We start from the raw sequence: 56,814 nt of genomic DNA, 5'->3' as shown, positions 1-56,814 counted from the left end.
AACGAGCGCAGCGAACGAAGGCCCGAGAAAGCCCCCCGGAGCGTTCTTGCGATGGGCAGCGTGGTCGAAGACACCGGCGTCAGGCTTCAGAGCACGCGATGCGAGAGGGCCGGCAACTGCGTGCGCGCTTGCTCGACCTGGCGGGCGTCGAGTTCGAAGCTCACGACGCCCTCCTCGACCGCGCGCTGCGCGACCACCGCACCCCAGGGGTCCACCACCATCGACTGGCCCCAGGTCCGGCGGCCGTTCTCGTGCGTGCCGCCCTGGGCCGGTGCGACGACCCAGCAGAGGTTCTCGATGGCGCGCGCGCGCAGGAGCACCTCCCAGTGGGCCGAGCCGGTGGTGTGGGTGAAGGCGCTGGGCGCCAGCAGCAGCTCGGCGCCCCGCGCCGCGAGCGCGCGGTAGAGCTCGGGAAAGCGCAGGTCGTAGCACACGCTCATGCCGATGCGCCAGCGGTGGCCATCGCGCGAGGGCAGATCGAAGCAGACCGGCTCGGTGCCGGGCGCGATCACGCGGCGCTCGTCGTAGCGCTCGCGCCCGTTGTCGTAGAAAAAGAGGTGGATCTTGTCGTAGCGCGCCACGCGCTCGCCATCGGGCGAATAGGCCAGGGAGCTGTTGAACACGTGGTGCTCGTCGCCGGTCTCCAGCGGCAGCGTGCCGCCTACGATCCACAGCCCGAACTCGCGGGCGGCGTCGGCCAGGAAGCCCTGCACCGTGCCGGCGCCGGCGGTCTCGCGCAGGCCCAGCTTGTCGGTGTCGCGTGCGCCCATCATGCAGAAGTACTCGGGCAGCACGGCCAGCTCTGCGCCGGCGGCGGCGGCTTCTCCCAGCAATGCATGGGCGCGGGCGAGGTTGGCCTCGCGTGCGATGGCCGAGACCATCTGGATGGCGGCGACTTTCATGGGCGCTCCGTTTTCTCTTTGTGCAAGTTTCGGCGTGGTCAGCGTAGCGGCGGCGCCGCTGGCGCGCCCGCCGCTTCGGGCAGCAGGCGCCTCGGTATCTTGGTGATCTTGGGATCGGCCCAGGTGCCGTCGATCTGGAACTGCTGCGTGGTGGCGGCGATGAGCGGACGGCTCAACACCATCTGGGCCAGGAAGGTTCCGAGCCCGATCGCGGGGTTGATCGCGGTCGCGACCAGCGCGGCGGTACCGGCGTTGATCTCGGGCACCACGACCACGCGCAGGCTCTGCGTCTCATGTGCAATGTCGGCCGAGCCGTCCATCAGCACCGCCGCATTCACGCCCTTCATCTGCAGGTTGTTGGTGCTGGCCACGCCCTGGTCGATGCGGGCGTCGCCGCGCAGGAAATCGAAGCTGAAGCCCTGGCTGAACACGTCGCGGAAATCGAGCGTGAGGCGCCGCGGCAGCGCCTGCAGGCTCAACACGCCGAGCAGCTTGGCGATGCCCGGTTCGGCCTTGAGGAACTGGCCGGACTCGACGTCGATCTTCAGCTGCCCGCCGAGGCTGGGGTAGTCGAGCGCGAAGGGCGAGCCGCTCCAGTGCACCTGGCCCTCGAGCCGGCCGCGGCCGGCGCGCACCACGTCCTTCATGCCGAAGCGGCCGAGCAGGCCGCCTGCGTCGGCGATGTCGAGCTTGAAGTCCATGGTGGTGCGGCGCGGCTCGCCAGGCCCGCGGGTGCCGCTTCCGGGCGGCGCTGCAGCCCATGCGCCCTGCGCGCTGAAGCTCGCTTCCGGTGTCGTGAATGCCAGCTTGTTGAGCCGCCACTCGCGCCCGGCACCGCCGCGGTTGACGGCATCGATCTCGGCACGGCCCAGGCGCCGGCCGAGCAGCTCGAAGTCGTCGACCACGATGTCCAGCGCGGGCAGCGTGCTTGGCTGCTCGTCCAGCAGCGACTCGACCGCGTTGGCAGAGCCGGGCGCGATCTTCATGCGCGCCAGCCGCGCGTAAAGGCGTCCCGCCTGCGCGCTGCGGTACTCGGCGTAGCCGCTGAGCTCGGTGGCATCGATGTTGGCGTGCCAGAGCGCGCCCACGCGGGTGCCGCCGAGCACCACGTTGTGCAGGGTGCGCCCGCCAACGGTTAGCTCCTGCGCGCGCAGCGCAAGGATGGTGGGCAGGTAGGCCGAGGCGTCTTCACCGCTGTCGGTGGCCTCGGCGGGCTTGCCGGTGGACTCGCCGAACAAGGCCTGCCAGGCCGGCACGTCGACGCGCGCGAGCTGGATGTTGGCGAGCACGCCGTGCTCCGGCGGGGTCGCGGATTCGCCCGGGGCGAGGCCAACTCCGATGCCGCCGCGCAGCACCCGGGCCTCGGTGCCGGAGATGTCGCGCACGTAAGACGCCGAGCCGACGCGGGCCAGCTCGACCGAGAACCGGTCCTGAAGCGGCGGGGTGCCGCCGGCGCGGGCCTCGCGCTGCACGATCTTCTTCTCGATCGTGAGCGGCATCGCGTCCTCCGGCGGCTTGGCCAGCGGTGCGGGCAGTTGCAGCCCCAGGCCCTGCAGGCTGCTGGCCAGCGAGAACTCGGAGGCGCCGTCGTGCATCGAGAACGTGGCCGCGTAGGGCGCGCTGCCGGTGGTTTGACGGGCCAGGCGCGCCAGCCAGTCCACCTCGCGCGCTGCACGCATGCCCTCGGCGCTCGCAGTGCCCTGGGCGCGCAGGTTCAGCTCCGGCGCGGTGCCCCAGCGGCCCGCGCCTTCGATGCGCAGGGCGCCGCCGAGTGCGCGCGCCTGCACGCCGGCCAGCGAGAAGCCGGCCTCGGTGAAGTTCAGCGTGCCGCGGACCTGGCCCAGGGTCGGGACTTCCGGCTGGATCTGGACGTCGTTGTCTGCGAGGGCGATGCTCGCCTGCACCTTGGTCTTGTCCATGGCACCGAGTGGCAGCTCCAGGCGCAGCCGGTAGTCGGCGCTCCCGGTGGCGCGGGCACGCGCGAGGGTCGGCGCGGCCTCGCCGGCCAGCGGCGATCCGGCGCGCAGCAGCTCCGCCAGCGGGCCCTTGGCCTGGGCATCGACCTTGAGCAGCACAGTGTGGTGGCCCATGTCGGGGATCTGAGCCTCGGCCTTGATCACTTCGATGCCCGGTGCGCCTGCGAGGCGCCCGCGGGCGTTGCGTACCTGCATGCCGGCGCGCTCGAACACGAGCTCGCCGCTCAAGCCCGTCAGGGCGGGCCAGTTCTTCGCCGAGCCGGCCACGGGCGGCGCGTAGGCGTATTGCACGTCCCCCACCCGCGCGGCGATGCGGAACTCGCCTTGCTTCGGGTCCTTGAAGGGCATGTCGTTCAAGTCGCCCTTCACTTTGAAGTCCACGATGCTGGCGGTGCCCTTCTGCACTGAGTCGCGCACGTAGTCCCGGGTTTCCTTCGGGATGTGCTGGGGCAGGTAGCGATAGACGCGGGTGCCGTCGGCGCGGGTGAGCTTGCCCTGAAGATCGAGCACGCCCGGGAAGCGCGATCGGCTGCTGGAGCTGGCGGGATCGCTGGTGCGCCAGCTGGCCTGCGCCTCGCCCTCTGCATCGGCGTTGGCGAACCTCAGGCCCGAGACCTGGAGCTGGGACTTGTCGCCGTCGAACCTCCACACGAGCTGGGCGGACAGCTGTTCGACTGCGATCACAGAGTCTTCGAATACACCCGGGAAGTCGAGCGCGCCGTTGGCGATGCTCAATGCGGCGCTGCCGCCGGCCTGGGTGGCATCGAAATCGATGGTGGCGCCGCGGATGCCGGGCGCACCAGCCGGCGGCGACGCTGCGGCGTTCGCCGCTGCAGGCTGGGGGGAGGCGCGCGGCGCGGGAACCGCCGCAGCCGCAGGCATGGTGCCGGTCTCGGCGGGCCGCGAGGCGACGCCGAAGCCGCTGACGCGGCCCCGCGCCTGGTACTTGTCCGGCGTGCCGAGCGGGCCTTGCCAGCTGGCATCGATGCGTTCGACGAGGCCGCGCGGCAGCAGGCCATCGATGATCCTGCGGCTGTTGTCGTCCAAGGGCAGCCGGTCGGCGATCATGGCCAGCGCCGCGAGGTCGAGCCGGTCCGCGCGCAGCGCGCCGCGCTCGGCGACCCGGCCCTTTTCGGGCAAGTGCTGGAACCAGAGGTTGCCGCCCGGCCAGCGCATGCCGTCGGATGTCTGGAACTGCAGGTCGGTGGTGGAGAACTCCTGGATCTCCTGTGTCATGCGCCCGGCCAGCCGGCCGGTGACGTCGCTCAGGATCAGCGGCTCGAGCGACTTGCCCAACGAGGCGTCCACGCGCAGCAGCGCCAGGTCGACCGTGCCGCCGGCGATCTGGCCGTCGTCGACATCGGCCCAGATCCGCAGTGCGCCATCGCCTTCGCGGATGCGTGCATCGAGCGTCACATACTGGCCGAGCTGCCGGATATCGATGCGCGGCAGCTCGGCGTAGGCCACGCCGTCCCAGCTCTGCCAGTTGCCGCTGCGCACCGACAGCAGGGGCTGGCGGAATGCGCCGCGCAGGGTGAAGCGCTCGCCCCAGCCGGGAGGTGGCGTGGCATCGAGCCGCAGGGTGTGGCTGCGTGGACCGTTGCGGGCGATGAACTGCACATCGGACAGCAGGAGCGACGGCGCGCCGCGGCTCTCGTCGGTCCAGCGCACGATGCCGCCCTGGATGATGAACTCGCGCTGCGCGAAGAACCAGTCGGCCCCGCGGCTCTCGCCGGTGGTGTCGGTGCCCATGCTGAGGCCGGCGACGTGCAGCTTGCCGGCCACGTCGCGGCGCACCTCCAGCTCGGGCCCTTCGATGTAAAGCTGCTCGAAGTTCAGGCGCCACAGCGAGCGCGGCGAAACGCTGGCCACCACGCGCGCCAGACGCAGGGCCTCCTGCTGTTGTGGATCGTGCAGCACGACCTCGCGCAACTCGAAGCTGGGGAACAGGGACCCGCCCTTGGCGGTGATCGAGCCGATGCGCACCGGTACTCCGATGGCCTTGCTGGCCTGGGCTTCCAGCGCGCCACGGTACTCGCCGATTCGCGGCACAATCCATGCGTGTAGGACTAGCACTGACAGCGCAATCAGCAGCCATGCAGCGACCAGCAAACCCAACAACCAGCGTGCCGCCACAGCGGTGATCTTGAGCAGACGTGAAGGGGAAGACGTCGTGTCGTTCATTGAGGGTTGCGCTGTGACAGGAATTATGACTGCGAGCCTCCCACCCGGTTCCGCCCAGACAGATGCCGAAGCCCGCGCTGCGGAAACGCCGCAGGCGCCGCTCGCGGCCTCGTCGCGCTTCGTGCAGCGCCTGCGCCGCCGGTACGCCGGCGAGCTGGCACTGCTGCCGGCCGGCGAACCGCGGCGTGCCGCGATGGCCCAGGCCTACGCCGCGCTGCGCGAGCGAGGAGACGGCGTGGCCGATGCCTTGCGCATCGTGCGGCAGCTCGTGATGGAGCGGCTCATCACCCTCGACTGCGAACATCATGCAGCGCTGGCGGTGGTCACGATCGCGGTCACCGAGCTCGCGGAGTTCGCCCTCGACATCGCCTGCCGCGAAGCCTGCACCGAGCTCGGGGCCACGCACGGCACACCGCTCGGCCCCGACGGCCAGCGCGCCCAGCTCTGGGTGGTGGGCATGGGCAAGCTCGGCGCGCGCGAGCTCAACGTGTCGAGCGACATCGACCTGATCTATCTCTACGACCACGACGGCGAAACCACGGGCGACGCGCAGGGGCGCGCGCGGCTGGCGAACCAGGAGTTCTTTGCGCGCGCCGTCAAGCGCATCTATGCGCTGGTGGGCGACACCACCGAGCACGGCTTCGTGTTCCGCGTCGACCTTGCGCTGCGGCCCAACGGCAACTCGGGACCGAGCGTGGTCTCGCTGGATGCGCTGGAGGAGTATTTCCAGGTCCAGGGGCGCGAATGGGAGCGCTTTGCCTGGCTCAAGAGCCGGGTGGTGGCGCCGCGCGGCGTGATCGAGGACGGTTCGGCCCAGGCCCTTCGGGGTGTGGTGTTGCCCTTCGTCTTCCGGCGCTACCTGGACTACAGCGTGTTCGATTCGCTGCGCACGCTGCACCGGCAGATCCGCGAGCAGGCCGCGCGCCGCAGCGCCGGGCGCCCCGAGCGCGCCAACGACGTCAAGCTCTCGCGCGGCGGCATTCGCGAGATCGAATTCATCGTGCAGCTGCTGCAGGTGGTGCGCGGGGGCCAGTTCCCCGAGCTGCGCACGCGGCCCACGCTCGATGCGCTGCAGCGCCTGGCGCGCGCCAACCTGATGCCGCAGGAAACGGCCGACGCGCTGGCCACGGCCTACGAGTTCCTGCGCCGCGTGGAGCACCGCATCCAGTACCTGGACGACCAGCAGACGCATGTACTGCCGGTGCAGGACGAAGACCTGCGCTGGATCGCGCGCACGCTGGGATACGAGGGCTGCTGCCCCTTCCTGGCGCAGCTCGATGCCCATCGCGAGTTCGTGGCACAGGAGTTCGACAAGCTGCTGGGCGGCAATAAGGAACCCTGCAAGCGGTGCAACGGCGGGTCGGCCGGCGCCGTGCCGGCCGACCTGGGCGACCTTGTCGACGAGTTGCCTGCGCCCTTTGCCGAGCGCATCCAGGCATGGCGCGACAGCCCGCGCGTGCAGGCGCTGCGCGACGAGACCCGCGCGCGCCTGCGCCAGCTGGTGCAGCGCACCGGGCAGTGGCTGCGGGAGCCGGACGGGGAGGGCTCGGGCCAGATCGCCCGTCACATCGACGGTGCATTGCGCTGGGCCGACTGGATCGAGCCGCTCATGCGCCGCGAGAACTACATCGCATTGCTGGTCGAGCGGCCGGCGGTGCAGGAGCGGCTGCTGCGTTTGCTGGGCTCGGCGCGCTGGCCGGCGCGCTACCTGATGCAGCACCCGGGCGTGATCGACGAGCTCGCGAGCCATGAAATGCTGGCGGGCCGCTTCTCGGCGGCCGAGTTCGAGCGCGAGCTGGAAGCGCGCCACCTGTCTCTGCGCCAGACCGGCGAGGCCGACGAGGAGCGACTGCTCAACCTCCTGCGCCATGCGCACCACGCCGAGCTGTTCCGCACGCTGGCGCGCGATGTCGAAGGCCGCATCACGGTGGAGCAGGTGGCAGACGACCTGAGCGCGCTGGCCGACACGGTGCTGCGCGTGACCGCCCGCTGGTGCTGGCCGCAGGTGCGCAACCCGCACCGCGAGACGCCGCGCTTCGCCATCATCGGCTACGGAAAACTGGGCGGCAAGGAGCTCGGCTACGGGAGCGACCTGGACATCGTCTTCGTCTACGACGACGACGACGAGCGCGCCGGCGAGGTCTATGCAGCCTACGTGCGCAAGCTGATCAACTGGTTGACCGTCCAGACCCGCGAGGGCGACCTGTTCGAGATCGACACCGCGCTGCGACCCAACGGCAACTCGGGCCTGCTCACCACCAGCTTCGACGCCTACGAGAAATACCAGCTGGGGCGCGGCAGCAACACCGCCTGGACCTGGGAGCACCAGGCCATGACGCGCGCGCGTTTCCTGGACATGGCTTCGGGGCCCGACGAATCCGACACCAACGGCGACTGCTCGCTTTGCGATCGCTTCGACCGCATCCGAGAGGCCGTGATCGCGGCGCCGCGCGACCGTGCAGCCCTCAAGGCCGAGATCGTCGCGATGCGCGAGAAGGTGCGCGCCGCGCGGCCGGTCAAGGCCGATCGCTTCGATGTCAAGCACAGCCCCGGCGGCATGGTGGATGCCGAGTTCGCGGTCCAGTTCCTGGTGCTTTCGGAATCGAAGGCACATCCCGAGCTGATCCCGAACGTGGGCAACATCGCGCTGCTGATCCGGGCCGAGGAGGCCGGGCTGCTGCCCGCGGGAATCGGCCGCAACGCCGCCGCGGCCTATCGCGAGCTGCGCCGCGTGCAGCACCGGGCGCGGCTCAACGAGGAGCCGACGCAGGTGCCGATGAGCGCGCTGGCGGCCGAGCGCGCAGCCATGCTTGCGCTATGGAAGGCGGTGTTTGGCTAGGCCCCCGAATGCACGCGCCGTCGCGCTGGCGGCAGGCGCGGCGCTGGTGCTGCTGCTGGCCGGTTGCGCCAGCGGGCCGCGCGGCGGCTCCGGCATCGGCCGCGACGGTCCCGACGCCAACCCGCCCTCCAGCCTCGGCCAGGTGCCCGACGCCGAGCCACGCGTGGAAGCGATCCGCGGCGGCGGCACCAGCAAGCCTTATGTCGTGCTGGGCCGCTCCTACGCGCCGATCACCGACGACCGGCCGTGGCGCGAGACCGGCCTTGCCTCCTGGTACGGCCGCAAGTTCCATGCGCAATCCACCGCCAGCGGCGAGCCATACGACATGTATGCGATGACGGCCGCTCACAAGACCTTGCCGCTGCCCAGCTACGTGCGGGTGCGCAACCCGGCCAACGGGCGCGAGGTGATCGTGCGGGTGAACGACCGCGGGCCCTTCCACGACGATCGCATCATCGACCTGAGCTACACCGCGGCCTACAAGCTCGACCTGTTGCGCGGGGTGGCGCCGGTGGAGATCGAGCGCATCACCAATGCGGACATCCGTGCCGGCACCTGGCGGCGCGGGGACACTGCGCTGGCGCAGGCGGTGCCGGCCCCGGCGCCGGGGGCGCCTGGCTCGGCTCCCACCACCGCGAGCGCTGCCGATGCGCTCGCCGTTCCCATTGCGTTGACCTCGCCGGTGGTCGCCAGGCCGCGCGCTGAAGTGCGCGAGCTGGACGCGCTTCCGCCCCTGCCTGAAACCTGGTCCGAGGCGGCTCCCGCTCCGGGCCGCTCCGAATCGCTGCCGATCGCGCCGAACTCGGGTTTCTGGGTTCAGCTGGGCGCCTTCAGCCAGCGCGACGGCGTGGAGCGCTTCCAGCAGCAAGTGGCGCATAGCCTGCCCGCATTGGCGGGCGCCCTCAACGTATTCGCGGAGCGCGGCACCTACCGGCTCCAGGCCGGGCCTTACGCCTCGCGCGACCAGGCGCTCGAGATGGCCGAGCAGGTGCGCAACGGGATGCAGCTGGCGCCGATGATCGTCGAGCGGCGCTGAGGCGCGCTCATGCGAGGTCTCCAGGCGGCGCGGCGGTCCGCAGTGCCTCGAGCTCGGCACGCGTGACGGGCCGCGCGGAGAAGCGCGCAGCGATGCGCGCCAGTTTCTCTGGATTGCGTTGCGTGCAGATGCGCAGGATCCGCTCGCCGTCCGTCTCGATGGTCTGTACCGACTCCAGGGCGCCGTTGTAGAAGCGCAGCAGGCCCGGCTCGCCGTTGATCTCGGCCAGCTTGAGCCGCAGCCCGCTGCCGAGCAGGCGCGGCACGGCGTAGAAGTACTGCGCAATGCGCTGGGCACCGCGCAATACCTTGCGGAAGGCCGGCACCTTGCCGCCGCTGTCGCCGATCAGCTCGGCATCCTCGGCCAGCAGTTCCTTGAGCCGGCGCATGTCGCCGCTGGCGGAGGCTTCGGCAAAGCCCTGCATCAACCGCCAGTGGGTATCGCGCTCCACCGCGAAGCGCGGGCGCTCCTCCTGGATCTGGTTCTTGGCGCGGTGCACCAGCTGTCGGCACGCCGCTTCGCTCTTGCCCAGCGTGCGCGCCACGTCCTCGTAGTCGGCATCGAAGACCTCGCGCAGCAGGAAAGCCGCGCGCGCCTCGGGGGCGAGGCGCTCCAGCACCGCGAGAAAGGCGACGGAAATGTCGTCGGCACGCTCCAGCATCTGCTCGGGCGAGGCCGGCGCGCCGGTCAGCAGCGGCTCGGGCAGCCAGGCCCCTTCATAGTGCTCGCGCTGGAGCTTGGCGGCGCGCAGGCGGTCGATGGACAGGCGCGTGACCACGGTGACCAGCCAGGCCTCGGGGTTGTGGAGTGCGTCGACAGTCGCGTCGTTCCAGCGCAGCCAGGCATCCTGCACCACGTCTTCGGCATCTGCGGCCGAGCCGAGCATGCGGTAGGCGATGCCCAGCAGGCGCTTGCGGTGGCAATCGAAGGTGCGGGTGGAGTCGTCCATACCGGCAAGACGGACGAGGCCCCTGCCTTGTGACAGGCGTGCGTCGGGGGCTCAGGCCCCCTGGTACGCGGACTTGGGGCCGAGGGTGGCCGTGACTTCCTTTCGGTAGCGATTGAGCTCCTGCACGGTCTTGAAGCTGCGGTTCATCAGCAGGCTCAGGTTGTGCAGGATGCGGTCGCCGACCTTGTTTTCCCAGGCGATGTCGAACTTGATCTGCTTGTCCAGCCAATGCTCCAGCCAGTCTGGATCGGGCACGCGGCTCTGGATCGTGTCGTTGGGGAACAGCGCCTTGTTGACATGCAGGTTCGTCGGGTGCAGCGCCTGGGCGGTGCGCCGGGCACTCGCCATCAGCACACCGACCTTGGTGAAGGCCGCACGCGCCTCGTCGCCGAACTTCTCGAGGGCGCGCTTCATGTAGCGCAGGTAGGCGCCGCCGTGCCGGGCCTCGTCCTGGCTCAGGGTGGTGTAGATGTGCTTGATGACGGGCTCGGTGTGCCACTCGGCCGCGCGCCGGTACCAGTGGTTGAGGCGGATCTCGCCGCAGAAGTGGAGCATCAGCGTCTCGAGCGGCGGCGCCGGGTCGAAATCGAAGCGCACCTCGTGCAGCTCCTGCTCGGTGGGCGCGTGCTGGGGGCTGAAGCGCTTGAGGTATTCCATCAGCACCAGCGAATGCTTCTGCTCCTCGAAGAACCAGATCGACATGAAGGCGGAGAAGTCGCTGTCGTGGCGATTGTCGCGAAGGAACATCTCGGTGGCGGGCAGGGCGGCCCATTCCGTGATGGCGTTCATCTTGATGGTCTGCGCCTGTTCGTCGGACAGGCGGCTCGCATCGAAGGACTGCCAGGGAATGTCTTTGTCCATGTCCCAGCGGACGGATTCGAGCTGTCTGAAAAGTTCCGGGTAGAGCATCAATGACTTTCTGAACCCGGCGATTTTAGACGCGGGGGTTGGCGCCCTCGTGACAAGCGCGCGATGATGCGGTATAGACGACCGCGCCGCCGTTCCGGCCAAGCCCCTACTTTTACTCTGGACACCGCCATGCGAATCCTCTTTCGACGGCCACTTGTTTCACCCCCTCTCGCTGCTTTCGCGGCTTTCGCCGCGATGGCCTGCCTGGCACCAGCCCTCGTCAGTGCCCAGGGGATTGCAGCGCCCGGTGCCGAGGTGGCCGCCCCCGCTGGCTGCCCGCCCATCCTGCAACACACCTTCCCCCGCCTGCAAGACGAGAAACCCCAGGCGCTGTGCCAATACACAGGCAAGGTGGTGCTGGTGGTCAACACAGCGAGCTTCTGCGGCTTCACCCCGCAGTACAAGGGGCTGGAGGCGCTGGACAGCAAGTACCGCTCGCGCGGGCTGGTGGTGCTGGGCTTCCCCTCGAACGACTTCTCGCAGGAGACCGGCACGAACAAGGAAATCGCGGACTTCTGCGAAAGCACTTTCGGCGTGAAATTTCCGATGTTCGCCAAATCCTCGGTGCGCGGGACCGAGGCGAACCCGCTGTTCAAGGAACTCGCGCAGGTCTCGGGGACGACGCCCAAGTGGAACTTCTACAAGTACCTGATCAGCCGCGAAGGCAAGGTGGTGGATTCGTATTCCAGCATGACCTCGCCGGATGACAAGGGTTTCGTCCGTCAGCTGGAAAAGCAGCTCGGCGCTCAGTGACGCCGCTGGACATTCGCGGGCCTCGTCACAAACGCTTACCACTGTCTTGGGAACCGCTCTGCGCGGGTCGGGCTCTTACCGGCTCGGGTGCGGAAAACCCGAAAATTTTCTTGTTGCGAGGCCTTTCGGACGCCTGACGTCCGAATGAAATCCCGAGGCGATTCTTCTCCTCCTCCCTCCCTCCCTCCTTCGTTTCGGGGCGCCTCGCAGCATCTTTATCTCGCCCCCAGGTTGGCTGCCTTCATGTAGCCGCCCACCCCCTACCGGGGAGGGCATGTTGCTCGCCCCCAGGTTGGCTCACTTCGTGTAGCCGCCCACCCCCTACCGGGGGCAACACCAGCGGCCCGGCAAAGCCGGTTCCGCGGTGTTCACCAACAAAAAGCCCCGCACCGCGGGGCTTTTGCTTTCGCGGTTCAGTTGGTTCAGGGGGCGGTGTCGGCGAAGCTGGGGCGCAGCATCAGCTTGTCGTAGAGCTTGCCGAGGTTCGGGTGCTCGCCGCGCCAATCGATTTCAGGGAAGCGGAATCCGATCCAGCCGAGCGCGCAGCCGACTGCGATGTCCGAAAGGCTCAAATGAATGCCGCTGCAGAAGGGCTTGTCGCCCAGGCCCTTGGCCATGGCACGGATGCCGGCCTCGACCTTGGCACGTTGGCGGCCGATCCAGGCCTGGCTTCGCTCGCCGTCGGCACGGCGGGCCCAGGTGGCCTCCATCCGCCAGAGCACGCCGGCGTCCATCACGCCGTCGGCCAGGGCCTCCCAGGTCTTGACCTCGGCGCGCTCGCGGCCCTGCTGCGGAATCAGCTTTCCGACCGGTGAAAGGGTGTCGAGGTACTCGACGATCACGCGGGAATCGAACATGGCCTCGCTGCCTTCCATGATCAGGCACGGAACCTTGCCCAATGGGTTGGAGCTGGCGATGGTCGTGTCGTCGGACCAGACGTCCTCGATCACGAACTGGTAGTCGAGCCGCTTCTCGGCCATGACCACGCGCACCTTGCGCACATAAGGGCTGGCGTTGGATCCGATCAGTTTCATGCGGGCTCTCTCCCCCTGGGGGTCGTCGTTGTAGCGTTTTGATTCTAGGGGAAGGCGCGCAGTGCAGAATCCGCCTCCACGCCAACGAGGGAGAAGGTGAAGGAACATGGTCACAGAAGCGCCCATCGATACAGTGCCCGAGCGCCATTCGATCGAGTTCACGGCCAGCGGCAGCGAGTATTTCCGCATCTGGATCGTGAACCTGCTGCTCATCGTCGTCACCCTCGGCATCTACCTGCCCTGGGCCAAGGTGCGCAAGCTCAAGTACTTCTACAGCAACACCTGGATCGGGGGCGACGCGCTGGACTTTCACGGCGAGCCGGCCAGGATGCTGCGCGGCACCTTGGTTGCCGCTGGTTTCCTGGTCGCTTATTCGGTGGGCAGCAATTTCTCCGGCTGGGCGGCGCTGGTGGCGGCGCTCGCCTTCATGGCGCTGTGGCCGGCGTTGTTCCGCGCGGCGATGCGCTTCAGGCTGGCCAACACCAGTTGGCGCGGCCTGCGCTTCCATTTTGCGGGCAACACCGCTGGCGCCTACGCCTGCATGCTGCCGCCGCTGGCGCTGGCGTTGCTGCCGGTGGCCCTCGCGGGTGTGATGGCCGGGATGCCGGTGGAGGGCAAGCCGCTTGCGCTGCCCGCGGTGGCGACCGGCGTGGCGGGCCTGGGCATGCTGGCTTTCGCCGCGGGCCTGCCTTATTTCCTCTGGCGCGTGCGGCGTTACCAGCACGACAACTACGCGATCGGCGCGCTGCAGACCCGGCTCAAGGTCGATGTGGGCGTGCTCTACGGCATCTTCATCAAGCTGATTGCAATCAGCTTTGCTGCGTTTGCGATCATGCTGCTGGTGGCGGGCCTCTTCGCCTTCGCGGGCCGCAGATCCGGCACCGGCGCGATCTTCGTGGTGGTGGCGGCGCTCATGGGCTTCGGCGCGGTCCTGCTCATCAACATCCTCCCGAAGTCCTATTTGCAGGTGCGGCTGCAGAACCTGATGTGGTCGGCCACCGGCAACGAGGTGCTGCGCTTCGACAGCCGCATGAAGTTCGGCAGCTACCTGGGCCTGCAGTGCAGGAACTACCTGCTGATTTTCCTGACGCTCGGCCTCTACTGGCCCTTCGCCGTGGTGAACACGCGGCGAGCCCAGATCGAGGCCGTCGAGCTGCAGACGCGCATCGGCCTCGACCAGCTCAGCCAAGCCGCAGGGCGAGAAGACCCGAGCGCCGCGGGCGACATGGCGGCCGACCTGTTCGGGCTGGACATCGGCCTGTGAGCGCTCAATGAGCGCCGTTCTCGACGTTCGTTTTTTCGACGGCCATAGCAGCCGTCCTGCGGCGGCGTGCCTGCACGTCGATGGCGACGCGCTTGTCGTCGCGCCGGCGCCCGGCGCAGCTTTTGCATCGCTCAGCGTGCCGCTGGCGCGGCTGCGCTGGCCCGAACGCACGCGCCACGGCGGCCGGCTGCTGCAGCTGCCGCAGGGCGCCAGCGTACAGGCGCTGGACGTCGCGGCATGGGACGCATGGGTCGCGCAGCTCGGCCGCGGCGAGAGTCTGGTGGTTCGCGCCCAACAGAACTGGCGCGGCGTGGCGCTGGCCTTGGCCTTGCTGCTGGCCGCGACTGCCGCGTTGTATCAGTGGGGCCTGCCGTGGGTCGCACGCGGCGTGACCGCGGCGGTGCCGGCCGGCGTGGACGCGACGATCGGCGCCGAGGTACTCGAATCCGTCGACAAGTCGCTGCTGGCGCCCAGCGCGCTGGTGCCGGAGGAACAGGAGCGCATCCGTCGCACCTTCGAACGGATGATTCAGGCGGCCCACCCGAATGGCCCACCGGCCTGGAAGCTGGAGTTCCGGCGTGCCCGCGACAAGCGGCTGGGGCCCAACGCGCTTGCACTGCCCGGCGGCACCATCATCCTGACGGACGAGCTGGTGCAGCTGATGCCCGGCGACCCGGATGCGGTGCTCGGTGTGCTCGGCCACGAGTTCGGCCATGTGCGGCTGCGGCATGCGATGCGGCAGCTGGTGCAGGCGTCGGCGATCGGGTTTGCTGTATCGGCCGCTTTCGGCGACTACGGCACGCTCATCGGCAGCGCCCCGGTGCTGCTGGCCACACTCGGCTACTCGCGTGATGCCGAGCGCGAGGCCGACGTTGAATCGGTGCGGCTGATGCGTGCCGCCGGCATCTCGCCGCGCGTGATGATCGGCTTCTTCGAGGCCGTCGAGCGCTGGCGCGCCGGGCAGAAGCGCGCCGGGCTGGACGACGACGTCATCGGCCTCGCCTTCTCCTCGCATCCGGCCACGGTCGAGCGTATTGCCTTCTTCCGGGAAGCCGCAGCGAACTGAAATTGAAGGTCCGGGACCGGCACCTAAAATTCAGCGCATGAGTTTCTCCACCGTCTCCGCCCTTTCCCCCCTCGACGGCCGCTACGCGGCCAAGCTCTCGGCCCTGCGGCCGCTGATGAGTGAGCAGGGCTACATGCACCGGCGGGTACAGGTCGAGGTCGCGTGGTTCATCGCGCTGTCGGACTGCGGCTTTCCCGAGTTCAAGCCGCTCACCGGCGGCGCGCGCAAGTACCTGCTGGGCCTGGTCACCAATTTCTCCGAGGCCGACGCCATCGCGATCAAGCAGATCGAGAAGACCACGAACCACGACGTCAAGGCGGTCGAGTACTGGATCAAGTCCAAGTTCGAGGCCCGGCCCGAGCTGCTGGCAGCCTCGGAGTTCGTGCACTTCGCCTGCACCAGCGAGGACATCAACAACACCAGCCACGCGCTGCAGATCCAGGCCGCACGTGAAAAAGTGGTGCTGCCCGCCATCGACGGCCTGATCGCCACGCTGCGCGAGATGGCGGGCCGCTTCGCCGAGGTGCCGATGCTGTCGCGCACGCACGGCCAGACCGCCAGCCCGACCACCGTCGGCAAGGAAATCGCGAACGTGGCCGTGCGCCTGGCCAAGGCGCGCGAGCGCATCGCCGGCGTGGCGCTGCTGGGCAAGATGAACGGCGCGGTAGGCAACTACAACGCGCACATGGCGGCCTGGCCCGAGTTCGATTGGGAGGCCTTCAGCCGCAAGGTGGTCGAGACGCCGGCGCCGCTGGGGCTGGGCCTCGGCTTCCAGCCGTACAGCATCCAGATCGAGCCTCACGACTACATGGCCGAGCTCTACGATGCGGTGGCGCGCGCCAACACCATCCTGATCGACTTCGCGCGAGACGTCTGGGGCTACGTGGGCCTGGGCTATTTCAAGCAGCGGCTCAAGAAGGGCGAGATCGGCTCCTCGACCATGCCGCACAAGGTGAACCCGATCGACTTCGAGAACGCCGAAGGCAACCTGGGACTGGCCAACGCACTGCTGCGCCACCTGAGCGAGAAGCTTCCGATCAGCCGCTGGCAGCGCGACCTGACCGACAGCACCGTGCTGCGCAACATCGGCGTGGCCTTCGGTTATGCGGTGCTGGCCTATGCCAGCCTTGCGGCCGGGCTTGGCAAGCTGGAGCTCAACGAGGAGGCGCTCGCCGAAGATCTCGAGGCCTCATGGGAAGTGCTGGCCGAGCCGATCCAGACCGTGATGCGGCGTTTCGGCGTGCAGGGCGCGTACGAGCAGCTCAAGGAGGTCACCCGCGGCAAGACGGTGACCGCCGAAGCGCTGCACCAGTTGATCCGCTCGCTCGAAATCCCCGAAGCCGAAAAGGAACGGTTGCTGGCCATGACGCCGGCCACCTATATCGGCAAGGCGGCCGAGCTGGCGCGACGGGCGCAGACGCCCTGAAGATGGCGTGAACGAAGCGGGCCGCGAGGCCGCCTACACTCGCGACCCCATGGCGCTCAAATCCACCATCTTCAAGGCCACCCTCGCGGTGGCCGACATCGACCACGGCTACTACGCCGACCATGCGCTCACGCTGGCGCGCCATCCCAGCGAGACCGACGAGCGGATGATGATCCGGCTGGTCGCGCTGGCACTCAATGCGCACAAGCTGCAGGACGTCTGCCAGGGCGACGGCACGCTGGCCTTCGGCGCGGGCCTCTCGAACCCGGACGAGCCCGATGTCTGGCTGCGCGACTTCACCGGCGCGGTGCGCTTGTGGGTCGAGGTGGGCCAGCCGGAGGACAAGCCGGTCATCAAGGCCTGCGGAAAGGCGGACGAGACGATCGTCTACGCCTTCCACCATGCGGCCGAGGTCTGGTGGCGCGGCATCGAGAACAAGCTCACGCGGCCGCAGAACCTCTCCGTCTACCGCGTACCGACGGCGGCTTCGCAGGAATTGGCCGCGCTGGCGCAGCGATCGATGCAGTTGCAGGCGACCATCCAGGAAGGTGGCTTGATGCTGGGCGACGGCACGCACAGCGTGGACATCGAGCTGGTGCGCTGGAAGTAATTCGGCCGTCTCAAGGCGCACCGGGCATCATCGCGCCGCACTGCCAGCACTGCTCGAAGCCGCCCTCGACCAGCTCGCCGCAGCGGCAAAGCCAGCGCCGCTGAGGCCGGTGCTGCAACGCATGGAGCAGCTGCCTTGCACGCTCGAGCTGGGCCTCGTCCTCGATCCAGATCTCCGGCAGGCATTGGTCGGGTGGCAGCTGGCCGGCGGCCGCGCCGAGGTATTCGCGCTGCACCGAGGCCGCGACGCCCTCTTCCCGCAAGGCATCGGCCCAGAGCGTGGCGATCGCCAGGTTGGGGGCTTGCGCGAGGCGGCGCATGGCGCTTGATTCTCTTCAGTGCGGCAGCTCGGCCGGCTCGCCGGGCGCCGGCTCGTCATCCGGCCAGGCGGGTTCGGCCTCGCGCGCCCGCTCGGCATAGCGGTTGAAGCGCCATGCCTTGTCCAGCATCGTGATGCGCCGCCAGGTGGCGCGCTTCTCGCCGGGCGTCATCGAGGGCCAGTGCTGCACCTCGTCGAAGCTGCGGCCGCAGCCCTTGCATTCGTCGTCGCCCTGACTGGTGGAGCAGATGGCGATGCAGGGGGTGTCGGGCGTTGTCTGGTACCAGGCGAGCCAGGCGTCCCAGGCCTTGGGCGGAAACCCGACCTCGTCGGCCTCGTCCTCGTGATGGAACACCATCAGCGCGTAGACCTCGGCCAGCGCGCGCAGCTCGGGCGCAAGGGTGATGCCATCGGGCGAGGGCTTTTTCTCGCGCCAATAGTTGATGGCGGCCTCGATGTCTGTGATGTGGATGGCGGCCATGAGAGGTCGGGAAAAATGCGGCTGGGCATCATAGTCCCGGCAAAGCCCAGCGACTGCGGAAGGTTATGCGCTGCTCCGAAATAAATAGCATGCCGAGTCCTGCCTCTGCGGGCTGCCGGCGTTTTTTCCTTGAAGGTCGAGAAAAATTCTGTTGCCACGCCTGCGCCCTCGATGCTCTAATCACCGGACCGAAGGGGAGTAGCTCCCACCCGTCTTCCACGAGGACGGACTTCGACAGGTCGTCAATACGAAGACAACACTTCCGGCCTGTCGGGCAGCCCACGCTGCCGAGCAAGACCTTCGATTGGAGCCCGCGCGGGTTCGATCGAAGCGTTTGCATGTCCCGGACCCTGCGGGTCCTCATTCAGCCGCTTGATCCAACCCGCACGGGATGAAGCAATTCGAACAGAGGACGCTATGGAACAGTTCCTGACCCCCGAATTCTGGGTCGCCGTCGGTCAGATCATCATGATCGACATCCTTCTCGGCGGCGACAACGCCGTCGTCATCGCACTGGCCTGCCGCAAGCTGCCGCCCGCGCAACGCACCAAGGGCATTCTTTGGGGCACCGCCGGCGCCATCCTGCTTCGCGTGATCCTGATCTTCTTCGCACTCACGCTGCTGGCCATTCCGTTCCTCAAGCTGGCTGGCGCGCTGCTGCTGGTGTGGATCGGCATCAAGCTGCTCGCGCCCGAGCATGACGATGCGCATGGCAACATCGCCGCCAGCGACCGGCTGTGGTCCGCCGTGAAGACGGTCATCGTCGCCGACCTGGTGATGAGCGTGGACAACGTGATCGCGATCGCCGGCGCCGCGCAAGGCGCGGGCGAGGGCCACCAGATGCCGCTGGTGATCTTCGGCCTGCTGGTGAGCATTCCGATCATCGTCTGGGGCAGCCAGCTGGTCATCAAGCTGATGGACCGCTTCCCCATCATCATCACGTTGGGCGGCATGCTGCTGGGCTGGATTGCCGGCACGATGGCGGTGTCGGACCCCTCGGTCGTCAACCCCGCTGCGTGGACCTGGGTGCCGAAGCTGCCGCAAACCGACATGGTGCGCTACATTGCCGGTGTCGGCGGCGCGCTGCTGGTGCTGCTGATCGGCAAGTGGGTCGCGATGCGCCGGCCGAAGCCGCAAGACACCGCCACCGCCTGATCTCGCCAACAAGGAGCATCCATGGAAAAGATCATTCTGTATGTCGACGATGCGGCCTACGCGCGCGAACTGCTCTCGCGGCTCACGCCCGAAGCGGTCGGCACGGGTGCCCGCCGCTGGGTGCTGGTGGCCTGCGCGCCGCGCATGACGCATCGCATCAGCAAATGGGTGAGCCACAGCGCGCGCGAGAACTGGCGCAACAAGTGGCTGGCGAAGACGCAGGACCAGCTGCTGCCGCTGCTGCAACTGGAAGGCGACCAGGTCACCTCCGTGCTGGCCAAGGGGCCCTTGGCCGAGCTCACGCAGCGCCTGAAGATGGAGCACGGCGCTGCGCGCGTGATCGATGCCCGCCGTCCGAAGATCGGCGTGGACCTCGAACCTGTGGCACCCGACGTGCAGTCACCCGGCAAGTCCGGCTGGGCCGTGCCCGGCGCGGTGCTCGGCATGGGCGCGCTGCTGGTGCTGGCCAACGAGCTGTCCGAATAGCGCTCGCGCCGTACCGCACGCATGCGCCTCGTCATCAAATGGCTGCTGAGCGCCCTCGCTCTGATTGCAGTGACCTACATCTACAGCGGCGTGCAGGTGTCGAGCTTTACCTCGGCACTGATCGCCGCGGCCGTGATCGGCCTGCTCAACATGGTGGTGCGGCCGGTGCTGGTCGTGCTGACGCTGCCGGTCACCATCGTCACGCTGGGCCTCTTCCTCTTCGTGATCAACGCCCTGCTCTTCTGGGCGGCCTCGGGGCTGCTGCCGGGCTTCCACGTCAATGGCTTCGTGGCGGCGCTGATCGGCTCGCTGATCTATTCGTTGCTGGGCCTCATCATCGAGGCCGCGCTGGGCGGTCTGTTCGCCAAGGCCTGAGCTATTTGAGCGGCGGCTCCGCCGCCTGCTCCCTGACCAGCACGTCGATCGCCCGCGCTCGGGTGTCGACGATCGAGGCCTCGTAGTGGTCGATGGGCGCGCCGCCCCTGTGGATGAACTCCTGCGCCGCCTTGAAGCGGTCGCGCGCCCCCGGATAGTCGAGCACCGCTACGTTGGCCTCCGCATCGGCGCGGATGGCGCGCAGCGTGTCGCTCTGCGCGCCGTAGAGCCGGCCCAGCATGCGCCAGGCGGTCGCGTCGCGGGGATGTGACGCCACCCAGTCGCGCAATGAGGCCACCATCGACCCCGGCTGGCGGGTGGCGGCGGCAGCCTGCGCGGCGAGCAGCATCTCGGGCCGGTCCTTCGCCTGCGCGTCGAGCAGCGTGGCCGCCTTCGCCGGGGCATCGGCCGAGAGTTCGATCTCGGCCGACAGCAGGCGCGCCAGCCGAGCGGCGCGCGCGTCTTCGCCCGTGCGGGCCACCAGCCGCTGCACCAGCGCGCGGGCGGACCTGGCGTCGCGCAGCTCGTTGGCCGCGAGCGCCGCCGCGTACAGCGTGCCGGCTTGCTGCGCCGGCGAGCTGCGCGCGAACTCGCCGCTGCTGGCCGCGTCGATCCACAGCCGCAACACGTCCACCCCGGGACGCACCAGCACGCGGGCGCGGGCGGCGATCATGGCGTGGTCCATCGCCAGCGGCATGGCGATGCCGCTGCCGGGCCGGAACTGGTAGCGGCCCTGCATGTCGGCGATGCGCTCGTTGTTGAGCGGATGGCTGCGCAGGTAGGGATACGAGCCGTTGTCATTGAGGCGCGCCGCGTACTGCAGCTTCTCGAACATCGCGGCCGCACCTTGGGGCGCATAGCCTGCCTGGGTCATCACGCCGAAGCCGATGCGGTCGGCCTCGCGCTCCATGTCGCGCGAGAAGCTGAGCTGGCTCTGCGCGAAGGCGGCCTGGCTGCCCATCAGCACCGCCTGCCCCGCATCGCCGCTGCGGCTTTTGCCCGCGGCGATCATGCCCAGGATCATGCCGGCCAGGAGCAGCGGCATCTGCCGGCTCTGCTTGGCCATGATGCGCGAGATGTGGCGCTGCGTGACGTGGGAGAGCTCGTGTCCCAGGACGGTGGCGAGCTCGTCGCGGCTGCCGGTGACCGAAATCAGACCGAGGTGCAGGCCCAGGTATCCGCCCGGCAGCGCGAAGGCGTTGATGCTGCGGTCGCGACCCAGCATCACGGTCCAGGCGAAGCGCTCGTCCAGCTCGGGCGTGAGCTCGCCCCGCAGGCGCGCTGCCGCCAGCAGCCGCTGCCAGATGTCTTCCACATACTCGACCAGCACCGGGTCGTCGATGTAGTCGGGGTCGCGATACAGCTCGCGCGCGATCTGGTCGCCGAGGTGGCGCTCGGTGCTCGCCGTCATCTCGCCGTCGCCCATGCCCGGCAGCAGCTGGGCATGCGCCTGTAGAGGCGTCGCGAATTGGCAGGCGGTCAGGAGACAGGCGCAGAGTGTGCGCAGCAGGCGCTTCGGCGTGCGGTTCGAAGAGGTGGAAGAAGTCCGGCGCAGCATGAGGAGGATCGGTGGCTGGGGCTCGTATGATGCTTCACTCCGCTGAACGTTCAAGCATGAGTTCTCTCACCCATTTTGATGCCCAGGGCCAGGCCCACATGGTGGACGTCGCCGCCAAACCGGCCACTCACCGCGTGGCCGTGGCGACGGGTCGTATCGAGATGCAAGCGGCAACGCTGGCGTTGATTGAGTCGGGCACCGCGAAGAAGGGCGACGTGCTGGGCATCGCGCGCATCGCGGGCATCCAGGCGGCCAAGAAGACCAGCGACCTCATCCCCTTGTGCCATCCGCTGCCGCTGACGCGGGTCGCCGTGGCGTTCGCGCTCGCCGAGGGCGGCACGCCGCAGGTGGCATGCACCGCGACTGTCGAGACCGTCGGACCCACCGGCGTCGAAATGGAAGCCCTGACCGCCGTGCAGGTTGCGCTGCTGACCATCTACGACATGTGCAAGGCGGTGGATCGCGGCATGACCATCAACGGCGTGCGCGTGCTTGAAAAGCACGGGGGCAAGTCGGGAAGCTACATGGCGCCGCCGCCCGCGAAGGGCTGAGCCGCAGCGGCGCACTATTCCGACGGATCGTCCAGCGGCTCCTTGGCGAGCCAGCGCGCGTAGTCGCCGGGGAAGGCAATCTTGAAGCGCTTGCTCTGTTCTATGGCCTCCGTCTCGTGGCCCAGCAGCATGGCGCTGTCGATGAGCTTGACGATCACACGCGGCTCCGGCGAGAAGTGAACCAGGCGCTGCGCCAGCGCATGCACTTCGGCGGCGTTGGTTCGGTCGACTGTCGTGAGCGCGAGCTCTGCGAACTTCACCTGGCTGGCGAAGAGCCACGAGTCCTGCACCTTCGCCAGCGTGTCGTCGCGCCATGCCGGCAGGCGCTCTTCACGGGCGAGATAGAGCTGGCTGACGCGGGTGTAGTCCCAGCCGGCGTAGGCGACGATCGCCATGAGGGCCAGCGCAGCGGCCAGCGAGGGCGCGAAGAACGGCCGGGGTTGCGGAGGGTCGGCAGTTTTCTCCGTCGATGAGGGCCACAGGAAGCCCAGGCACAGGCCGAAGACGAGCTGGAAGGGGCCGTACCACAGCGGGTATTCGAGCAGGCTGTGAAGCACGATCGCACCGAGCAGCCCCCATGCCATCAGCCGTGCAGGATCGGTCTCGCGCCATGGCCGCGCAGACAGCACCAGCCAGCCGAACCCACCGCAGATCAGGACCGCTGCCGGGATGCCCAGCTCGACCGCGAGGTGCAGAGGCAGGTTGTGCGCGTTGTCCAGGATCTCGATGAAGCGCGGGCCTTCATAAAGCGTGCTGTAGTGCGCGAAGCTCAGCTCGCCCCAGCCCCAGCCCGTCCAGGGACGCTGAGCGATGAGTTCGAGCACATTGCTCCAGAGCACGAGCCGGCTGTGCGCGGCGGGCGCGCCATCGCGCAGGCGGTGGATCATGCCTTCGACACCCGGGCCTGCGAGCAGCGGGAGCAGCCAGGCGGCGGCGCAGTAGGCGGGGATCAGCGCGAGCAGGGACCAGGGAGGCGGCAGGCGTGGGTCTGTTGAGCCTTCCTTGCGCTGATGAGGCCGTCTTTCGCGCCGGGCGAGCCAGGCGGAGATGCCGCTGATCAGGAGCAGCTGGAGCAACCCGGTCCTCGAGGTGGAGGCGGCGAGGGCGACGACCAGCAAGGCGTTGGCCGGGATCAGCGCGAGGCGGGCGCGGCGCCCTCCGTGGCCATGCAGCCAGAGCGCCGCGAGGAGGGCCATGCTGATCAGGGTGGCGAACTGGTTGCGCTGGCGGAGGTTGCCGTAGGCCTGGCCGAGATCGGGGGCGGTGGTCCAGGGGATGAGGGGGGCTGCAAGGCCGTAGTACTGGAGGAGGCCGAGGATGGCGCTGAGGAGGCCGGCGGTGAGGAGGCCAAATGCTAGTGCGGCCTGCCGGGAGACGGGTGCGCGAGCCAGTCCCGCACCCGCGCAGGCCATGCCTGCGACGGCGGTCACGGCGGTAAAGGCTGCGAGGGCGTAGGGGCTGACGACAGCAGCACCGGATCCGCGCGACAGTAGGATCGCCGCCGCAATTAGTGCCAGCCAAGCCAGGACGCCGCGCCCTGCCAGCACTGCCGGTCGGGCAACCAACATAAGCGCCACGCAGGTCCAGGCGACCAACTGCTGCCACGCATTCACCGATGGTCCGGCGGCAAAGGGGAAGAGAAAAGGCAGTGCGACGACCGTCGCCGAGACGGCAGCGGGAACGACGAGCAAGGACGCTGGCGTACCCATGCGAGCGGCGGTGCTCGTTATGCCAGGCATTGCGGCTGTGTGAAAAAGCGCACGAATGGCTTACATGGAGGCGACGAAAGGAACTGCACTGGTGACGGACGGTTGTCGCGAAATCTGACAGCGTGGTGACAATTTGTGACCGACGTACAACTGCGATCGAAGGTCCACATAGTGCTCAACGCCCCTTATAAGCTCCGCCGACTCTCGGCCGGCTTCACGCTCATCGAAGTCATGATCGTTGTGGCGATCATCGGGATTCTCGCGGCGATCGCCGTCCCGGCCTACACCGACTACGTGCGACGAGGGCAATTGCCGGAAGCTTTCAACGAGCTGTCCAGCTACCGCGCCAAGATGGAGCAGTACTACCAGGACAACCGCAACTACGGCTCTGCCGCTGCATGCGCGAACAACGCCGCTGCGAGTTCCTGGAACACTTTCCCGAAGACCATCAAGTACTTCACATTCGATTGCTCGACTTCCAACTCGCAGCAGGGCTACACGATCACAGCGACCGGCGCCGCTGGCAGTGCCCGGGGCCACGAATACAAGATCAATCAGGCCGGTCTGCGAACCACCACAAAGTTCAAGGGAACCGCGCTGTCGACGCCCGCGGAATGCTGGCTCACGAACTCGACAACCTGCTGACCGGCAAAGCCACCATGCGCGAACGCGGCTTTTCTCTCATCGAGCTCCTGGTCACCATCACGGTGTTCGCGCTCATCCTGACCGTCGCCATGCCGACGCTCGGCACCTGGATGGACAACACGCGCATCCGCAACACGGCAGAGGCGTTGCAGAACGGACTGCAGACGGCGCGCAGCGAGGCGGTGAGGCGCAATCAGAACATCTCCTTCTACCTGGTCTCCCTCACCAACCCCGGTGTCATGGACAACAACTGCTCGGTGTCGGCTACTGGCAGCGCCTGGGTCGTCAGTGTCGATTCGCCAGCAACCAAATGCGGCAGCGCGCCATCGACCACTGTGGCACCCAAGATTGTTGAAGCGCGCACGGGCAATGACGCGGGCGGCAAGGTGAAGGTCTCCGGTCTGCTGGCGGACGGAACCAGCGCCGCGGAAACGGTGACCTTCAACGGCTTCGGGCGGATCACCAACACCAGTCCCTTGGCACGGATCGACATCAAGGGCCCAGACGACAGCGTCACTTACCGCAAGCTGCGTTTGGAAATCACGCGAGCAGGCGCCGTCCGCATGTGTGACCCGAAGGTGACCGATTCCACCGATCCGCGCAAATGCACGGTCCCTGATGCAACTTAGTTCTATGCACACGATGGCCCGGAACCCTCGTTCTTCTTCTTCGGCGGCACGCAGTACTGCGACGGGCTGCCTCCGGATGAAAGGCGCAAACCGCGCTCGCGGCATCGCACTGATCGAAGTGCTGGTCGCTCTCCTGATTTTCATGCTCGGTGTGCTCGGCCTGCTCGGAATGCAAAGCACCCTGACCAAGTCGCAGACCGATTCGAAGATACGTGCGGACGCCGCCTATCTCGCCAGCGAGGTCGTCGGCCGGATGTGGACCGACATCAACAACCTGACCGGCTACGAAGGGGACACCAGCTGCACCGCTGCGAGTTGCACCGAGTGGCGCAGCAAGATCGGCCAGATTCTTCCCGGAGGTGGCGCTGTGATCACGGTCGACGAAGGGACAGGCGACGTGTCCGTCACGGTCACATGGACCGTGCCGGGCGGCGAGACGCACAAGTTCGTGACGCAGACCACCATTGCTGCAAAGACGGCGAGCTGACATGAACATTCGCAAATCCTTGTTCTCCCGGCCGCCACGGGGCAACGCACAGCGGGGCTTCACGCTGATCGAGCTGATGGTCGGCCTCGTGCTCGGCATGCTCACCACCATCGTCATCAGCGAAGTGATGGCGTTGTCGGAAGGCAAGAAGCGCACCTTGTCGATGGGTGGTGACGCGCAGGTCAATGGCGCGCTCTCGCTCTACACCCTCCAGCGCGAAGTGCAGATGGCCGGCTATGGCGCTGCCACCAACCCCGCCTCACTGGGCTGCCCCATCAAGGGCGAATACATGGATCCGGCGGCCCCGGCGGGCACCCTTCCGTTTGCCTTCACGCCAACTCTCGCGCCCGTCGTCATCGAGGATGGGACTGCCGGTGCACCCGACAAGGTCACGATCCTTCAGAGCCGCAAGTCGACCTTCTCTGCCCCGATCCTCGTGTCCAGCGACCATGCAGAAACAGGGAGCTTCTTCGTCGTCAAATCGTCGTTCGGCGCGGAAAAAGGCGATCTGATGGTTGCGGTTCCCAAGGGCGGTGCCTGGAGCTCAACCCGGTGGTGTGCCGTTTTCGACGTGACCGACGACGGCTCGTCCGCGCCCACCGACACGACTCTGGGCGCAAAGCGAGTGCCTCATGTGTCGGGTACCAGCAAATGGAATCGCACCAGCGTGTTCCCCACCGGTGGTTACGAGAAGGACAGCTATTTGCTGAACATGGGAACGATGTCGCACAACACCTACGAGATCGACGCTGCCTACAACCTTCAAGTCACCGCGCGGACGGCCAACAGCGGATCGAGCACGGCGACGGCGCTCTACTCGCAGATCGTCAACCTGCAGGCGATGTATGGCAAAGACACCAATGGCGACGGCCAGGTCGATACCTACGACACGACCACACCGATCACCTCCACAGGATGGCAGCAGGTGCTCGCCATTCGGATCGCCGTGGTGGCGCGAAGCGCCCAGTTCGAGAAGGACGCGGTGACGAAGGTCAATCCCCTGTGGGACGTCGGTGCCGGGAGCACGATCGCCGGCACCATCGACTGCCACAGCACCAGCAAGTGCCTGACGCTCAAGATCGATCAGGTCCCGGATTGGGAGCACTACCGCTACAAGGTGTACGACACCGTCGTGCCGCTTCGCAACGTGCTTTGGAATTCTGCTGGGGGTGCGACATGAACCGCTCGAAGCCCGGCCCTACCCAACAAGGCGTTTCCCTTCTTTTTGCCCTCCTGGCCCTGGTGGCGCTCTCGCTGGCAACACTGGCCCTCGTACGCACGGTCGACACCGGCGGCCTCGTCCTCGGCAACATCGGCTTCAAGCAAGACGCCACCGTTGCCGGCGACCAGGCGACGCGGCAGGCAGTTGCCTGGCTGAAGGCCAATGTCGCCGGTCTCAATGCCGACAACGCGAACAGCGGCTACTACGCCAGCACCAAGGAGCGGAACGCCGACACGACAGTCACGCCAGTCGACGCCACCGGGCAGCAATACGACGTCAACGCGCGCAAGCTGATCGACTGGGACAACGACACCGCGTGCAACTACGCGACGTCGGGCAGCTTCGCGGCATGCGCTCTCAAGACCGTGGCGGTTGGCGATGTCAACGGCAACAAGACACGGTACGTGATCTTTCGCCTTTGCCAATCCGCTGGCGACCCCAACGACGAGATCAACAACAGTTGTGCAAAGCCGCTCAACAGCGGCAGCGGTGCCTCGGGTCGTGGTGCCATGGCCTATGGCACGGGCCGGTTCACTGCCGCTGCCGGCCCGTACTACCGCGTCATCGTGCGTGTGCTGGGCCCGCGCAACACCGCGAGCTTCACAGAAACCATTGTCAATTTCCAATAGCGCACATAGCGCGGGACGAGGAGTGATCAGCCATGCGAACAAACACCTTGCGGCAGCAAGCGCGCGACTGGCGCGTGCAAAGCCTGCTGCTGCTGATGGCGGTTTCAGGTTGGATCGGGTGGGCGGGTACCAGCCGGGCCGCGGAAACTTTCATCCTCGACGAGCCACTTGCGACGCGTCCCAATGTCAAGGCCAAGCCCAACATGCTCTTCGTGCTGGACGACTCCGGTTCTATGAACTGGAGCTACATGCCGGACGAGTTGGGCGCGTCCGTGAATGCTACCGATCAGCCCTATACAGGCAAGTACGGCTATTGGACACCGCAGTGCAACGGGACGGCTTTCGATCCTTCACTGGCCTATCCGCCGCCGCTCAACGCGGATGGTTCATCGTTTCCGAATTCCAGCTTCAGATCGGCGCGGTCGGATGGTTTTGCGGGGACCGGTTCGGTAGACCTTGGCGCCACTGAAGCGGTGACGACCGCCCGGACAAGCACCTCGAGCGCCACCATCGGCAACGGCAGCCGCTCATTCACGATTACGGGCTCTGGCAATAGCAGCGAGACCTTCGTGATCGGGAAAGACATCAAGGCGGAGCAAACAACCAATTCTTCCCGGTGGATGACGGGCACCGTGACCGGCTGGAGTGGCTCCGGCAACACATGGACGCTGACGATCAATGTCACCAACACCGGAGGCGGCGGGGACCGCAGCGGCTGGAGCATTTCACAACTCCTCCAGGTCGGCACGCGCTACTACTACACCTATACGGCAACTGGAGCCGCGCGCCAGCCGGCCATGGCCTGGACCTACGGAGCGGATGGGAACGTCATCACGTCCCCAACGTTCTACCGGGAGTGCATGAGCGATATCGGCAGTTCGCCTGGCAGCAGCGTGTTCACGAAAGTCTTGATCGCCAGCCAGCCCGCCGATGTCCAGCAGAACTATGCCAACTGGTATTCGTATTACCGAAAGCGCACCTTCCTCATGCGCACGGCCGTGGGCCGCGCGTTCAGCGTGCTCAACGATGGCTATCGCGTCGGCTTCACCACCATCAACACGACGAGCGCCGTCGACGGGCCTGGGTTTCAGTCAATCGCCGATTTCGGCACCACTCAGAAGAACACCGTGTATGAGAAGCTGTACGCGGCTTCGGCCAATGGAAGCACGCCCCTCAGGGCAGCGCTGTCCAAGGCGGGCCGCTACTTCGCCAACAAGATGAGCGGGCAGACGGACCCTGTTCAATACTCCTGCCAGCGCAACTACACGCTTCTGTCGACCGATGGCTACTGGAATACCGGATCCGAATCGAGTAGCTACGGCCCTTTCAAGCTGGATGGGTCGAGCAATGTGAACAATCAGGACGCTACCGAAGAGCGGCCCATGTATGACGGCACTTCCATTGTGGTCACGCGCAACGCCTATACCGTTGGAACCCTCGGTTCATGCCGCCTGCTCAATCAGAATCGTTACAACGTAAGCACGCAGCGGCAGACCTTCTCTTCCGGTGCATGGACGAATGATGGCTCCCCGACAACCAGTTGCGTGACGGGCGGCACCACGATCACCAATGGACAGACGGCCTCGACACTGGCGGGCACTGTGGCAAACGGTTCGAGCGTCACGGAGACAACCGGCGGCGCAACCAATACCCTCGCCGACGTCGCGCAGTACTACTATCAGACCGATCTGCGCACCACCGCCCTTGGCAACTGTACGTCCTCCGCTTCTGGCACGCAGCAGAACGTCTGCAGCAACAACATTCCGGCGAGCGGCCGCGACACCGCGCCGCACCAGCACATGACGACGTTCACCATCGGACTCGGCGTCAACGGAACCCTGGCCTATGACCGAAACTATCTGACGCAGACGGCCGGCGACTTCGTCAACCTCAAGAACGGCAGCATCAGTTGGCCCGAGCCAGGCTCGGACCGTGGAGCGACGAACATCGATGACCTGTGGCATGGGGCCGTCAACGGTCGCGGCCAGTACTATTCGGCGCTGAACGCCAGTGCGCTGAGCGAAGCCGTCAGTGGCGTGGTCAACTCGATCCAGGAGCAGAACGGTTCGTCGTCGGCCGCATCGACCAGCGCCCTTGAGCTGGTCGCGGGCGACAACAATCAGGTGTTCAAGGCCAGCTACACCACCAAGACCTGGGCGGGTGACCTGCAGGCGTACACGCTCAATGGCGATACGGCGGCCATCAGCGCCACACCGGTCTGGTCCGCGCAAGCCATTCTCACGAACACTGCGGCATCATCCCGCAAGATCTTCTACAGGCGACCCACGGCCACCACCACATTGCGCGCCTTCAACTGGACTAACCTGAACGCGGACGGGTACGGAACCAACTTCAGCAACCTGTGCTCCCAGACCTTGGTGGCCTCCCAATGCTCAGGCCTGTCGTCGGCTGAAGCGACGCTGGCCAACACCGGTGCTAACCTGGTCGACTTCCTGCGTGGCACGCGCACCTTCGAGACGGCAAATTCCGCAAGCGGAACGACGCGCGCGCTGTACCGTACCAGGGTGGGTCCGCTGGGCGACATCATCAACGGGGCCCCGGTCTACGTGAGCAAACCCCCTTTCAGCTACACCGATACCGGCTACGTCGACTTTGTCCTGGCGAAGAAGACGCGCAAGCCCGCCGTCTATGTCGCGGCCAACGATGGCATGCTGCACGCCTTCTCTGCCGCCACGGCAGACGGAGGCACCGAGCTCTGGGCCTATGTACCTTCCGAGCTCATGCCGAATCTCTACAGACTGGCCGACGCGGGCTACGAATCCAGGCATCGCTACTTCGTGGATGGCGCCCCGGTCATCGGCGACATCCGTGTCGGCAACACCTGGAAAACGATTCTCGTCGGCGGCCTCAACAAAGGGGGGCGCAGTTACTACGCGCTCGACATAACGGATCCGGAAGATCCCAAGGCCCTCTGGGAGTTCTCCGACACGAACCTCGGGCTGACCTACGGCAATCCCGTGATCACCAAGAACAAGGACGGCGTCTGGACCGTGGTCTTCGCATCCGGCTACAACAACATCAGCAATGGCGATGGCAAGGGCCACCTGTTCGTGTTGAATGCCAATACCGGTGCAAAGATCCTGGACATCCCCACCACGGCCGGCACGACCACCGACCCCAGTGGGCTTGCCAAGATCAATGGATGGATCGACGACTCTGCGGACAACACCTCCAAGCGTTTCTATGGGGGTGACCTGTTTGGCAATCTCTGGCGCTTCGACGTGGACAATCTGGTACAGCCCAATCGGAGCGCCTTGCTGCTCGCGGAATTCAAGATCAATGCAACCACGCCTCAGCCCATCACGGTCAAGCCGGAGACGGTCGAGATCTCCGGCAAACCGGTGATCGTCGTGGCGACGGGCAAATACTTCGGCACCGCGGATATCGAGGACACGACGCAGCAGAGCATCTATGCCGTCAAGGATGCGTTGACGAACACCGGCCTCGGCGACGTGCGCACCAACAACACGATGGTGCGCCAGACCTTCACCGTCACAGGCGTCACGGCGTCCATCACCAGCAATCAGGTGAACTGGGGAACGCAGAACGGCTGGTGGGTCGACCTGCCCAACACTGGCGAACGTGTCGCAACGGACATGGCCCTCCAGTTCGGAACGCTGTCCATCGGCACTGCCATTCCGAGCGGCGACGCGTGCAGCTCCGGCGGGTCGTCGTGGCGCTACTACCTGAACGCCGCCAACGGAAATGCCCTCGAGGATCCAGCAGGCGAGCAATGGAGCGCCAATGCGCTCATCGTGGGGCAGAGCTGGGTGAAGCTGGAGAATGGCGAGACTCGGATCCTGCGTCAGAACAGCGATGGAACGATCAAGACTGAACGGCCGCCTGGTGGCGGCGGTGCAGCAGGCGTGCCGCATCGCAATTCGTGGCGGGAGTTGACGGACTGACAGTACCGAAATGGTATGTTCGAGCGCCGCCGGCGCGCTGCCGGTCAGGTGGTGGCTTGGTCGTGGAGGCGGGTACATGTTGCTGGTCTGTGCCTGTCTTTCAGTGGCGCTGCATGCGGAAGTGCTGACGCTGTGCGCCAATGCCTGCGCAACCGCTCCGGACGGCAGCAACAGCCCCTGGCGTACAGATGCAATCGCAACGGACCCTTGCCCGGATCGTGCCGGCGCCGGCGCCCCAAGCAGCCGAGCCCTCGCTTTCGGAGAATGCTGCGTTTGCGCCTTCCGTCGTCGCCGCCCCCCGCATGTTTCACCAAAGCGCCAGAAGGCCGCATCCGTTTCCCTCACGGCACCCGCGTCTGATGCTCAAGGGTCGCCGTCCGACAGCACGCCTGCGGTCTCGATGGATGATCGGGGCGACTACATATTCCGACCTCTGCTCACCGTGCCACCTGTCGTCAGGACCCAGGTTTCGCTGGCTACGCCGTCTGGCGAGACGTAGTTCGCGCGGTACACGGGCATTCTTTCTCTCTTCATCGACGAAGCAGGCCCGGTGCAGCACATTCATCGGATGAGCCGCAACTGCCGCCAGCGTTCGAGCAGGCGGCGCGGGTTGCCTTCATGGCTGCGGAGTTCTCGCCTGGTGAGGTGGAGGGGCAGGCTGTTAAGTCGAAGATGCGAGTAAAAGCGGTGTTTGACAACATGGCACTTATCGGCCGCTCTAGCGCGATGTCTCAACTAGTCTTCTGGCCCAAAGAGCAAGCGTGAGCTACTCGCTGGTGAGGCCAAAGACTGCCGACTGTTGGGTCGCGGCCTTTGAGTTCGAGCTCGATAGCACTCAAATGTGCCAAGGGCGCGCAGCGAAGGACGCAAGCTGCTGCGCCAGCTTCGGGGCACACGAGCCTCGCACAGCTGCGAACTTTCTACATCCAGCTTACCGAGGTTGAGCAGCGTTCAAGGTGCTCAACCGCGACTTGGCCATGCCATCCATGTGGCTAGTCGGGCCGGGGACTTACACCCGAAGAGTGCGCCCGTGCCTGGGCGCACATGAAAAAAGCCGCCCGAAGGCGGCTTGGAGCAGAAGGAGGAGCGATTAACGGCAGCTAGATGGTGCGTACTTGGCGTCCAGCGTGCCAGCGGTTGCAGGGGCACCAGCACCAGCGGCTCCGCAAGCCCAGGCGATATTGCCGGTAGGCGCGTCGTAGGTGCCAGAGCTGGAGTCAGGCAGCGCGACGGGCGTTGTGTTCGGGCCGGTGAAGGGGCGCAGGATCAGGGTCTTGCCATCTTCGACGGGCTTGTCGAACGTGATCGTCACGGCGCCCGTGGTGTTGTCGATCGCGACCGACTTCACAGCAGCAGTAGCAGACGGAGCAGTCCAGCCCGCATCGTACTTCTTGCCGTTTGCGGCGTTCTCGGCGATGGTGGTCTTGGCAGACGAGGCGAGCGACAGTCCCTCGGTGACCTTGGCACGCTTCACATAGTCTTGGTAGGCAGGCAGCGCGACTGCAGCGAGAATACCAATGATCGCCACAACGATCATCAACTCGATAAGGGTGAAACCCTTTTGCACGTTGCGTGCAATGGAACGACGGTTCATTCAAGAAACTCCTGGTTGGTTAAGGGCCCGAGGAGAGCCCCCGGTGCTTTCAACCTTTCGCAGCATCTGTGCCACCCCGTTACAAGCAACGGACTGCAGTAGAAGTAACTACAACTCCGCATTTGAGCTGTAGCGCGTGACAGATCCTGTTGCCCACGAAGGACGACTGCCCGACAAATTTGTCAGGCCCCGACGCTCCGAGTCAGACCTGCAGCACCCCCGCCGCTTCCAACCACCGAATATCCCACCCCCGCCCACCCCCGTGCATCTGCGACCCGTCCGCCAGCCCGGCGATCTGGCTCATGATCTCCTCGGTCTCGGCGGGCTTGGTATGGGTGATGTAGATCGGATAGCCCTTGTCGACCCCGATGTGCGCCAACTCATCCGCCAGTGTCGCCGGCGACAAATGAAGGCTGCGCCTCGCCAGCGCCTGCTCCCGGTTGCTGAACGCCGTCTCGATCACCAGCATCGCCACGTCCAACTGGTTCACCCGCCGCCAGAACGCAGGATTCCGCTCGGTATCCCCGCTGAAGACCCAGTGCGGCCCACCCTTGGCGCAGCGCACGGCATAGCCGCAGGCCGGCACGGTGTGGACGGCCGGCAGCACCTCGATGTTCTTGGGTGCGCGCGTGCCCAGCTGGAGCTCCTGCCCGACCACGATGTCGTGGAAGCTCACGAACGGCGCCTCCAGGCTCGGAATGCTCGAGAAGTCCGGCCAGATGACGTTGTTGAAAACATGGGCTCGCAGCGCCTCGATGGTCGCGCGCAAGGCATGCACGCGCAGCGGTTTGTTGCGGCGGCTGGCCACCGAGTCGAGCATCAGTGGCAATGCGGCCACGTGGTCGAGGTGGGAATGGGTGAGCACCACGTCGTCGATGGCGCCCATCTCGTCGAGGCTCAGGTCGCCGACACCGGTGCCGGCATCGACCAGCAGATCGCTGTCGACCAAGAACGAGGTCGTGCGGCAGTCCTTGGCGATGGCGCCCGAGCACCCCAACACGCGCACCTGCATTTTGCGAGAGCCCTTAATTTCTATTTGCTGTCGAACCGGGTTGCGCCGTCCCAGTCGGGGTCCTTGGGCCGCAACGCCAGCGAGGCTAAACGTTCGGCGTACAACTGGTAAAGGACTTTTTTGGCATCGGCAGCGAGCAGCGGCGCCAGCAGGTGTTGCGCTCGATGCCAATCCTGCGCGCGGTAAGCGTCCAGTGTACGAGCCCATTGCACGAGCGCCTCGTGCGACCCCTTTGCCAGATCGCCCATCAGGGCCAAGGGCGCGAAGATCCGTACGGCCCTGGCCTTGCCCTTGACGCGCACCAGGTCGAGTTCCTGCCAGACGAAGTTGGGGGCGGCGCTCTGGGTGGCGGCGCTGGCGACGATCTCGATGCCGTAATGGCTGCTCAATCCTTCGAGCCGCGAAGCGAGGTTGACCGCATCGCCGACAACGGTGTAGCTGCGCCGCACGGCGGAGCCCATGTCCCCGACGCTCATGAGGCCGGTATTGATGCCGATGCCGACGCTGATCTCCGGCCGTCCACTGTCGCTTCGCGTGCCGTTGATCTCTCGTACGGCGGCTGCCATTTGCAGGGCGGCCTCGACGGCAAGCGCGGCATGGCCGGGCGTGTCGACCGGTGCGCCCCAGAACGCCATGACGCAGTCGCCCATGTACTTGTCGATGGTGCCCCGCTGCGCACTGATGATGTGGGTCAGGCGGCTGAAGACGGCATTCAGGAAGGCCTGCAGCTCGACGGGCGCCATCTGTTCCGACAGCCGGGTAAAGCCGCGCATGTCGCAGAACATCACGGTGAGCTGCTTGCCCTGCGCGCGCATGCTGTAACGGGTGGGATCCGCGCGCATCTCCTCGACCAGCTGCGGCGGCACATAAGTGCCAAAGAGCTCGGCCAGGCTGCGACTGGCGCGAGCCTCGACGAAGTAGCCCCAGCTCATGCTGAACGCGAAGGCGAGCGGCACCATGACGAGCCCGGCCGCCAGCGGCAGCACCAGCCCGGCATCGAGGTAGAGCCAGCTGTTCAGCCCGGCCAACGCAGCAGCAGTGAGCGCGCCGAGCAGGAAGGCCCGCGGCGCGGACAACAGCGACAGCCCGATCGCCAGCAGCAGCCCCGCGGCGAGCACTGTGACAAGCTCGTACCCGGCCGCGTAGTCGGGCACCACGAACAGGCGATGGTCCAGCAGGCCCGAGATGATGTTGGCGTGCACTTCCACGCCAGGAAAAACGGCGCCGACGGGCGTCGATCGCAGGTCCTGCAGGCCGGGCGCGGTGGTGCCGATCAGCACCACCTTGCCTTCGAGCTCGCGGGGGGCGAGCGCGCCGGCCAGCACCTGGGCCGCCGCCAAGTAGCGGAAGGAGCCACCGCGCGCACCGCCGGGGCCGCGGAAGGGCACGAGCATGCTGGCGCTCTGGTCGATCGGCACGCTCAGCCGGGACTCGCCCGCGCCGAGCTGCAGGGCTTCGAACGCCGGAGAATCGGTCGAGCTGACGGCCGGTGCGAATACGGGCGTCAGTGCGGACGGCGATCCTTCGATCAACCGGTGCACGACCAGCGCGAGCGACGCGTAGTAGCCAGGGCGCGCGTCTGGGCCGTCGTACCGTGCGAGCAGCGGCACCGAGCGCACGACCCCATCCTCGCTTGAATCGAGCACGACATTGAAGAAGCCGGCTGCCGGCGCAGCCGTCGCCAGGAGCGGGATGTTGGCGCCGAAGCCGTTCCAGCGCGCCGCATTGTTCAGCTCCCGAGGAAAGGCCTGGGGCGCCAGCGCCGGCATCGGTAGCCGACCGGTGGCGCGCGCCTCCGCCGCTTGGGTGAAGTAGTAGCCGAGCGCCACGCGTCGACCGGCAAGCGCCTTCGCGAACAAGGCATCGTGGTCGAGCCGTGGTGCGAGCCGCTCGACCTCGGCGGCGAACTTCGGATCATCGTGCCAGGGTCCGGCGGCGAGCTGGCGGAGAACTGGCAGCCCCGAACTGGTGTCGGGCTCGGCAAAGAGCACATCGAAGCCCAGCACGGCGGCTCGCTGACGGCCCATCAGCTCGTCCGTGAGGCGGGCGAGCTTGTCGCGGCTCCACGGCCATTGGCCGAGCTGTTGCAAGCTGGGTTCGTCGATGTCGACGATGACGATGCGCGGGTCGAGCGTGCCGGGCATGGTGGCGCGCAGCCGGGCGTCGTAAATGAACTGGTCCAGCCGCACCAGCGGAGGGAGGCGCCAAACGCCCGCCGCATGCAGCAGCATGAGCGCGACCGGCAACAGGGTGATGGCGATGCGGGCACCGTGCCGCCGCAGTCCATTCATGCGGACTGGCAGGCCGAGGGGCGCTCGCGCTTCACGCGGTCAGTTGGCGACGAACTGCATCCGGGTGCCGCCGAGTTCGAGCACGTCGCCGTCTTGCAGGGCGACCGCCTCGTTGCCCAGGGGCTCTCCATTGAGGGCGGTCCCGCCGTCGATCGGCGCCACCACGTAGCCGTGCAGGCGCCGGGTGACCGCTGCCACGGCGACGCCGGGCTTGCCGATGGTGGTCACGACTTTCTGCAGCGAGAGCTCGCGCCCGGCGCCGCTGCCCGAGAGAACCCGGATAACCGCCACGCCGGTGGACCCACCCAGGGGCGTATGGACCGTGGGCGCGGATGAAAGAGGGATCGGCTCCGAGGACGTTGCCACGATGGTGGGACCGTGCCCGGCGCCTTCGGCCGTGCCGCCACCCACCAGGTAGCGGATCTTGTACTTGCCGACCTCGACGACGTCGTTGTGCTCGAGCGCTTGCTTCTTGACGGCACGCCCGTTGACGTAGGTGCCGTTGGTGCTGTTGAGATCTTCCAGGTAGACATCGCCGCCGATCATGTGCAGCACGGCATGCTCGCCGCTGATCGCCAGGTTATCGATCACGATGTCGTTGTACGGACGCCGGCCGAGCGTGGTGCGGTCCTTGGCGAGCGTCACTTCCTTGATGACGACGCCGTCGATCGAAACGATCATTTTCGGCATGGCCGACTCCTGCATCTCATTTGTTGTGTCACGGCGGTCACCTGCGGCGGGTACTTGATCGAGCCCTGCTATCCGGATGCCTCTGGCGCGTTGCTCGAGCGGGCCCTGGCCAGGACAACCGAGATGTTGTCCTTGCCACCATTCTCGTTCGCAGTTGCAACCAAACGTGTTGCTTTTTCAGATAGGTCGGCTTCTTGTACCAGAACCGTGAAAAGCTGCGCCTCGGGCACCATCTCGCTAAGGCCGTCCGAACATAGCAGGAAAAGGTCGCCCGCCTGTACGTCGTGTTCGTGCATTTCGAGCTCGACGTGACGCTCGATGCCCAGCGCACGGGTCACCAGGTTGCGGTGAGGCGACAGGCTGGCCTGCTCGGGCGTGATGGCGCCCGCGTCGAGCTGCTCCTGCAGCAGCGAATGGTCTCGTGTGAGCAGCTCCAGCCTTTCGTCGCGCAGGCGGTAGCAGCGCGAGTCGCCGATATGGCCGACGATTGCGCGCTCCGAGCCGAAGGCAGCCAGTACGAGCGTGGTGCCCATGCCCTGCAGCTGCAGGTTGGCCGCGCCGGCTTCCAGCACGGCCGCATTGGCCTCGTCGGTGCCGGCCTGCAGCGCGCGCCGCAAGGCTCGGGGGTTCGCGCCGGGACCCGCATGGGCGAGCCAGCGGCCGAAGCTGGCCTGCAGCAACGCGACGGCCATGCCGCTGGCCACCTCGCCGCCGTTGTAGCCGCCCATGCCGTCCGCCAGGAGCACCAGCCCCAGCGCTGCGTCGAAGGCGATCGTGTCTTCGTTGTTGGCGCGCACCCGGCCCGGGTCGGTGAGCGCGGCGAAATCCCAGGTGAGCGCGCCGGTGCCGGGAGAAACGGATGCGCCTAGGTTCGCCATGAATGGATGAGCTTGAGAATCAGTGGGCCGCGATCATTGCACAGCCACGGCAGCACGCCGCTGCTGCCACTTGCCGTAGGCAACGACGAAGAACGCACCCGCGGCCGCCCCCGCGTAGTGCAGCCACGGGTGCGCCGAGAGCACGCCGCTCAGGGCGGTGTCGCTCGCGATGGTCTCGCCGCCGACCCAGCCGATCAGGGCGGCACCGAGCGTGATGATGATGGGGAAGCGCTCCATGAGCTTGATCATCAAGGTACTGCCGAAAATCACCAACGGGATGCTGATGGCCAAGCCGAGGACCAGCAGCAGCATGCTGCCCTGCGCAGCGGCGGCGACCGCAATCACGTTGTCCAGGCTCATCACGAGGTCGGCCAGCAAGATGGTCCGCACGGCCGCGAACATGCTGCCGTACTGCTTTTCCTCGCCGCCGCCATCGTCCTCGTCGCTGAGCAACTGCACGCCGATCCACAGCAGCAAAGCACCGCCCAGGATCTGCAGATACGGGAGCGCCAGCAACCTGGCCGCAACGACGGTGAGCGCAATACGCAACACCACGGCGGCACCCGATCCGAACAGTACGGCCTTCTTCTGCTGCACCGGCGGCAGCGAGCGGGCGGCCATCGCGATCACCACCGCGTTGTCCCCCGAAAGGATGATGTTGATCCAGACAATCTTGACAAGGCCAATCCAGAAGTCGGCAGTTTGCAGATATTCCATGTCTCTTTTCCACTGTTATGTATTGAAAAAGCGCCCGCAATGTGAATTGCGAGCGCTTTTCTTCTTGTGTGGCCGGGAAGACGGCAGATCAGATCTGTGCTTTGAGGAGCTTACCCAACTCCGAGAAGTTGCGCGTGATCTTGAACCCGCATTCTTCCATGATCGCGAGCTTGGCTTCCGCCGTGTCCGCGCCGCCGGAGATGAGGGCGCCCGCGTGGCCCATGCGCTTGCCCGGAGGGGCGGTCACCCCGGCGATGAAGCCGACCACGGGCTTCTTCATGTGGTCCTTGCACCAGCGGGCCGCATCGGCCTCGTCCGGGCCGCCGATCTCGCCGATCATGATGACGGCATCGGTGTCGGGGTCGTCGTTGAAGGCCATCATCACGTCGATGTGCTTGAGCCCGTTGATCGGGTCGCCGCCGATGCCCACGGCGCTCGACTGGCCAAGGCCGATTTCCGTAAGCTGCGCCACGGCTTCATAGGTCAGCGTGCCGGAGCGGCTGACCACGCCGATGCGGCCCTTGCGGTGGATGTGGCCGGGCATGATGCCGATCTTGATCTCGTCGGGCGTGATCAGGCCGGGGCAGTTCGGCCCGAGCAGCAGCGTTTCCTTGCCGCCCGCGGCGACCTTGGCCTTCATCTTGTTGCGCACCTCGAGCATGTCCCGCACCGGAATGCCCTCGGTGATGCAGATGGCCATGTCGAGGTCGGCTTCGGCTGCTTCCCAGATGGCGGCGGCGGCGCCGGCGGGCGGCACGTAGATCACCGAGACGGTGGCGCCGGTCTGCTTCGCGGCTTCTTTCACGGAACCGAAGATCGGGATGTTGAAGATCGACTCGCCGGCCTTCTTCGGGTTCACACCGGCCACGAAGCAGTTCTTGCCGTTCGCGTATTCCTGGCACTTCTCGGTGTGGAACTGGCCGGTCTTGCCGGTGATGCCCTGGGTGATGACTTTGGTGTCTTTGTTGATGTAGATCGACATGTCTTTTCCTTAGGCTGCTTTGACCGCTGCCACGACCTTCTGGGCCGCGTCCGCCATGGTGTCCGCGCTGATGATGGGAAGGCCGGAGTCGGCCAGCAGCTTCTTGCCTTCGGCTTCGTTCGTGCCCTTCATGCGAACCACCAGCGGCACCTGCAGGTTGACCGCCTTGCAGGCTGCGATGACGCCCGTGGCGATGGTGTCGCACTTCATGATGCCGCCGAAGATGTTGACCAGGATGGCCTTCACGTTCTTGTTCTTCAGCATGATCTTGAAGGCCTCGGTCACCTTCTCGGGGGTGGCGCCGCCGCCCACGTCGAGGAAGTTGGCCGGCTCGCCGCCGAACAGCTTGATGGTGTCCATGGTGGCCATCGCGAGGCCGGCGCCGTTCACCAGGCAGCCGATGTTGCCGTCGAGGCTGATGTAGGCGAGGTCGAACTTGCTGGCCTCGATCTCGGCCGGGTCCTCCTCGTCGAGGTCGCGCAGGGCCACGATCTCGGGATGGCGGTACAGCGCGTTGCTGTCGAAATTGAACTTGGCGTCCAGCGCGACGATGTTTCCCTTGCCGTCGCGGTTCAGCGGGTTGATCTCCACCAGGGAAGCGTCGGTCTCCATGTAGCAGGTGTAGAGCTTCTTGAAGACGTCGACCGCCTGCGCCGTCGAGTCGGCCGGGATGCCGATGCCGTCGGCAATCTGGCGGGCTTGCGCATCGGTCAGGCCGTCCTTGGGGTCGGCGTAGACCGTGATGATCTTCTCGGGCGAGGAGTGCGCCACTTCCTCGATGTCCATGCCGCCTTCGCTGGACGCGATGAAGGCGACCTTCTGCGTCGCGCGGTCGGTCACGGCGGAGACGTAGTACTCCTTCTGGATGTCGGCGCCGTCCTCGATGTAGAGACGCCTGACCTTCTGGCCTTCGGGGCCGGTCTGGTGCGTCTTGAGCTGCATGCCGAGGATCTCGCCGGCGAGCTTCTTGACGTCGTCGATGCTCTTGGCGACCTTCACGCCGCCGCCTTTGCCGCGGCCGCCCGCATGGATCTGGGCCTTGACCACCCACACGGGGCCGCCGAGTTTCTGGGCGGCCTCGACCGCCTCCTGCACCGTGTACGCTGGGATGCCTCGCGGCACAGGCACGCCGAACTTGGCAAGAATTTCCTTGCCTTGGTACTCGTGAATCTTCATGAGGGTGTCTCTCGGGAACGAGGGTTTGGGGAACGGGAGATTTCGTGTTGCCCTCGGGCCACGGCGCGCCGGGGGGTGGCCGGGCGGAGGACAGCAGGCGACTGTATCATGGTGCGCCGCACCAATGGCGGGCGGCCGCTGCGGTCACTACGTAGTTTTTCTTACGCCCTTCTCAGGCAATTTGAGGCTTCCACCATGCCCAAGGTCTTCATCGACGGCGAGGCCGGCACCACCGGCCTCCAGATCCGCGAGCGGCTGCAGAAGATGCCGCAGGTCGAACTCGTGAGCATCGCCCCCGAGCTGCGCAAGGACTTGGCTGCCAAGCGAGAACTGATAGCGGGCGTCGACCTGGTGGTGCTCTGCCTGCACGACGACGCGGCGCGCGAATCCGTGGCGCTCATCGACCAGCTCGAGGGCCAGGGCCGCCGCCCCAAGATCATCGACGCCTCGACGGCGCACCGCACCGCGGACGGCTGGGTCTTCGGCTTTCCCGAGCTGGTGGCCGGTCAGAAAGACGCTGTGACCAAGGCCGAGCGCGTGGCCAATCCCGGCTGCTATGCGACTGGCGCCATCGCCATCGTCCGCCCGCTGGTCGATGCCGGCCTCCTGCCAGCCAGTCATGCAATCGCCCTGCCCTCCGTCAGCGGGTATTCGGGCGGCGGCCGGTCCATGATCGAGGCCCACGAAAAGGGCGAAGCACCGCTGTTCGAGACCTATGCCCTGGGCCTCAAGCACAAGCACATTCCCGAAATCATGAAGTACACCGGCCTGACGCGCCGGCCGGTATTCATCCCCTCGGTAGGGAACTTCAAGCAGGGGATGCTGGTGCAACTGCCGCTGCACCTGGACGACCTTCCCGGCAAGCCCAAGGCCGGCGACTTGCAGGAGGCGCTGGCGGCACACTACGCCAAGAGCAACACGCCGGAGCAGTTCGTGAAGGTGCTGCCGCCCACAGAGGACGGCAAGCTCGATGCGCTTGCCCTGAACGACACCAACGACCTCGAGATCCGCGTGTTCCCGAACGAGGACCACCGCCATGCGGTCGTTATCGCCCGTCTGGACAATCTGGGCAAGGGCGCCAGCGGCGCCGCGGTGCAGAACCTGAAGCTGATGCTGGGCCTCTGAGCCGCGCCTGTTCAGGCCCTCATTCGTCGAAGTCCTCGCGCATCACCTTGGCCACCACGGCCGCGGCGAAGCCGCGCGCCAACATGAAGCGGATCTGCCGAGCCCGCTCGCCCGTGTTTTGCGGCGGTGTGCCGAAGCGCTGCCGCCAGACGCCGCGCGCCCGGTCGAGCTCGCTGCCCGCAAGGCTGGCCACCGCCTCGGCCACAGCCTCGGGCGCGACACCCTTGTGCAGCAGTTCCTGGCGCACGCGCGCCGCGCCGTGGCGGGCCGCGCGCTGGTGCAGTACCGACTGCACCACTCTTGCTTCGCTGATGAAGTCCTTGGCGGCCAGCTCGTCGAGCGCGCGTGCGAGCGAGCCCGGCTCTTCCTCGTACCTCGCCAGTTTGCGCGCGAGCTCGCTTCGAGAGTGCTCGCGCTGCCCAAGCAGGCGCAGTGCGCGGCCCTTGAGGGAAGGAGCACTGGTAGCCATCACCGGTGATCAGGCCCCGGAGGCGCCCTCGCCCGCGTCCTCGGGCAGAAGCGGAATGCCCAGCGACTCGCGCACCTTGTTCTCGATCTCGCGCGAGAGCGTCGGGTTCTCGCGCAGGAACTCGCGCGCGTTGTCGCGGCCCTGCCCGATCTTCTCGCCGTTATAGGCGTACCAGGCGCCCGACTTGTCGACGATCTTGGCGGTCACGCCCATGTCGATGATCTCGCCTTCGCGGCTGATGCCCTCGCCGAACAGGATGTCGAACTCGGCCGTCTTGAAGGGTGGCGAGACCTTGTTCTTCACCACCTTGACCTTGGTTTCATTCCCGATCGCCTCGTCGCCCTTCTTGATGGTGCCGATGCGGCGGATGTCCAGGCGCACCGAGGCGTAGAACTTCAGTGCATTGCCGCCGGTGGTGGTCTCGGGCGAGCCGAACATCACGCCGATCTTCATGCGGATCTGATTGATGAAGATGACCATGCAGTTGGTCTTCTTGATAGTGGCGGTGAGCTTGCGCAGCGCCTGGCTCATGAGCCGCGCCTGCAGGCCGGGCAGCGAGTCACCCATTTCACCTTCGATTTCGGCCTTGGGCGTGAGCGCGGCCACCGAGTCGACGACGATCAGATCGACCGCGCCAGAGCGCACCAGCGAATCAACGATTTCCAGGGCCTGCTCGCCGGTGTCGGGCTGGCTGATCAGCAGGTCGGACAGGTTCACGCCCAGCTTTTGAGCGTACTGAACGTCCAGCGCATGCTCGGCATCGACGAAGGCACAGGTGCCGGCCTGCTTCTGCATCTGGGCGATGACCTGCAGCGTGAGCGTGGTCTTGCCCGAGGATTCCGGCCCGTAGATCTCGATCACGCGGCCGCGGGGAAGGCCGCCGACCCCCAGGGCGATGTCCAGGCCCAGCGAGCCCGTGGAGACCACCTGGATGTCTTCGAGCGCCTCCCCCTCGCCGAGCCGCATGATGGTGCCCTTGCCGAATTGCTTTTCGATCTGGGCCAGGGCGGCTTGCAGAGCCTTGGCCTTTTCGCTGCCTGCGACCGAAATGCTGCTGCCTTTGACGAGTGCGTCCATGTGGAAGTCCTTGAAGATCAATGGGTTGTACGGGGTTCATGCAAACTGCTTTTAACAACAGCCTGGATGCCTGAACAGTAGTGTAGAGGTCGATAGATCGGAGTAAACCCATTTTTTGGTCAGCTTGGCTTACGATTGCTGGCTTCATGACAGACCCCGCATTCCCGGTCGACCCCGACGCTTGGCGCCAGACGCATCTGGGCCGCCTCCTCGGTCACGCTGCGCGCCGCTTCGACGAGCGTGTGCTGGCCCTCATGGCGCACGATGCCGACGTGCCACTCGCCCTGTCCAACCTTGCGGCGCGCGCGCAGGTGAGCGCTGCTCACATACACATCACCCGCCACCTGGCACGCGAAGGCTCGCGGTTGACCGAGCTGGCCGTTCGCGCGGGCATGACCAAGCAGGCCATGGGCAAGCTGGTCGACCAGTGCGAGGCCTGGGGACTGGTGATGCGCGGTCCGGACGCCCACGACGCCCGGGCGCGGCGCGTGCTGTTCACTGCCGACGGCCTCGCCTGGCTCGAGGCCTTCCGCAAGGCGGTGGCGCAGGCCGAACGCGAGTTCCGTGCAAGCGTTGGAGACGAGATCGCCACCGTGGTTTCCATTGGGCTCGAAGCCTATGCGGCCGCCTAGAATCTGATGCGGGAGACGGCCCGGCGGCCCGCGCAAGCCCGCCATGTCTGGAGACGCGGCATGCGAATACTGATAGCAGAAGACGACCAGGTGCTGGCCGACGCGCTGCTGCGCAGCCTGCGCACCTCGGGCTCGGCGGTGGATCACGTCGCCACCGGCTCGCAAGCCGATGCCGCGCTGATGACCAACAGCGAATTCGACCTCCTGATCCTTGACCTGGGCCTGCCCAACCTGCACGGCCTCGAAATCCTCAAGCGCCTGCGCGCCCGCGGATCGCAACTCCCGGTGCTGGTTCTGACCGCGGCCGACAGCGTGGAGGAAAGAGTCAAGGGCCTCGACTACGGCGCCGACGACTACATGGCCAAGCCCTTCTCGCTGCAGGAGCTCGAGGCGCGCGTGCGTGCCCTCACCCGGCGCGGCATGGGCGCCACCAGCAATGCCATCAAGCACGGCCCGCTGGTCTACGACCAGGCCGGCCGGGTGGCGACCATCGACGGCAAGATGATCGAGCTGTCGGCGCGCGAACTGGGCCTGCTCGAGGTGCTGCTGCAGCGCGCGGGCCGGCTGGTGAGCAAGGACCAGCTGGTCGAGCGCCTGTGCGAATGGGGCGAGGAGGTGAGCCTCAACGCCATCGAGGTCTACATCCACCGCCTGCGCAAGAAGATCGAAAAGGGCCCGATCCACATCGCGACCGTGCGCGGCCTCGGCTATTGCCTCGAAAAAATCCCCTGATTCGTCCTCCTTCCCAAAGCGCTCGGTGAAGCTCTTCCAACGCGCGCAGCGCTCCCTCTTCGGCGAGATCCTCGATTGGATGCTCACGCCGCTCCTGCTGCTGGTGCCGGTCAGCATCGGCGTGACCTGGCTGGTGGCGCAGGGCATTGCCAACGCGCCCTTCGACCGCACGCTCCAATACAACATCCACGCGCTGGCCAAGCTGGTGGATGCGTCGCAGCATGGCGAGCACCTGGTGCTGACCCCTTCGGCGCGCGAGATCCTGCGTGCACACGATGCGGACCACGTGTACTTCCAGCTGCAGGACGGGGATGGCCGGCTGCTCGCCGGGGAGGCCGATCTGCCGCAGCCGAACACCGACGACCAGCCAACCCCAGGTGTGGTCTACCTGCACGACGGAGACATCCACGGCCAGCCAGTGCGCGTGGCCTCGCTGTGGATCGCCGGCAGCACGCCCGACGCGCCACCGGCCCTGCTGCAGCTGGCCGAGACGCGCGAGAAGCAATCCGTGCTCGCCACCGAGATCATCAAGGGCGTGCTGCTGCCGCAATTCGCGATCCTGCCGCTGGCGGTGCTGCTGATCTGGCTGGCACTGGTGCGCGGCATCAAGCCGCTGTCGGTGATCGAGGCGCGCATCCGCGAGCGCCGCCCCGGGGACCTGAGCCCGCTGGACGAGTCCTCGGTGCCGCTCGAGGTGGTGCCGCTGGTGCTGTCGGTCAATGAGCTGCTGAACAAGCTCAACGAGTCCATTGGCACGCAGAAGCGCTTCCTGGCCGATGCGGCGCACCAGCTCAAGACGCCGCTCGCCGGGCTGCGCATGCAGGCCGACCTGGCGCAGCGCGAGGGCGCCAATGCCGACGAGCTCAAGCAGTCGCTCAAGCAGATCGGCCGGGCGAGCGTGCGCGCCACCCACACGGTGAATCAGCTGCTGTCGCTGGCACGCGCGGAGGGCAGCGGCGCGGCCGTTGCGCGCCAGCCCTGCGACCTGGCGAAGCTCACCATCGAGGTGGTGCGCGAGGCGGTGCCGCGCGCCATCGAGAAACGCATCGACCTGGGCTACGACGGAGCGGAGGCGGGCGCGCCGGGCGTGGTGCTTGAAGGCAATCCCACGCTGCTCAAGGAACTGGTGCGCAACCTCGTGGACAACGCGATCAACTACACACCCTCGGTGCCAGGCCGGCCGGGCGTGATCACCGCGCGCGTGCTGGGCGACCCCTTCGGCCGCATCATCGTGCTGCAGGTGGAGGACAACGGCCCGGGCATCGCCGAGGGCGAGCGCGAGCTGGTGTTCCAGCCCTTTTACCGCGTGCTCGGCAACGAGGCCGACGGCTCGGGCCTGGGCCTGCCGATCGTGCTCGAGATCGCGCGGCAGCACTATGCGACGGTGGTCCTGGAAGACGCACACCCCGGCCGGCAACCGCCCGGCGCACGCTTCAGCCTGCGCTTCGACGCCAACGAGCGCAGCCAGGTCTGACAGACACCTGACTCGCACGTCGAATCGCCCTCAATGGCCATGCGCTGCTGACCCGGCAGGCTTCCCTCGTGCGATGATGTGCCCTCACGCGGCTACCGCGCGGTGGTCTCGATCGAGGGACTCCGCATGCCCACTCTCGCACCCGGCCCATCCTCCCCAGCGATTCGCGCGCTGCTGCTGTGCGACCTCGTGGCCAGCACCCACCTGATCGAGCGCCTGGGCGACGCCGCTGCGGCCGAGTTGATGGCGCGCCACGACCGCATCGCGCGTGATCTTCTCGTTGCCCATGGCGGGCGCGAGATCGACAAGAGCGACGGTTTCCTCCTGCTGTTCGAGCGGCCGGTCGAGGCGGTGCGCTTCGCGCTTGCCTACCAGATGCAACTGCTCGAACTCGGCGCCGAATGGAAGACTGCCCTCGCCTCGCGCGTGGGCATTCATCTCGGCGAGGTGGTGCTGCGCGAGAACGCGGCCGCCGACATCGCGAGAGGCGCCAAGCCCCTGGAAGTCGAGGGCCTGGCCAAGGCCATCGCCGCGCGCGTGATGTCGCTTGCCGACCAGGGGCGCATCCTCATGACGCGCACAGCCTACGACTTCGCGCGCCGGGGTGCGGTGGGCCATGCCGACGAGGCCGCGCTGCGCTGGGCCGTGCATGGGCCCTACCGGATGGCCGGTGTCGACGACCCGGTGGAGGTCTGCGAAGTGGCGGCCCCTGGCCCTGACGCGCTGACGCCGCCTGAAACCGCGGAGAAGGCGCAGCGGGTCGCCCAGGCCACCAAATCGTCGCCGTCCGCCGGGCCGCTGCTCGCCGTGCTCGCGTTCGACAACATGTCCAACGACCCCGAGATGCAGTTCTTCTCCGACGGCGTTAGCGAGGAGATCATTCAGCGCGTATCGCGTGGCAGCCAGCTCAAGGTGATCGGCCGCACGTCGAGCTTCCAGTTCCGCGGCGATCGCAAGGCCGAGGCGGCGAACGCCTTGCATTGCACCCACGTGCTCGACGGCTCGATCCGCCGCGCAGCGGCGCGTGTACGGATCAGCGCGCACCTGATGGAGGCCGCATCACAGACCACGCTATGGTCGGAACGCTTCGACCGCGGGCTGGAAGACATCTTCGCCGTGCAGGACGAGATCTCCGAGAACATCGCCCGCGCACTCGATCAGGCGTTCGCCAGCCCGCCGGCACCGACGCTGGAGCCGGCCGTGTATGACCTCTATCTCCGATCGAGGCCCAAGGGCTACGCGCCGGACGAACTTCGCACGCACGTCGGCGTGCTGGAACTGGTGACTGCGCGTGCGCCGCAGTTCGCTGCGGCATGGGGGAGGCTGGCCTACCTGCGCGCCTTCCTGCGCTTCTACCAACCATTTGCCGAACGCGCAGCCATCGCGGCACAGGTGAGCCGCGAAGCCGAGCGCGCGCTGTCGCTCGATGCACAGAACCTCGACGCCCTGGCCGCGCAGTACTTCGTGATCGCGCCGTTCGGGCACTTCGTCGAGGCCGATGCCGCACTCGTGCGTTTGCGCCGCGCGCCTGGCAGCGGCGACGGGCAGCGCTACACCGGCTGGGCCCTGCGCCACTTCGGCTGGATGCGTGAGGCGCTGGCGGCCACCGAACAGGCCTACCGGCTCGATAGGCTGGATCCGATGTCCGCCAACCTCCTCGCCCTCGCTCGCATGGCGGCCGGCGATATCGCCGAAGCGATTCCGATGTTCGAGGAACTGGTGGAGCGCATGCCCACGATGAGCTTCCCGGTGGCCAGCTTGATGCGAGCCCATGCCTTCCAGCACGACTGGGCCGCGGTGGACCGGCTGCTCGCGCTGGCCGAGCAGCGCCAGCTGCGCGAGTTCCAGGATGGGCTGCCGTTCATCCGTGCCAAGCGCGACCCCTCGCCCGCGCACATCGGTGCGTGGCGCGAAGAGCTCGGGGCGCATGTTCGCCGGACGGGCCGGGTCGACGTGTCACGCCTCGTGTACGCGGCCCACCTGGGCCTGGTGAACGAGGCTTATGACGCCGCCGACGCCGCACGCCTCGGGCCGGCCGGCCGTGCCGACGACATCATGGGGCCGGACGGCTACCGCACGGCGCTGCTGTTCCAGGCCAGCATGCCCGAACTGCGCAATGACCGGCGGTTCGCGCCCTTGTGCGCGCGGCTCGGACTCGTCGAGTTCTGGCTGACGAGCGGCAAGTGGCCCGACTGCGCGAGCGAAGTGCCCTACGACTTCCAGCGCGCGTGCGAACAGGCACGGGCCGTGCCGAAAGAAGACTTCGGCTTCTGAGCGCCCGCGCCGGGCGCTTCACACAGTCACGAACGACTCGCCCTTGTGCGCGGCGGCGACCCCGTCGAGCGTGGCGTTCACCGACTTCCAGCTCTTCAGCGCCTTGATGCGCGCCAGCCAGCCCTGCACGTACGGATAGTCCGTGAAATCGCAACCGATCACCTCGCCCAAGGTGAGCAGTCCGGCGCCGAAATGGTCCGCGATGCTGATCGCATCGCCGCACACGTAGTTGTGCCCGGGGCCGAGGATGTGGTCGTTGAGGACTTGCAGCCACACCTTCGAGCGCTCCTGGCCCCACTGCACCGTGCCGGCCTGCGCCTCGTCGCTGCGCCGCTTGTGGTGCGGCAGCAGCTGCGCGAACACCAGGCCGAAGCAGTAGTCGCGGCTCAGTTGGGTGTTGAACCAGTCCATGCGTTCGTTGACGCGGGCCCGCTGCTGCAGGCCCTTGGGATACAGCGGCGAGTCGATCTTGTCGGCCAGGTATTTCAGGATCGCCGAGCTCTCGGTGAGGCGGAACTCACCGTCCTCGAGCATCGGCACCAGCGCATTCGGGTTGAGCGCACGATACGCGGGCTGCAGGTGCTCGCCCTTGAAGATGTCGACCAGCTTCAGGTCGAGATCGATACCGGTCTCCGCAGCAAAGAGCAGCACGGGCCGGCTCGCGGTGGAAGCGGGGTGGTAGTAGAGCTTCATCTCAGGTCTCCTGGTTCATCAGACAAGCTCCGTGCTGCGCACTGCGGTGCGAGCCCCTTCGGAGCGGCCGCGCTTGGCTCATTGCGCGCCCTGCACGCGCTCGTTGGGATCTATCACGCCGAGGTTCTCGATGACCTTCATCTGCCCCGACCGCACCTGGCCGACGTACATCGTAAGCCGCAGGTGATGCTGGCCGGGCACCATTTCGGCGCCCCCGCCCGGTCCTTCTGCGATGCGCGCGTGGTCGAGCGCGCGGATCACTGCCGCCTGGTCCAGCGTGCCGGCCTCTTGCACGGCCGCCTCCCAGAGCTTCAGCCCGCGATACAGGCCCGTGCTGGCGCTGCCCGCTGTGAACTTTGCGCTGCCCGGAAACCGCTCGTCGTAGCGGCGCAGCAGCGCCGTGCTGAACGGGTCGCTCACGGCCTGGTAGTAGTCGAGGCAGCTGTAGAGTCCCTCGACATGCTCGGCCGGCAGCAGGCTCGCAAGGTTCTCCTCGAAGTACGGGCACACGATCCGACCAGCGCGCTTCGTGAAGCCGGCCTCGTACAGCTGCTGCAGGAACGGCGCCACGCCGGGCGGCACCGTGGTGTTGAAGACCACCTGCGCGCCGCTGGACATGATCTTGTCGACCGTGCTGCGGTAGTCCTCCTGATCGACAGGGAAGTACTCTTCGCCGACGATCGAGCCGCCGTGCGCGGCGACCGCGGCACGCACTCGCTTGTTCATCACGTGCGGCCAGATGTAGTCCGCCGAGGGGAGATAGAAGCTGCGAGCATCGGTGTGTTTCATCAACCAGGGGATCAGCGAATCGACCTGTTGCGCCGGCACCGGGCCGGTGCAGAAGATGAGCGGGTCACTCTCCTCGCCCTCGTACTGCTCCGGGTAGATGTAGAGCTTCTTGCCCTGCACGACGGCCGGGCCCTTGATCGCCTGGCGGGTGGAGCTGTAGATGCCGCCGAAGATCACATCGACCCGATCGCGCTGGACCAGCTTGGCGGCCTTGACGGCGGCCACCTGGTCGTCGGTGGCGCTGTCTTCCGTGATCAGCTCGATCGGTCGCCCGAGCAGACCGCCGCCGGCGTTGATTTCGTCGACCACCAGCCGAGCGAGGTTGGCGTTGGCAATGCCGAGGAAGGACAGCGGGCCGGTCTGGTCGGTGACGAGGCCGATCTTGATGGATGCTTGGCTCACGATGGATCTCCTTGCGGATGGTGGATGGGTACGGCCCTGTCGCGGGGTGCAGGCACTGTGCGCGCCGGGGGCCGGCGGCGTCTTTAAGCGATGTGAAACGTTGCTAAAGCCCGGCGCATGGCCCGACAATCGGGCCCGACAAGCAAGAGAGGCGCTCAGGTCTTGGACTTCAAGGCGAAGGGGTTCGAAGTGCGGCCGGCCGAGCGCCGCCTGCTGGCCTTTGGCCAGCCGGTTCCGCTCGGTGGGCGCGCGTTCGACCTGCTGCTGGCGCTGATCGAGCTGCGCGACCGCGTGGTCGCCAAGGACGAGCTGCTGGCTCGGGTCTGGCCTGGCACGGTCGTCGAAGAGAACAACCTCACCGTGCAGATTTCGTCGCTGCGCAAGGTTCTCGGGCCCGACGCCATCGCCACCGTGGCGGGGCGCGGCTACCGGTTCACGTTGCCCCTGCTCGACGACGACGCTCCCGCCTCGCCGGCCGAGCCGTCGTCTTCGGGCGAGCGCCCCGTGATCGCCGTGCTCGCCTTCGACAACCTGTCGAACGAGCCCGAGATGCAGTTCTTCTCCGATGGCGTCAGCGAAGAGATCATTCAGCGCCTCGCGCGCGGCACCCAGCTGCGGGTGATCAGCCGCACCACGAGCTTCCAGTTCCGTGGCGAACGAAAGGCCGAGGCGGCGCAACGGCTTCATTGCGCCTACGTACTCGACGGCTCGATCCGCCGTGCGGCCGGCCAGGTACGCATCAGCGCCCATCTGATGGAGGCCGCGTCCGGCACGACGCTGTGGTCCGACCACTATGACCGTGCGCTGGAAGGCATATTCGACGTCCAGGACGACATCGCCGAAAGCATCGCGCGCGCGCTCGACCAGGGCTTTTTCGGTGTTGCGACGCGCGCAGTCGATCCTGCGGTCTACGACCTCTACCTGCGATCCAGCCCCAAAGCCTATGCCCCTGACGAGCTGCGCACCAGCGTCGGCGTGCTCGAGGTGGTGACGCAGCGCGCACCTCATTTCGTGGAGGCCTGGGGGAGGCTCGCCTACGTGCGCAGCTTCCTGCACATGTACCTGCCATTTGCCGAGCGAGCAGCCAGCGCCGGGCACGCGGTTCGCGAGGCCTCGCATGCGCTGGCGCTCGATCCGCAGAACAACGATGCCCTCCTCGCGCGATGTTTCGTGATGCCGCCTTTCGGCCGGTTCATCCAGGCGGAGGGCTTCCTCGAACGGCTGCGCCAGGCGCCCGGCTCGGGCGACGGCCGGCGCTACATCAGCTGGCTGCTGCGCCTGACCGGCCGCCTGCGTGCCAGCCTCGACGAGGCCGAACGCATCTACCGCCTGGACATGCTCGATCCGATGTCGGCCAACCTGGTGGCGCTGGCGCGCATGGCCACGGGGCAGGTCGCCGAGGCGGTGCCCGTGTACGAAGACCTTGTGGCGCGCATCCCCGAAATGAGCTTTCCGATCTCGAGTTTGCTGCGGGCCCATGCCTTCCTGCAGGATTGGGCGGCGGTCGATCGCCTGCTCGCGCTCGCGGCCACGCGCCCGCTGCGCGAGTTCCAGGACACCATCCCTTTTGTCCGCGCCAAGCGCGACCCGACACCTGAGCACATCGGCGCCTGGCGCAGCGAATTCGAGGCGCACGTGATGATCACCGGCGGTGTGGACGTGGCGCGCCTGGTCTACGCCGCGCACCTGGGCCTGGTCGACGAGGCGTTCCGTGCTGCCGAGGGCGCGCGCCTGGGCCCTGTGGGCACCAGCGCCGACATCATGGGCCCTGACGGCTACCGTACCGCGCTGCTGTTCCAGGCCAGCATGCCCGAGCTGCGCAACGACCGACGCTTCCCGGGGCTGTGCGCGCGACTGGGATTGGTGGAGTTCTGGCTCGCCAGCGGCCAGTGGCCCGATTGCGCAGACGAGGTGCCCTACGATTTTCGGCAGGCGTGTGAGCGGGCGAAGGGAGTGCCTCGGGAGAGCTTCGGGTTCTGACGGCGAGACAATCGCGCCAGGCTCCACCGACCGGGAGCCTGCGAGTGAGCGAGTTCAGGCGCCTGCTAGGGCCTTGAACTCGCGGGGGCGGGGCTCTCTTCCTTGCGAATCTGCAGCAGCTGCGGCCGGATTTGCTGGGCCAGACGCTCCGGCTCGCTCTGGCTGAGGCGCGCGGGCACGATGCCGAACATGGCGAGACCGCCGCGCGCCCAGGCGAAATAAAGCAGGTTCGCCATGAGCAGGAGGACCACGAGCGCGCGCAGCCGCATGGTCAATCGTTCGGTGGTGCCGGCCGCACGCTGACCTCGGCACTGGTGATGGTCTTCATGCCCGAGGGCGTCTGCACCAGCAGCTCGCCGCCCCAGCCGACGCCCGCGCACTGGCCGGCGCTGCCATCGCTGAGCTGCACCTCGCGCCCGCGCAAGGCGTCCCGCGCGGCGAAGCGCTCGGCGAAGGGCACGAAGCCCCGCTCGCCGAACAGAAGCACGTGCGCCACGAGCGGCGGCACGATCTCGCGCAGCAGTTGGGGGGCGGTCGCCTGTGGGCGCCATTGCGAAATCCAGGCGGGCGCAACGCTCATGCCCGCTGCCTCGCGTGCGCCGATGTTGATGCCGACGCCGATCACCAGGTAACGCTCGGCCGTGCCGTCCTGAGGCAAAGCCGTCTCGATCAGGATGCCGCCGAGCTTGCGGTCCTCGACCCACAAGTCGTTGGGCCACTTGAGCGCGACGCGCGCCTGGTTCGATGGGTCCAGGCTCTCCGCCACGCTGACGCCAACTGCGAGCGAAAGCCCCGACCAGTCGCGCGGCAGCAGCGGCAGGCCCAGCGAGAAGGTGAGCGAGGCGGGCTCGCGCGCATCCTGCGCGCTTTGCCAGGGCCGGCCCATGCGGCCGCGGCCGGCGGTCTGCCTCCGGGCGATCAGCAGCACCGGTTGCGCACGGCCTTCACGGGCGCGCCGCATCAGCTCGGTGCTCGTCGAGTCGATCTCGTCGACGACCTCGACCGTGAGCCCCGGCAAAAGGGGGGACACGGCGGTGGCGATTTCCTCTTCGAACCAGGGGGCAGCCATGGTCAGTGCTTGATGTCCTTCTTTCCGGCCTTCTTGGCCTTCTTGTCCTTTTTTTTCTTCTTTTTGTTCTTATCTTTCTTCCCATCCTCCTGGGTCGCGAGCAGGGTGCCGCGGCACTGGTCGGAACCACACCAACAGGGGAACTCGGACTTGAGCTTCTTGGTCATCGGCTCGTCGATGATCAGCCCGTAGTCGTAGCTGAGCTCCTCGCCGGCCGCGATGTTGCGCAGCGCCTTGATGAAGATCCGTCCCTCGTGCTCGTCGGCCTCGCAATTGGGCTCGCAGGAGTGATTGATCCAGCGCGCCGCATTGCCCTTCACGCCGCCGTCGATCACGCGCTCGTCATCGATGTGGAAGTAGAAGGTGTGATTGGGCTGGGACGGATCATGTGGATGGCGTCGGAGCGCCTCCTTCCAGGAGATCAGCTCGCCCTTGTACTCGATCAGCGTCTCGCCTTCCGCGATGTCCTGCACGGCGAATACGCCGTTGCCGTGAACGCCGGAGCGTCGCGTCTGGATGCGGCGCCCGCCGGTTGTGGGGGATTTGGAAGCCATCGCCGAAGTCTGTTAGTTTGAATATGTACGCATGCGCGTGCGCGTGCGCACGCGAGAAGCCGCAGATTGTAGATGTGGGCCCCACGCTGCCGCACTGCGGTCATCGGCGGCCGGCGTCAGGCCTGATACGAGGAACTGTTGATGAAGACTTTGGTAATTGCAGAGAAGCCGTCGGTGGCGCAGGACATCGTGCGCGCGCTCACGCCGGTGGCCGGCAAGTTCGACAAGCACGAGGAACATTTCGAGAACGAGCACTACGTGGTGACCAGTGCCGTCGGTCACCTGGTCGAGATCCAGGCGCCGGAGGAGTTCGACGTCAAGCGCGGGAAGTGGAGCTTCGCCAACCTGCCGGTGATCCCGCCGCGCTTCGACCTCAAGCCCGTGGACAAGACCAAGACCCGGCTCAACGCGGTGGTGAAGCAGGCCAAGCGCAAGGACGTAACCCAGCTCATCAATGCCTGCGATGCGGGCCGCGAGGGCGAGCTGATCTTCCGCCTCATCGAGCAGTACGCGGGCGGCAAGGCGCCGCTGGGCAAGCCGGTCAGGCGTCTGTGGCTGCAGTCGATGACGCCGCAGGCGATCCGCGACGGCTTCGAGCAGTTGCGCACCGAGCAGCAGATGCAGGGCCTGGCCGATGCTGCGCGCTCGCGCTCCGAGGCCGACTGGCTGGTCGGCATCAACGGTACCCGGGCCATGACCGCGTTCAACTCGCGCGACGGCGGCTTCTTCCTCACCACGGTGGGACGGGTGCAGACGCCTACGCTGTCGGTGGTGGTCGAGCGCGAGGAGAAGATCCGCAAGTTCGTGAGCCGCGACTACTGGGAAGTGCATGGCGCCTTCCTGGCCGAGGCGGGCACCTACCCCGGAAAGTGGTTCGACCCGACCTGGAAGAAGCCGCCGCCCGGCCCCGACGGGCTGGCCGATCCCGAGCAGCGCGCAGATCGCGTCTGGAGCGAACGGGAAGCCAGCGAGATCGCCGACGCCGCACGCGGCAAGCCGGCCACCGTCACCGAGGAAAGCAAGCCCACCACCACCGCTTCGCCCCTGCTGTTCGACCTGACCTCGCTGCAGCGCGAGGCCAACAGCCGCTTTGGCTACAGCGCCAAGACGACGCTGGCGCTGGCGCAAAGCCTCTACGAGCGCCACAAGGCGCTGACTTACCCGCGGACCGACTCGCGCGCGCTTCCTGAGGACTACCTGCCGGTGGTGAAGCAGACCATGGGCATGCTCGCCAACAGCGGCATGAAGCACCTGGCGCCCTTCGCCAGGCAAGCGCTGGACGACAACTACGTGAAGCCTTCGAAGCGCATCTTCGACAACGCCAAGGTCAGCGATCACTTTGCGATCATCCCCACGCTGCAGGCGCCCAGCGGCCTGTCCGATGCCGAGCAGAAGCTCTACGACTTCGTGGTACGGCGCTTCCTGTCGGTGTTCTTCCCGAGCGCCGAGTACCAGGTGACCACGCGCATCAGCACGGTGGAGCAGGGCGGCAAGAAGTACCCGTTCCGTACCGACGGGAAGGTGCTGGTGAAGCCGGGCTGGCTCGCGATCTATGGCAAGGAAGCCCAGGATGACGAGAAGGAAGACGACAAGGACGGCAAGCGCCTTGTGCCGGTCAAGCCCGGCGAGATCGTGCGGGTCGATTCGGCGGAGCTCAAGGCCCTCAGGACCCGCCCGCCGGCGCGCTACTCCGAAGCCACGCTGCTCGGTGCGATGGAAGGCGCGGGCAAGACCATCGACGACGACGAGCTGCGCGAAGCCATGCAGGAAAAAGGCCTGGGCACGCCGGCCACGCGCGCTGCCATCATCGAAGGGCTTCTGGCCGAGAAGTACATCCTGCGAGAAGGTCGAGAGCTGATCCCGACGGCCAAGGCCTTCCAGCTCATGACGCTCCTTCGCGGGCTTGGCGTCGAGGAGCTGTCCAAGGCCGAGCTCACCGGCGAGTGGGAATACAAGCTCGCGCAGATGGAGCACGGCAAGCTCAGCCGCGCCGAGTTCATGCGCGAGATCGCCCGAATGACGGAGCACATCGTCAAGAAGGCCAAGGAATACGACCGCGACACCGTTCCGGGAGACTACGCGACCCTGTCCACGCCGTGCCCGAACTGCGGCGGCGTGGTGAAGGAGAACTACCGCCGCTATGCCTGCACCGGCAAGCCGGGGCAGGAGGGGTGCGGCTTCTCCTTTGGCAAGTCCCCGGCCGGCCGCACCTTCGAGGTCGCGGAGGCCGAGCAGCTGCTGCGCGACAAGCACATCGGCCCGCTGGAAGGCTTCCGCTCCAAGGCCGGCTGGCCCTTTACTTCCGAGATCATCCTCAAGTACGACGAGGAAGCGAAGAACTGGAAGCTCGAGTTCGATTTCGGCGACGACAAGAACGGCGAGACCGGTGAGATCGTCGATTTCAGCGACCAGCAGCCGCTGGGGCCTTGCCCGAAGTGCGGTGCGCGCGTGTTCGAAAACGCCAGCAACTACGTCTGCGAGAAGTCGGTGCCCACCGAGGCCCAGCCGACGCCGAGCTGCGACTTCAAGACTGGCAAGATCATCTTGCAGCAGCCGATCGAGCGCGCACAGATCGAGAAGCTGCTGGCCACCGGCAAGACCGACCTGCTGGACAAGTTCGTGTCGATGCGCACGCGCCGGCCCTTCAAGGCCTTCCTGGCCTGGAATGCCGAGGAGGGCAAGGTGAGCTTCGAGTTCGAGCCGCGCGACAGCAAGTTCCCGGCGCGCAAGAGCTTTGGCAAGGCACCGCCGGCAGCCGCGAAGAAGGCTGCTTCACCGGCCAAGGCGAAGGCGCCCGCGGCGAAGAAGGCCGCCGCACCGAAGGCGCCGCGCAAACCGGCGGCGGGCCTCAAGCCGAGCGGTGCCCTGGCCGCGGTGATCGGCGCGGAACCCGTTGCGCGCACCGAGGTCATCAAGAAGCTGTGGGACTACATCAAGGCCCATGGCCTGCAGGACGCGGCCAACAAGCGGGCGATCAACGCCGACGACAAGCTCAGGCCGGTGTTCGGCAAGGACCAGGTCACCATGTTCGAGATCGCAGGGATCGTGGGCAAGCACCTGAGCTGACGAACCGACGAAAGGAAGA

The 56,814-nt window shown here is 66.7% G+C and carries 49 protein-coding genes (1 of these 49 only partly in view); 24 read left to right on the top strand and 25 right to left on the bottom strand.

The genetic code is table 11. The annotated features are described in order from the left end of the window. The 3 genes from G3W89_RS27090 to G3W89_RS27080 all read right to left on the bottom strand — a co-directional run. On the bottom strand, positions 1–11 hold the start of the coding sequence (locus G3W89_RS27090; RefSeq protein ID WP_232076872.1) for a two-component system sensor histidine kinase NtrB. The gene continues 2,002 nt to the left of window position 1, outside the view; the window shows 11 of its 2,013 coding nt (coding positions 1–11); it begins with the start codon at positions 9–11; its stop codon lies off the left edge, out of view. A 75-nt stretch (positions 12–86) separates the two neighbouring features. Next, the gene (locus tag G3W89_RS27085; RefSeq protein WP_162577042.1) at positions 87–902 is read right to left on the bottom strand and encodes a carbon-nitrogen hydrolase family protein; all 816 of its coding nucleotides are present in this window, start codon (positions 900–902) and stop codon (positions 87–89) included. A gap of 38 nt (positions 903–940) precedes the next feature. After that, the gene (locus G3W89_RS27080; RefSeq protein WP_162577041.1) at positions 941–5,062 is read right to left on the bottom strand and encodes a YhdP family protein; all 4,122 of its coding nucleotides are present in this window, start codon (positions 5,060–5,062) and stop codon (positions 941–943) included. A gap of 25 nt (positions 5,063–5,087) precedes the next feature. Between G3W89_RS27080 and glnE the strand changes: the two genes are divergently transcribed. Both glnE and G3W89_RS27070 read left to right on the top strand, forming a co-directional pair. Then, entirely contained in the window at positions 5,088–7,901 is a 2,814-nt protein-coding gene (glnE, locus tag G3W89_RS27075) for a bifunctional [glutamate--ammonia ligase]-adenylyl-L-tyrosine phosphorylase/[glutamate--ammonia-ligase] adenylyltransferase (protein WP_162577040.1), read from the top strand. Then, on the top strand, positions 7,894–8,937 hold the full coding sequence (locus G3W89_RS27070; RefSeq protein ID WP_162577039.1) for a septal ring lytic transglycosylase RlpA family protein: 1,044 nt from the start codon (positions 7,894–7,896) through the stop codon (positions 8,935–8,937). Before glnE ends, G3W89_RS27070 begins: the two co-directional genes overlap by 8 nt. A gap of 7 nt (positions 8,938–8,944) precedes the next feature. Here the strand turns inward: G3W89_RS27070 and G3W89_RS27065 are convergent, their stop codons facing one another. Continuing rightward, on the bottom strand, positions 8,945–9,886 hold the full coding sequence (locus G3W89_RS27065) for an RNA polymerase sigma-70 factor (RefSeq protein WP_162577038.1): 942 nt from the start codon (positions 9,884–9,886) through the stop codon (positions 8,945–8,947). A gap of 51 nt (positions 9,887–9,937) precedes the next feature. Beyond that, positions 9,938–10,795: a ferritin-like domain-containing protein gene (locus tag G3W89_RS27060; protein WP_162577037.1), complete on the bottom strand. Its 858-nt coding sequence runs from the start codon at positions 10,793–10,795 to the stop codon at positions 9,938–9,940. A 129-nt stretch (positions 10,796–10,924) separates the two neighbouring features. Between G3W89_RS27060 and G3W89_RS27055 the strand changes: the two genes are divergently transcribed. Then, positions 10,925–11,548, top strand: coding sequence for a glutathione peroxidase (locus G3W89_RS27055; protein WP_232076766.1), 624 nt, complete (start codon positions 10,925–10,927; stop codon positions 11,546–11,548). Between the two features lie 422 nt (positions 11,549–11,970). On the opposite strand, the gene G3W89_RS27050 is transcribed toward G3W89_RS27055, so the two are convergent. Then, entirely contained in the window at positions 11,971–12,582 is a 612-nt protein-coding gene (locus G3W89_RS27050; protein WP_162577036.1) for a glutathione S-transferase N-terminal domain-containing protein, read from the bottom strand. A gap of 106 nt (positions 12,583–12,688) precedes the next feature. Here G3W89_RS27050 and G3W89_RS27045 point away from each other — a divergent pair, with 106 nt between their 5' ends. The 4 genes from G3W89_RS27045 to G3W89_RS27030 are packed head-to-tail and all read left to right on the top strand — an operon-like array spanning position 12,689 to position 16,948. Beyond that, the gene (locus tag G3W89_RS27045) at positions 12,689–13,846 is read left to right on the top strand and encodes a YjgN family protein (RefSeq protein WP_162577035.1); all 1,158 of its coding nucleotides are present in this window, start codon (positions 12,689–12,691) and stop codon (positions 13,844–13,846) included. Between the two features lie 7 nt (positions 13,847–13,853). After that, on the top strand, positions 13,854–14,912 hold the full coding sequence (locus G3W89_RS27040) for a M48 family metallopeptidase (RefSeq protein ID WP_162577034.1): 1,059 nt from the start codon (positions 13,854–13,856) through the stop codon (positions 14,910–14,912). A gap of 37 nt (positions 14,913–14,949) precedes the next feature. Beyond that, positions 14,950–16,338, top strand: a complete 1,389-nt coding sequence (gene purB, locus G3W89_RS27035; RefSeq protein ID WP_162577033.1) for an adenylosuccinate lyase — start codon at positions 14,950–14,952, stop codon at positions 16,336–16,338. A gap of 49 nt (positions 16,339–16,387) precedes the next feature. Then, positions 16,388–16,948, top strand: coding sequence for a YaeQ family protein (locus G3W89_RS27030; RefSeq protein WP_162577673.1), 561 nt, complete (start codon positions 16,388–16,390; stop codon positions 16,946–16,948). Between the two features lie 10 nt (positions 16,949–16,958). Here G3W89_RS27030 and G3W89_RS27025 read toward each other — a convergent pair whose 3' ends face one another. Together G3W89_RS27025 and G3W89_RS27020 are read right to left on the bottom strand one after the other, a co-directional pair. Next, on the bottom strand, positions 16,959–17,267 hold the full coding sequence (locus G3W89_RS27025) for a putative signal transducing protein (protein WP_162577032.1): 309 nt from the start codon (positions 17,265–17,267) through the stop codon (positions 16,959–16,961). Positions 17,268–17,282: 15 nt separating this feature from the next. Next, positions 17,283–17,747 (bottom strand): DUF3717 domain-containing protein, encoded by a 465-nt coding sequence (locus tag G3W89_RS27020; protein WP_162577031.1) that lies wholly within the window; start codon positions 17,745–17,747, stop codon positions 17,283–17,285. A gap of 417 nt (positions 17,748–18,164) precedes the next feature. Here G3W89_RS27020 and G3W89_RS27015 point away from each other — a divergent pair, with 417 nt between their 5' ends. The 3 genes from G3W89_RS27015 to G3W89_RS27005 are packed head-to-tail and all read left to right on the top strand — an operon-like array spanning position 18,165 to position 19,763. Beyond that, complete coding sequence (locus G3W89_RS27015) at positions 18,165–18,902, top strand: TerC family protein (protein ID WP_162577030.1); 738 nt, start codon at positions 18,165–18,167, stop codon at positions 18,900–18,902. A 21-nt stretch (positions 18,903–18,923) separates the two neighbouring features. Continuing rightward, positions 18,924–19,388, top strand: a complete 465-nt coding sequence (locus G3W89_RS27010) for a hypothetical protein (protein WP_162577029.1) — start codon at positions 18,924–18,926, stop codon at positions 19,386–19,388. Positions 19,389–19,409: 21 nt separating this feature from the next. Further along, entirely contained in the window at positions 19,410–19,763 is a 354-nt protein-coding gene (locus G3W89_RS27005; protein ID WP_162577028.1) for a phage holin family protein, read from the top strand. Between the two features lies 1 nt (position 19,764). Here the strand turns inward: G3W89_RS27005 and G3W89_RS27000 are convergent, their stop codons facing one another. Next, positions 19,765–21,321 (bottom strand): M48 family metalloprotease, encoded by a 1,557-nt coding sequence (locus G3W89_RS27000; RefSeq protein ID WP_162577027.1) that lies wholly within the window; start codon positions 21,319–21,321, stop codon positions 19,765–19,767. Positions 21,322–21,377: 56 nt separating this feature from the next. Here G3W89_RS27000 and moaC point away from each other — a divergent pair, with 56 nt between their 5' ends. Continuing rightward, positions 21,378–21,872, top strand: a complete 495-nt coding sequence (gene moaC / locus G3W89_RS26995; protein WP_162577026.1) for a cyclic pyranopterin monophosphate synthase MoaC — start codon at positions 21,378–21,380, stop codon at positions 21,870–21,872. A gap of 14 nt (positions 21,873–21,886) precedes the next feature. Here the strand turns inward: moaC and G3W89_RS26990 are convergent, their stop codons facing one another. Continuing rightward, on the bottom strand, positions 21,887–23,581 hold the full coding sequence (locus G3W89_RS26990) for a PglL family O-oligosaccharyltransferase (RefSeq protein ID WP_162577025.1): 1,695 nt from the start codon (positions 23,579–23,581) through the stop codon (positions 21,887–21,889). A gap of 135 nt (positions 23,582–23,716) precedes the next feature. On the opposite strand from G3W89_RS26990, the gene G3W89_RS26985 reads away from it, so the two are divergent. The 6 genes from G3W89_RS26985 (at position 23,717) to G3W89_RS26960 (ending at position 31,119) form a co-directional block, all read left to right on the top strand. After that, positions 23,717–24,226: a type IV pilin protein gene (locus tag G3W89_RS26985; protein WP_269474991.1), complete on the top strand. Its 510-nt coding sequence runs from the start codon at positions 23,717–23,719 to the stop codon at positions 24,224–24,226. Between the two features lie 14 nt (positions 24,227–24,240). Continuing rightward, a complete protein-coding gene (locus G3W89_RS26980) occupies positions 24,241–24,855 on the top strand; it encodes a GspH/FimT family pseudopilin (protein WP_162577671.1) in 615 nt (204 codons plus the stop codon). Positions 24,856–24,931: 76 nt separating this feature from the next. Continuing rightward, complete coding sequence (locus G3W89_RS26975; RefSeq protein WP_162577024.1) at positions 24,932–25,342, top strand: type IV pilus modification PilV family protein; 411 nt, start codon at positions 24,932–24,934, stop codon at positions 25,340–25,342. A 1-nt stretch (position 25,343) separates the two neighbouring features. Continuing rightward, complete coding sequence (locus G3W89_RS26970; RefSeq protein WP_162577670.1) at positions 25,344–26,522, top strand: PilW family protein; 1,179 nt, start codon at positions 25,344–25,346, stop codon at positions 26,520–26,522. Next, on the top strand, positions 26,519–27,193 hold the full coding sequence (locus G3W89_RS26965; RefSeq protein ID WP_162577023.1) for a pilus assembly protein PilX: 675 nt from the start codon (positions 26,519–26,521) through the stop codon (positions 27,191–27,193). The genes G3W89_RS26970 and G3W89_RS26965 overlap by 4 nt, the downstream gene beginning before the upstream one ends. A gap of 32 nt (positions 27,194–27,225) precedes the next feature. Then, complete coding sequence (locus G3W89_RS26960; protein WP_162577022.1) at positions 27,226–31,119, top strand: pilus assembly protein; 3,894 nt, start codon at positions 27,226–27,228, stop codon at positions 31,117–31,119. Positions 31,120–32,209: 1,090 nt separating this feature from the next. Here G3W89_RS26960 and G3W89_RS33520 read toward each other — a convergent pair. The 8 genes from G3W89_RS33520 to sucC form a co-directional block, all read right to left on the bottom strand. Then, the gene (locus tag G3W89_RS33520) at positions 32,210–32,713 is read right to left on the bottom strand and encodes a pilin (protein ID WP_162577021.1); all 504 of its coding nucleotides are present in this window, start codon (positions 32,711–32,713) and stop codon (positions 32,210–32,212) included. A gap of 202 nt (positions 32,714–32,915) precedes the next feature. Beyond that, positions 32,916–33,725 (bottom strand): 3',5'-cyclic-nucleotide phosphodiesterase, encoded by an 810-nt coding sequence (locus G3W89_RS26950; protein ID WP_162577020.1) that lies wholly within the window; start codon positions 33,723–33,725, stop codon positions 32,916–32,918. 20 nt (positions 33,726–33,745) lie between these two features. Next, positions 33,746–36,016, bottom strand: a complete 2,271-nt coding sequence (locus tag G3W89_RS26945; RefSeq protein WP_162577019.1) for a CHASE2 domain-containing protein — start codon at positions 36,014–36,016, stop codon at positions 33,746–33,748. Positions 36,017–36,055: 39 nt separating this feature from the next. Next, positions 36,056–36,706, bottom strand: coding sequence for an FHA domain-containing protein (locus G3W89_RS26940; RefSeq protein ID WP_162577018.1), 651 nt, complete (start codon positions 36,704–36,706; stop codon positions 36,056–36,058). A 68-nt stretch (positions 36,707–36,774) separates the two neighbouring features. Then, positions 36,775–37,584 (bottom strand): Stp1/IreP family PP2C-type Ser/Thr phosphatase, encoded by an 810-nt coding sequence (locus G3W89_RS26935; protein ID WP_162577017.1) that lies wholly within the window; start codon positions 37,582–37,584, stop codon positions 36,775–36,777. A gap of 33 nt (positions 37,585–37,617) precedes the next feature. Beyond that, entirely contained in the window at positions 37,618–38,301 is a 684-nt protein-coding gene (locus tag G3W89_RS26930; RefSeq protein ID WP_162577016.1) for a TerC family protein, read from the bottom strand. Between the two features lie 88 nt (positions 38,302–38,389). Then, positions 38,390–39,283, bottom strand: a complete 894-nt coding sequence (gene sucD / locus G3W89_RS26925) for a succinate--CoA ligase subunit alpha (protein WP_162577015.1) — start codon at positions 39,281–39,283, stop codon at positions 38,390–38,392. A 9-nt stretch (positions 39,284–39,292) separates the two neighbouring features. Continuing rightward, entirely contained in the window at positions 39,293–40,459 is a 1,167-nt protein-coding gene (sucC, locus tag G3W89_RS26920) for an ADP-forming succinate--CoA ligase subunit beta (protein ID WP_162577014.1), read from the bottom strand. Between the two features lie 195 nt (positions 40,460–40,654). On the opposite strand from sucC, the gene argC reads away from it, so the two are divergent. Continuing rightward, entirely contained in the window at positions 40,655–41,584 is a 930-nt protein-coding gene (gene argC, locus G3W89_RS26915; protein WP_162577013.1) for an N-acetyl-gamma-glutamyl-phosphate reductase, read from the top strand. 19 nt (positions 41,585–41,603) lie between these two features. Here the strand turns inward: argC and recX are convergent, their stop codons facing one another. Both recX and recA read right to left on the bottom strand, forming a co-directional pair. Next, positions 41,604–42,053: a recombination regulator RecX gene (gene recX, locus G3W89_RS26910; RefSeq protein WP_162577012.1), complete on the bottom strand. Its 450-nt coding sequence runs from the start codon at positions 42,051–42,053 to the stop codon at positions 41,604–41,606. Positions 42,054–42,062: 9 nt separating this feature from the next. Then, entirely contained in the window at positions 42,063–43,130 is a 1,068-nt protein-coding gene (gene recA / locus G3W89_RS26905; RefSeq protein WP_162577011.1) for a recombinase RecA, read from the bottom strand. Positions 43,131–43,276: 146 nt separating this feature from the next. On the opposite strand from recA, the gene G3W89_RS26900 reads away from it, so the two are divergent. From G3W89_RS26900 to G3W89_RS26885, 4 genes are all read left to right on the top strand, one after another. Then, positions 43,277–43,762 carry a MarR family winged helix-turn-helix transcriptional regulator gene (locus G3W89_RS26900; RefSeq protein WP_162577010.1) on the top strand — a complete coding sequence of 162 codons (486 nt, stop codon included), beginning with the start codon at positions 43,277–43,279 and terminating at the stop codon, positions 43,760–43,762. A 60-nt stretch (positions 43,763–43,822) separates the two neighbouring features. Then, positions 43,823–44,494, top strand: a complete 672-nt coding sequence (locus tag G3W89_RS26895) for a response regulator (RefSeq protein ID WP_162577009.1) — start codon at positions 43,823–43,825, stop codon at positions 44,492–44,494. Positions 44,495–44,519: 25 nt separating this feature from the next. Further along, on the top strand, positions 44,520–45,968 hold the full coding sequence (locus G3W89_RS26890; RefSeq protein ID WP_162577008.1) for a sensor histidine kinase: 1,449 nt from the start codon (positions 44,520–44,522) through the stop codon (positions 45,966–45,968). A gap of 126 nt (positions 45,969–46,094) precedes the next feature. Further along, the gene (locus tag G3W89_RS26885) at positions 46,095–48,242 is read left to right on the top strand and encodes an adenylate/guanylate cyclase domain-containing protein (protein WP_162577007.1); all 2,148 of its coding nucleotides are present in this window, start codon (positions 46,095–46,097) and stop codon (positions 48,240–48,242) included. A gap of 18 nt (positions 48,243–48,260) precedes the next feature. Here G3W89_RS26885 and G3W89_RS26880 read toward each other — a convergent pair whose 3' ends face one another. Then, complete coding sequence (locus G3W89_RS26880; protein WP_162577006.1) at positions 48,261–48,935, bottom strand: glutathione S-transferase family protein; 675 nt, start codon at positions 48,933–48,935, stop codon at positions 48,261–48,263. 78 nt (positions 48,936–49,013) lie between these two features. Then, positions 49,014–50,126, bottom strand: a complete 1,113-nt coding sequence (locus G3W89_RS26875; RefSeq protein WP_162577005.1) for a substrate-binding protein — start codon at positions 50,124–50,126, stop codon at positions 49,014–49,016. Between the two features lie 162 nt (positions 50,127–50,288). On the opposite strand from G3W89_RS26875, the gene G3W89_RS26870 reads away from it, so the two are divergent. After that, the gene (locus tag G3W89_RS26870) at positions 50,289–52,106 is read left to right on the top strand and encodes a winged helix-turn-helix domain-containing protein (RefSeq protein WP_162577004.1); all 1,818 of its coding nucleotides are present in this window, start codon (positions 50,289–50,291) and stop codon (positions 52,104–52,106) included. Positions 52,107–52,171: 65 nt separating this feature from the next. On the opposite strand, the gene G3W89_RS26865 is transcribed toward G3W89_RS26870, so the two are convergent. From G3W89_RS26865 to G3W89_RS26855, 3 genes are read right to left on the bottom strand one after another with little or no spacing between them, the layout of a single operon-like run. Beyond that, positions 52,172–52,375, bottom strand: a complete 204-nt coding sequence (locus tag G3W89_RS26865) for a sporulation protein (RefSeq protein ID WP_162577003.1) — start codon at positions 52,373–52,375, stop codon at positions 52,172–52,174. Positions 52,376–52,377: 2 nt separating this feature from the next. Then, a complete protein-coding gene (locus tag G3W89_RS26860; protein ID WP_162577002.1) occupies positions 52,378–53,175 on the bottom strand; it encodes a biotin--[acetyl-CoA-carboxylase] ligase in 798 nt (265 codons plus the stop codon). A 2-nt stretch (positions 53,176–53,177) separates the two neighbouring features. After that, positions 53,178–53,729 (bottom strand): SET domain-containing protein, encoded by a 552-nt coding sequence (locus G3W89_RS26855; RefSeq protein WP_162577001.1) that lies wholly within the window; start codon positions 53,727–53,729, stop codon positions 53,178–53,180. Between the two features lie 141 nt (positions 53,730–53,870). On the opposite strand from G3W89_RS26855, the gene G3W89_RS26850 reads away from it, so the two are divergent. Beyond that, entirely contained in the window at positions 53,871–56,795 is a 2,925-nt protein-coding gene (locus G3W89_RS26850) for a DNA topoisomerase III (RefSeq protein WP_162577000.1), read from the top strand. Positions 56,796–56,814: the final 19 nt, after the last annotated feature.

This window comes from Variovorax sp. PBL-H6 (genome assembly GCF_901827155.1).
In the GTDB taxonomy this organism is placed as follows: Bacteria; Pseudomonadota; Gammaproteobacteria; order Burkholderiales; family Burkholderiaceae_C; genus Variovorax.
The sequence above is the reverse complement of the archived record's forward strand: the minus strand, read 5'-3'. Positions and strand labels throughout refer to the sequence as shown.

Excerpts from the sequence above, each read along its gene's own strand:
- G3W89_RS26865 (WP_162577003.1), bottom strand. The coding sequence starts at position 52,375 with ATGCGGCTGCGCGCGCTCGTGGTCCTCCTGCTCATGGCGAACCTGCTT.
- G3W89_RS27005 (WP_162577028.1), top strand. The coding sequence starts at position 19,410 with ATGCGCCTCGTCATCAAATGGCTGCTGAGCGCCCTCGCTCTGATTGCA.
- G3W89_RS27055 (WP_232076766.1), top strand. The coding sequence starts at position 10,925 with ATGCGAATCCTCTTTCGACGGCCACTTGTTTCACCCCCTCTCGCTGCT.
- G3W89_RS27060 (WP_162577037.1), bottom strand. The coding sequence starts at position 10,795 with ATGCTCTACCCGGAACTTTTCAGACAGCTCGAATCCGTCCGCTGGGAC.
- G3W89_RS26935 (WP_162577017.1), bottom strand. The coding sequence starts at position 37,584 with ATGGCGAACCTAGGCGCATCCGTTTCTCCCGGCACCGGCGCGCTCACC.
- G3W89_RS27045 (WP_162577035.1), top strand. The coding sequence starts at position 12,689 with ATGGTCACAGAAGCGCCCATCGATACAGTGCCCGAGCGCCATTCGATC.
- G3W89_RS26930 (WP_162577016.1), bottom strand. The coding sequence starts at position 38,301 with ATGGAATATCTGCAAACTGCCGACTTCTGGATTGGCCTTGTCAAGATT.
- G3W89_RS26945 (WP_162577019.1), bottom strand. The coding sequence starts at position 36,016 with ATGAATGGACTGCGGCGGCACGGTGCCCGCATCGCCATCACCCTGTTG.
- G3W89_RS26900 (WP_162577010.1), top strand. The coding sequence starts at position 43,277 with ATGACAGACCCCGCATTCCCGGTCGACCCCGACGCTTGGCGCCAGACG.
- glnE (WP_162577040.1), top strand. The coding sequence starts at position 5,088 with ATGACTGCGAGCCTCCCACCCGGTTCCGCCCAGACAGATGCCGAAGCC.
- G3W89_RS27025 (WP_162577032.1), bottom strand. The coding sequence starts at position 17,267 with ATGCGCCGCCTCGCGCAAGCCCCCAACCTGGCGATCGCCACGCTCTGG.
- argC (WP_162577013.1), top strand. The coding sequence starts at position 40,655 with ATGCCCAAGGTCTTCATCGACGGCGAGGCCGGCACCACCGGCCTCCAG.
- G3W89_RS26880 (WP_162577006.1), bottom strand. The coding sequence starts at position 48,935 with ATGAAGCTCTACTACCACCCCGCTTCCACCGCGAGCCGGCCCGTGCTG.
- G3W89_RS26885 (WP_162577007.1), top strand. The coding sequence starts at position 46,095 with ATGCCCACTCTCGCACCCGGCCCATCCTCCCCAGCGATTCGCGCGCTG.
- G3W89_RS26965 (WP_162577023.1), top strand. The coding sequence starts at position 26,519 with ATGAACCGCTCGAAGCCCGGCCCTACCCAACAAGGCGTTTCCCTTCTT.
- G3W89_RS27050 (WP_162577036.1), bottom strand. The coding sequence starts at position 12,582 with ATGAAACTGATCGGATCCAACGCCAGCCCTTATGTGCGCAAGGTGCGC.
- sucD (WP_162577015.1), bottom strand. The coding sequence starts at position 39,283 with ATGTCGATCTACATCAACAAAGACACCAAAGTCATCACCCAGGGCATC.
- purB (WP_162577033.1), top strand. The coding sequence starts at position 14,950 with ATGAGTTTCTCCACCGTCTCCGCCCTTTCCCCCCTCGACGGCCGCTAC.
- G3W89_RS26855 (WP_162577001.1), bottom strand. The coding sequence starts at position 53,729 with ATGGCTTCCAAATCCCCCACAACCGGCGGGCGCCGCATCCAGACGCGA.
- sucC (WP_162577014.1), bottom strand. The coding sequence starts at position 40,459 with ATGAAGATTCACGAGTACCAAGGCAAGGAAATTCTTGCCAAGTTCGGC.
- G3W89_RS27000 (WP_162577027.1), bottom strand. The coding sequence starts at position 21,321 with ATGCTGCGCCGGACTTCTTCCACCTCTTCGAACCGCACGCCGAAGCGC.
- moaC (WP_162577026.1), top strand. The coding sequence starts at position 21,378 with ATGAGTTCTCTCACCCATTTTGATGCCCAGGGCCAGGCCCACATGGTG.
- G3W89_RS27030 (WP_162577673.1), top strand. The coding sequence starts at position 16,388 with ATGGCGCTCAAATCCACCATCTTCAAGGCCACCCTCGCGGTGGCCGAC.
- recX (WP_162577012.1), bottom strand. The coding sequence starts at position 42,053 with ATGGCTACCAGTGCTCCTTCCCTCAAGGGCCGCGCACTGCGCCTGCTT.
- G3W89_RS27040 (WP_162577034.1), top strand. The coding sequence starts at position 13,854 with ATGAGCGCCGTTCTCGACGTTCGTTTTTTCGACGGCCATAGCAGCCGT.
- G3W89_RS26990 (WP_162577025.1), bottom strand. The coding sequence starts at position 23,581 with ATGGGTACGCCAGCGTCCTTGCTCGTCGTTCCCGCTGCCGTCTCGGCG.
- recA (WP_162577011.1), bottom strand. The coding sequence starts at position 43,130 with ATGGACGCACTCGTCAAAGGCAGCAGCATTTCGGTCGCAGGCAGCGAA.
- G3W89_RS26960 (WP_162577022.1), top strand. The coding sequence starts at position 27,226 with ATGCGAACAAACACCTTGCGGCAGCAAGCGCGCGACTGGCGCGTGCAA.
- G3W89_RS27015 (WP_162577030.1), top strand. The coding sequence starts at position 18,165 with ATGGAACAGTTCCTGACCCCCGAATTCTGGGTCGCCGTCGGTCAGATC.
- G3W89_RS26860 (WP_162577002.1), bottom strand. The coding sequence starts at position 53,175 with ATGGCTGCCCCCTGGTTCGAAGAGGAAATCGCCACCGCCGTGTCCCCC.
- G3W89_RS27065 (WP_162577038.1), bottom strand. The coding sequence starts at position 9,886 with ATGGACGACTCCACCCGCACCTTCGATTGCCACCGCAAGCGCCTGCTG.
- G3W89_RS26970 (WP_162577670.1), top strand. The coding sequence starts at position 25,344 with ATGAACATTCGCAAATCCTTGTTCTCCCGGCCGCCACGGGGCAACGCA.
- G3W89_RS27085 (WP_162577042.1), bottom strand. The coding sequence starts at position 902 with ATGAAAGTCGCCGCCATCCAGATGGTCTCGGCCATCGCACGCGAGGCC.
- G3W89_RS27020 (WP_162577031.1), bottom strand. The coding sequence starts at position 17,747 with ATGGCCGCCATCCACATCACAGACATCGAGGCCGCCATCAACTATTGG.
- G3W89_RS26940 (WP_162577018.1), bottom strand. The coding sequence starts at position 36,706 with ATGCCGAAAATGATCGTTTCGATCGACGGCGTCGTCATCAAGGAAGTG.
- G3W89_RS26895 (WP_162577009.1), top strand. The coding sequence starts at position 43,823 with ATGCGAATACTGATAGCAGAAGACGACCAGGTGCTGGCCGACGCGCTG.
- G3W89_RS26950 (WP_162577020.1), bottom strand. The coding sequence starts at position 33,725 with ATGCAGGTGCGCGTGTTGGGGTGCTCGGGCGCCATCGCCAAGGACTGC.
- G3W89_RS33520 (WP_162577021.1), bottom strand. The coding sequence starts at position 32,713 with ATGAACCGTCGTTCCATTGCACGCAACGTGCAAAAGGGTTTCACCCTT.
- G3W89_RS26980 (WP_162577671.1), top strand. The coding sequence starts at position 24,241 with ATGCGCGAACGCGGCTTTTCTCTCATCGAGCTCCTGGTCACCATCACG.
- G3W89_RS27010 (WP_162577029.1), top strand. The coding sequence starts at position 18,924 with ATGGAAAAGATCATTCTGTATGTCGACGATGCGGCCTACGCGCGCGAA.
- G3W89_RS26975 (WP_162577024.1), top strand. The coding sequence starts at position 24,932 with ATGAAAGGCGCAAACCGCGCTCGCGGCATCGCACTGATCGAAGTGCTG.
- G3W89_RS26850 (WP_162577000.1), top strand. The coding sequence starts at position 53,871 with ATGAAGACTTTGGTAATTGCAGAGAAGCCGTCGGTGGCGCAGGACATC.
- G3W89_RS27080 (WP_162577041.1), bottom strand. The coding sequence starts at position 5,062 with ATGAACGACACGACGTCTTCCCCTTCACGTCTGCTCAAGATCACCGCT.